Source organism: Ruoffia sp. FAM 26254, assembly GCF_045528545.1.
In the GTDB taxonomy this organism is placed as follows: Bacteria; Bacillota; Bacilli; order Lactobacillales; family Aerococcaceae; genus Ruoffia; species Ruoffia halotolerans.
In genome coordinates this window covers 1-51998 of record NZ_JBGQQY010000004.1, presented here as the reverse complement: position 1 = coordinate 51998, position 51998 = coordinate 1, and the positions used below count along the sequence as shown (strand labels likewise).

The following is a 51998-nucleotide window of genomic DNA, read 5'->3' as shown; positions in this document are numbered from 1 at the left end:
GAGTTTCTCAAGCATCGTTTTTCACGAATTGGATCCCTGAAAAATTCTCAGGGATGGAAAGGTGCCCTGTGAGTTTCTCAAGCATCGTTTTTCACGAATTGGATCCCTGAAAAATTCTCAGGGATGGAAAGGTGCCCTGTGAGTTTCTCAAGCATCGTTTTTCACGAATTGGATCCCTGAAAAATTCTCAGGGATGGTAAGGTGCCTTGAGAATTTCTCAAGGAAATATTTTCATTGCAAACTAAAAAATCCTCACCTAGCAAAGTCATAATAGACTCTGCCGGGTGAGGATTTTGTTTTTATATTAATAGAAAACCATTACTGGTGTACCGTAATCAACGTTATTGTAAATTACTTCAACTGCGCCTAGAGGAGTGTTAATACAGCCAAGTGAACCACTTAATTGATAAACATTTCCACCAAATGATCCTTGCCAAGATGCATCATGAATTCCTTGAGCTTTATCGTCAAAGCGAATCCAGTAATTAACTGGCGTAGAATATTCTACTTTTGAGAATGGGTTGTAACCAACTAAGTTTGTATCAGTTAACATCTCAATAACAGCATTTGCTCCTGGTACGGTCTCAGCACCAATCTTACCTGAAACCATTGGCGTTTCAAGAATAAGTTGACCATCAACATATAAGAACATATATTGATTACTTAAATCGATTTCGACGTAAGTTGATCCAATATCATTTGCAGCACCAGCAATACCACCAGAACTGTAATAGATTGGTTCACGACTAACATCGTTACCTGCATGAATGTCACTAATTAACGCTTCTGCTTCTGCATCAGTGTCAATTGACCAACCTAGGATTCCAGGTGGCACAGTGACTTCACCTTGTAAAGTACTATTGAAAGTACGGTCTTTGTAGAATGTTGAATATTCCTCGTTAAGAGTACTTAAATATGCTTTCACAGATTCAGCATCGATAATTAATTCATTTGAAGAATCAAAATAAATCCAGTTTTCAATTTCATCTTGTGGAATTGTTACTTCTTCTCCAGCAATTTCATAAGTGATATTCACTGATGATACGGATTCAATTTCATCCATCACTGATGTAATTTCTTCACTTACTTCAGTTATTTCTGGTTGAGCATATGCTTCTTCCAAATCAATGGTATAATTCTCGTTTTGAATCCCTTCAACAATTGCTGATTCAAGACGACTAGGATCGATTTGGTTTCCAGCAGACCCTTCAACTACATAATAACCTTCAGTTTCGTCATAATCTACACCTGCATCTGTCGCCGCTTCACGTTCTTCATTAGAAAGACCTTGGGCTGACAAGCTATTAATTATTTCTTCTTCACTGAAGTTAATTTGCTCTTCTAAACCTTGATTGTACTCTTTATCTTCAAAGAAGCCATTGACCCAAGTCGTTGGATCTTGTGATAAGTATGACGCTTCTAATTCTGACTCAGTTTTATATTCAGGTTCTAGTTCACCTAGTTTCAAACGAGCAACTTCTTGCCCATCTTCTTCAAGAACAAATTCTTTGTCATTCAAATCTTCAATAACTTTCGCCTGTGCTTCGCTTAATGTTAAATTACTCACATCAACTGTTCCAAAAGTGGAATTCGCTGAAAATTTCTCAGAGTAAAACCCAACACCTGCAAAATATACAACTCCCATAATAAGCACAGTTGAAACGATAATTAATAATGTCTTTTTCATTACTTACCTACCTCTCTAAAGTTTCGCAATTATAGAGTAACATATTTGAAATGATTTGTGCTGATAATTCACACATTATTCAAAAAATCATTTGAGTACTTGTCCTTAATAAAAACTTAACCTTTTCTTATTGTTAAAAAAGTTAACGTTCGGGATTTTCCCCTCGAATATTAGGTTTATTCCTAAAATATTTTCTTGTAAAATCAAATTGATTTATATGAGATAAAATTATTATATGCAAAAAAAGCACCTAAATGCACAAGACATTTAGACGCTTAAAATTTAAAATTACATGTTAGCTAAAGTTTCTAAAATCAGTTTGTTCACAACTTGTGGATTAGCTTTACCACGAGTTTGTTTCATAATTTGTCCAACAAAGAATCCTAAAGCACGATCTTTACCGTTCTTGTAGTCTTCAACTGATCCAGGGTTAGCAGCAATTACTTCGTCAATGAGTGGTTGTAATTTAGCTGGGTCACTAAGTTGAGCCATTCCTTGTTCTTCAACAACTTTATTTGCGTCGCCACCTTTTTCAACAAGGTGTTTGAATAATTTCTTAGCAATTTTACTTGAAATTGTTCCATCAGCAATTAAGTTAATCATTTGTGCTAAGTTTACTGGTGTTAATTCAGTATCTTCTAAAGCGATTTGTTCTTTATTTAAGTGAGCTGAAACTTCACCCATTAACCAGTTAGATACTTGTTTAGGATCTGCACCTTCTTCAATTGTATTATCAAAGAAATCTGACATTACTTTTGTCTGAGTAAGAACCATCGCGTCATATTCTGGTAATTCGTATTCATTAACATAACGTAGACGTCTTTGGTCTGGCATTTCTGGTAATGATTCTTTCACTTCCGCAATCCACTCTTCTGTAATGTAAATTGGCGGAACATCTGGTTCTGGGAAGTAACGGTAATCTGCCGCTCCTTCTTTCGTACGCATTAAGATTGTGTCACCTGTTGTCTCATCATAACGACGTGTTTCTTGCTCAATCACGCCACCACTTCTTAATACATTTGCTTGGCGCACTTCTTCGTGTTCAAGACCTTTACGTACATATGTAAAACTGTTTAAGTTTTTAAGCTCAGTTTTTGTACCAAATTCTTCTTGGCCAAATGGGCGAAGCGAGATATTTGCGTCACAACGTAGTGATCCTTCTTCCATACGAACATCAGAAACTTCAGTAAATAAGATTTTCTCACGAACAGCTTCTAAGTAAGCATACGCTTCTGCTGGTGAATGCATATCTGCCTCAGAAACAATCTCGATTAATGGTGTACCTTGACGGTTTAAGTCAACGTAAGAGAAACCATCTGTTCCGTGAGTGTTTTTACCTGCATCCTCTTCTAAATGGACACGGTTGATACGAATACGACGGCGTTCACCTTCAACTTCGATATCAATATATCCGTTTGTTCCAATCGGTTGTGCATCTTGTGTAATTTGGTAGGCAGCTGGGTTATCGGGGTAGAAATAGTTTTTACGGTCAAAACTCATTTCACGCGCAATTTCACAGTTTAAAGCTAGTGCTGCTTTCATACCGTAATCTACAGCACCTTTATTTAATACTGGTAAGACACCTGGATATCCCCAGTCTTTTTCATTCGTGTTACTATTCGGTTCTGCACCAAAATGAGCTGGTGAAGTACTAAATATTTTCGAGTCAGTCTTTAACTCTACGTGGATTTCTAATCCAATGACAGTTTCAAAATTCATTATATCACCCTCCTAAAATTCCGGTACTTGGTTAACGTAATCATGATTTTTCTCAAAATCATAAGCAACTTGGTAAAGTGTTGATTCATTCATATGTTTACCAATTAATTGTAAGCCAATAGGCATTCCGTTACTATCAAAGCCTGCTGGAACTGACATTGCTGGTAGTCCTGCTAAATTGACAGGAACTGTTAATAAGTCCGATACATACATTTCAACTGGGTCCTCAATACGGCCACCAATCTTGAAGGCAGTACTTGTTGTAACAGGTCCCATAATTAAGTCATATTCGCTAAAGACTTTAATAAAGTCATCAATAATTAATGTTCTAACTTGAGCGGCTTTCTTAAAGTATTTATCAAATGCTCCTGAACTTAAACTGTAAGTTCCTAACATAATACGACGTTTAACCTCGTCACCAAAACCTTCACTACGAGATTGAACATAGATATCTTCAAGTGTTTTCGCAGATTCTGAACGGTAACCATAACGGATTCCGTCAAAACGTTGTAAGTTTGATGATGCTTCTGCAGAAGAAAGGATATAGTAAACATTAATTCCGTAAGGTGTATGTGGTAATGATACTTCGTCAACGATTGCACCTTGAGAAATAAAGTATTCTTTTGCTTTACTAATTGCATCACGAATCTCTTCATTAACTGCTTCAGATTGGTATTCTTTAGGAATCGCAATACGCATGCCTTCAATTGATTGACCAAGTTTTGATCTGTAATCTAATTCAGTATCAGGACGGCTTGTTCCATCAAGTTTATCGAAGCCTGCAATTGCTTCTAATACTAATGCATTGTCTTCAACAGTCGTTGTCATTGGTCCAATTTGGTCTAAACTTGAACCAAAGGCAATCGCGCCGTAACGAGAGACAGAACCGTATGAAGGTTTCATTCCTACAATCCCTGTAAAGGCTGCAGGGTTACGAACACTCCCCCCAGTATCTGTACCAAGACTTGCGGGAACTTGACGAGCAGCAACAGCAGATGATGATCCACCTGATGATCCACCTGGTACACGTTCTAAATCCCAAGGGTTTCTAGAAGTTTTGAAGTAAGATGTCTCAGTTGATCCACCCATCGCAAATTCGTCTAAGTTTAATTTACCAATAATAATAGCTCCAGCTTCTTTTAACTTCTTAATGACTGTCGCATCATAAGTTGGGTTGAAGTTTTCTAACATTTTAGATGAAGCGGTTGTTGTTAAACCTTCAGTAACGATATTATCTTTAATCCCAATTGGCACACCGTTTAATAATGGTGCGTCTTCACCGTACCCTACTTCATCGGCAGCTTTCGCCGCTTCTAAAGCTGCTTCTTTATTTAAAGCTAAGAATGAATTTACTTTCTCATCAGTCTCTTCAATGTAAGCAAAGATTGCTTCCGTTAATTCAACCGTTGTAAAATCGCCATTTCTTAACCCTTCTTGGATTTCAATAATTGTTGTTGGATATTTACTCATATTAAACTTCCCCACTTTCTAAGATGGCTGGTACTTGAATAAAACCACCTTCAGATAATGGTGCGTTTTTAAGTAGTGCTTCTGTTTTATTGCGTTCAATGGCTTTGTCTTCACGTAATACATTGATTAATTGATTACCGTGATACGTTGGTTTAACTCCCTCAGTATCTACTTCTTGTAACTGTTCAACCATATCGATAATACGTCCAAATTCTGGGACAAAGTTATCTAATTCATCGTCTGTATAACTAAGTTTTGATAACTTAGCGACGTGTTTGATTTGATCTTGACTTAACATTCAATTCATCCTTCCTTATCAGTTTATTTTTTGAAAATATGGCTTTGATATTGTGTCGCCCCTGCTGGTCGGCCTACGTAGGCTTCTACGCCAGCGTCAGATATGACTTTAATTTCAATGGCTACCCCTTCAGGTAAAGTTCTTTGCGAGACATCGGTAATATGTTGAGTCAACGCTGTAATTTCTGTTTGTTTATAGAACTGTGAAACAATTTCTACATTTAAGGAAGCCAATCCTCCGTCAATGTATAAAGCCTCTCCAGAGATACCATTTAAATTAGGGAAGAAATTAATAATTTCATTATTAAAATTATCAAAATATGCGTATTGATCGCTTTGGTCGCTCGCTTCGATGATTGGTAACGCAATACGATATTCATTGTTTTCTGTCCAGTCAGTCACAGAGTTTCCTTCTCGAGAAATACCATCTAATACATACGTTCCACCGACAACTTCATCGCTTGGAGCTGCTCGGTAAATACCAACGACGATTGGAACTGAACGTAATTCTTCTGTGTTTCTTAGACGCCCGACAATGATATTTGCGAATTGTCTACCACGTTCACGCATTTCACCCACTGAGATTTCTTGTTCGTGGATTACGCCATCAGCATCAGTATATTCATAAGTACTATTCATCGCAAGACCAAGAACAATTCCACCTAAAGCAAAGCCTTCTTCAGTCTCTACCATTAAGTTTTTCTCAGCTACTTGGGATAAATAAATCGGAGTTGATTGCACATTTGTCACGATTTGCTCGTTCTCTTCTGCGCCTTCTTCTGTAACATCTTCTGGGTCATCAGCTGGATCAACGGATTCATCTGAGGCCAGTGATTCCTCTAAACTTGATTGAGTTTCTGCATCTCCTTCCGGTAAGGCTGGATTCAAGCCTTCTGGATTGGTTGCTGACTCTCTTGCTAACCAACTCGTCATCGTTGCTTCATCTATAATTTGCCCTTCTTGCATAAAATACTGTTCAGTTGGAAAGACTTGTTTACTTATGCGAAGTAATCCTTCCTCAAATGCACGAATATTCGCTGCAGAACTTAAATTATTGTTTGAGCTCGCTGATGCACCAATTTGGTATTGACCATCGATTATTACTGCACGATAAAAATCGCTTGATAATTGATTGGTCGTCGTTTGAACCGTTACTTCATCTGGATTAGTTGGCTCATCCTCTTGTGCTTGGGACCTTACTTGCGTCACGCCTCCTGCTAGCATTAAGCAAGCAAGTAGTATAGATACATTCATTCTTATCTTTTTATTCATGTAATTACTCGCTCTCTTTTAATTTTTCTAGAAAAGTTTCTTCGTCCATGATTGCAATTCCAAGGTCTTGTGCTTTTGTCAATTTACTTCCGGCTGATTCACCAGCAACTAAGTAATTTGTATTTTTTGATACACTTCCAGTCACTTTCGCTCCGAGGTTTTCCAATCTTTTTTTGGCTTCCCCACGCGTTAAAGTTTCCATCGAACCTGTAAGGACAACGGTTTGATTTGCAAAGAAGTTATCCTTCAGATCAATCTCCTCAGGCACAACACCTAAGTAGTCTGTGTTGACTCCCGCTTCTTGTAATCTTTGAATCAGTTCGTTCGATTCTTCCATTTCAAAATATTCAACAATCGCTTGACTAATCATGGGTCCGATGCCATCAATGGTCTCAATATCTTCAATCGATGCTTTCTGAATTGCTTCAATCTTTCTGAATTTTTCAGAAATTAAACGAGCAGCTTTTGATCCGACATGGCGGATACCTAAACCAAAGAGTAATCTTTCTAAAGAGTTACTCTTTGATTCTTCAATCGCATCTTGATATTTTGTTGCGGATTTTTCTTTTGTATTTGGAAGTGTTAAGAAATCTTCTTGCTCTAATGTGTATAAGTCACTTGGATCCGAAACCAATGCTTGATTGATTAAGTGTTCCATAATCTTATCACCTAAACCAGTAATGTTCATCGCATTTCTTGAACTGAAATGAATCATCTTCGCTAACTTCTGCGCTGGACATAAAGGATTCACACATCTTAGGGCAACTTCTTCATTCAACCGTACTAATTCAGCGTCACAGCGTGGACACGTAGTTGGTATCGGTAATGGTTGCGAGTCTTCTGGGCGTTGACTCATAACAACACTCACGATTTCTGGGATAATATCTCCTGCCTTATGAATCTCTACGGTATCTCCAATGCGAACGTCTAAAGCTTCGATTAAATCCACATTATGTAAGGAAGCTCTTTGAACAGTCGAACCAGCTAATTGAACCGGGTCCATCACGGCCGTTGGTGTAACAACGCCCGTTCTTCCCACTGTCCACTCAACTTCATTCAGTTTAGTTTCCGCTATATCTGCTTTGAATTTATAAGCGATCGCCCATCTTGGGGCTTTGACGGTATAACCAAGTTGTTGCTGTAGGGCAACGTCATTGACTTTAATAACGATACCATCAATTTCATATGGTAAATCATGGCGTTCTTCTTCAATTTGATGAATAAAATCCATCACTTCAGTTTGATTTTTGCATAATTTTCGTAATGGGTTTGTTCTAAATCCTAAAAATTGTAATTGCTCGAATAATTCTGCTTGTGACTCTACATCAAAATCATCATTGTATAAAGCACTATATAAGAACATATTCAATCGACGTTTTGATACGGCTTTTGGATCAATTTGTCTTAACCCACCAGCGGCAGCATTACGTGGATTGGCGAATGGTACTTCACCTGTTTCTTCGCGTTCGTCATTCAGTTGCTTAAACACATCTTTTGGCATATAAGCCTCACCACGTACTTCAACGGATACGGGCTCTTTCAACTTCAGTGGTAATGAACGAATGGTGCGAAGGTTTGTCGTAATATCTTCTCCAACCGTTCCATCTCCACGAGTTGCACCTCTAACGAAGGCGCCATTTTCATATGTTAAAGCAATCGCTAAACCGTCGATTTTGCATTCGACCATAAATTCAACTTCTTGCTCGGTTTGGTTTTGTACGCGTTGAATAAATGCTCCAACTTCTTCCTCGTTGAAGGCATTCCCCAAACTATACATTGCTTCGGCGTGTTCAACTTTCGTAAAACCTTCTAATAATTGGTCCCCAATTCTTTGAGTCGGAGAATCAGATGTAATCCATTCTGGATGTGCTTTTTCAAGGTTTTCCAGTTCATTATACATTTGGTCGTATTCTGCATCCGTGATATTTGGTTTGTCTAGCACATAATAATTATATGCGTGATGATTCAGCTCACTTTTTAGCTGCTCGAGTCTTTCTTTTGCCTGTTCTAAATCTTTCGATTGAACCATTTATACCATCACTCCTAAAAAGCCATTTACGTTAATAGCAGTCTTCATTTCTTCGTCAAGTATATCATTCTTTACTGTTTCTATCAGTAAAAACATTCACTCTCTACTCCACTTTGCTTATTGGAGCAAAGGATGCTAGTAATTCTTTAATGCCTTGTGAATCGAAGGCAATACTTAGTAAAGCATTACTTCCAGAACCTTTAACATTAACGACAGTTCCAACTCCCCAAGTACGGTGATCTACTTTATCACCAACTGTATAATTTGTATCTGAATTGTTTGTGACTTTTTTCTTCAATGCTCCAGTTGAACCGCCTTTTGGACGCTGACTTAATAGAACATTTCTAGCCGCTTGGCTTGATCGTTTTCGCCCTTGCTGTCTGGTATTTTGAGAACGGATGACCGTTTGGAAAGATTGACCGACATGCTCAATCAAACTTTGGTCTATCTCAGATACGAATCGACTTGGGGCATTATGTTGATATCTACCATATAATAGTCGGCTTCTAGCTGCTGTTAGGTATAGTTGCTCTTCGGCACGTGTCATTCCAACATATGCGAGTCGTCTCTCTTCCTCTAACTCATCATCGCTTTCTGACGCACGACTTAATGGGAATAAGCCTTCTTCCATACCAACAATGAATACGTAAGGGAATTCTAGTCCTTTAGCTGCATGCATCGTCATTAAGGTAATTTGGTCTACGGTTTCTTCTTCCGACGTATCTGAAACAAGTGATAATTCTGTTAAGAATAAAGTTAAACGAATTCTTGGAGCCTGTGTATCAAGTGGTTCTTCTGTTGCTCCATCTTCTTCATCAGCAAAGTCAGGGTCGGTTTCGATAATATCTTCCAAGTCCATTTGGTCAAACTCTTTTGTAACTGACGCGAACTCGTCTAAGTTTTCTAGACGATTCGTTGCCTCTAAAGTCCCTTCTTCTTGAAGACTTTGCTTGTAATCTGATTGTTCCCAAACTTCTGCGACTAATTCACTTAAAGTTAAGTATTCTGCCTGTTGTCTTAAGCGTTTGATCATATCACTGAAGCGAACAAATTTAGTTTGTAAACTTGCAGATAAATTTGAATTTCCTAGTTGGTCAATAGCTTCAAACCAACCTAAGTTTAAACTTTCAGCAAATTCAGCTAATTTAGCAATACTTGTAGGTCCGATTCCTCGTTTTGGCACATTAACAATACGGTTAAAGCTTAAGTTATCCGCTAAATTATCAATCAGTCTTAAGTACGCTAACGTATCTTGAATTTCTTTACGTGAGTAGAATTTCAAGCCTCCAACAATCTTATACGGTAAGTTAGCTTTTAACAATTGGTCCTCTAAGTTACGTGATTGAGCTTGCGTACGGTAAAGAATGGCGTAATCACTATTCGAACGTTTTTGATCCTCTTTCGTTTCAAAGATTTGTTGAATAACATATCTTGCTTCTTCTGAGTCAGATTCCGCTAAGTAGAATTTAACCTTATTCCCCTGTGCTTTGTCACTCCAAAGTTTTTTGTCTTTACGGTTGATATTTTTTTCAATTACGCTGTTGGCTGCATTTAGTATCGATTGAGTTGAACGGTAATTTTGCTCTAATAAAATCACTTTGGCATCTGGATAATCTTTCTCAAAGTTCATAATATTTTCCATATTTGCTCCACGCCAACCATAAATACTTTGATCAGCATCCCCAACAACACAAATGTTTTTCAGTAAATCCGCTAATGTCTTCACCAATAAGTACTGAGTCTCATTCGTATCCTGGTACTCATCGACGTGAATATATTGAAATTTATTTTGATAGAACAGACGGACATCTTCATTTTCTTGAAGTAGTTTAACAGTTAATAATATTAAATCATTAAAGTCCATCGCATTACTTGTTTTTAGTTTTTGTTGATATAACTTGTAGACATTCGATTGAATATTGCCTAAGTAATCAGTGTTCTCAGCTGCAAAAGCATCAGGCATTTGCCCTTCGTTTTTTGCTGCATCAATCACCCAAAGCATTTCTTTGTAGTTGAATCGTTTGCTATCAAGATTTAATTCTTTTAGCACGCGTTTCATTAATGTTTGTTGCTCACCTTGGTCAATAATCGAAAAGTTTTGTGTATATCCAATTTGAGTGGCTTCTCGACGTAAAATACGTGCACACATCGAGTGAAAAGTGGATACCCAAATTGATGATGCTTCAGGTCCAACTAGTTTCTCAACACGTTCTTTCATCTCATTGGCTGCTTTATTTGTAAAGGTAATCGCCAACACATTCCAAGGTTTTATTTTTTTCTCTTCTAATAAATAAGCAATCCGATGGGTTAATACGCTGGTCTTTCCACTCCCAGCTCCAGCAGCAATTAGTACTGGCCCATCGGTTGTATATACAGCTTCTTGTTGTTTATTATTCAATCGGTTAATACTTTCGATTAACGATGACATATTATGACCTCCAATTTATCTAGTAGGTTGTTCACTCTAAAAAATCATACATAGTAGATTATATCAAAAATCAGTGTATAGTCCTAACAAACATTTGATGATTTTTCTGTGACTGATAGGACTCAACTTTGTCACAAACAATCTAATATTTTTATCGCTTTCATTAAAAAAATACCTCCTTGAGTTTATGGCTCAAGAAGGACATTTAATTTTCTATTCAGTTAATTCTGTAATTTGTATTTGGCGTTCACACTCTGATAATGAATCTCCTGTTACAATGACTTGTCCAATCAAACGTTTAGAGTCATTATTTATTGGATTAAACAAAGCAAAGCCCCAATCTGTTCTTAACATAAGTTGTGTTAAGAGATTCTCTTCATTCAAGACGGTTGCCGGTAAAGCAATCGCTGCTCTACTCTTAAGATGCAATGTTGGTAAAGGCAAGCCTAAAATAGCTCTCGCTGCTGCCTCATAATGAGAAATACTCATAGATCCAATCGTAAACATAGCTTCATCCGATAAACCGATACTTGCTTCGTTTATATAAACAACTCCTGCTGAAGTGATTAACATCTTCAACGTCAATGAACCAACTAAATTTAATAATTCCGCTAATAATTGCGCTAAACGGTTCATCTCAAGTTCTACCGGTTTAGATATTTGTGCTGGGAAACGCACTTGTCTTCCAAGCAGATCTCCTTGTTCACGCACTTCAAATATAGGATAAATTAAAATTTCACCACGTTCGTTACGAATAACTGTCACGCTGGCTTTTTTCTCAGTTGGAATCCATGCCTCTAAAATACATGTGGTCGCTTCTAGTTTTGCACTTGCTTCATCATAATCCTCTTCACCATACAAGATAATATGCTCATTCGCATTATCAACATGCCGTTGAGTTGATTTTAAAATACACGGGAATCCAATATATTCAACTGCTTCTTTTAAATCTGTTAAATTAGTAACCATAGAGAATGGCGCAACCAAACACTTGTTAGAATCTAAATAGGCCTTCTCGATCAGTCGGTCTGTCGTAATGGCAATTAAATCCTCTGATAAAGTTAAATCCGTTTGTGCTGCCAATAATTGAAATTCTCTATTCGATAGAATACCCATTTCAACCGTTACGACATCTACCCGTTCACTAAAATAATTTAAGACTTGCTCATTATATGATTCGGTAACTGTTTGCCACGTCGCAAATTGTCTCACTGGATTATTCTCAGATGTTACCAAACTAGCAACTCGGTAACCTAATTTACCTGCTGCTTGAGCCAAGACAGCTGCAGAAATTGATGAGCCAATAATTCCTAATGTCTCACCTGGATAATGTCTTTGCGCCATCCTGTCTACTCCCTTCAATATTGTATATTTAAATGCACCTATAATAATAACACATCACACAATTTCTAGCACTGATAAATTAGTATTTTTCTAATTAGATTGGTTGATCATATTGATTCAATTCATAAGTTTCAATCATTTCGATAATCTTGTCGGCATAAGTAGGATCAGTTGCGTACCCGGATTCTTGTAATCCATTGGCTTGTTCTACATAGTTATCACCGTTGAGAACCGCTTGATAAAACGTTGGGTCCCAAGAGGTACCCTCATTGATTAGAATGGCATGGCCTTCCATCGAAGCTTCCCAACTCGGATAAACTTTAAATCGGTCGGTAATTTCAACCCATTCATCATCAAAATATTCTAACGTTTGAAAATCTACGCCATCTGGATCAGTGGCGTCCGTTTTGACACCGTAAAGATTATTATACTCTGCCCCAAGCTGACTCCGGCCAAAATCACTTTCTAAAGCTGCTTGAGCCATTGAAACACTGGCTAAGACACCATATTGTCTTTGAAGTCTTTGTGAAATTGGTACAATCGATTCGATAAAGCCGATTCGTTGTTCATAATCAACTTCACGTTGCATCAATTCACCGTGCCTTTGGTTTGCCGTATCAACCCATCGATAAATAACTATCCCACTTAATAAAGTAAAAATTACAAAAAAGATAGATAATATCCCAATCTTTTGTAGAAAATCGGTTTTAAATCGATTCCATGCTTGTTTGTAATTTGTTTTGCGTTTTTTACGTCGAGTGGGACGTTTTTTAAATTTAAATAATTTTCTCTTCTTCTTTTTGGCCATAATGCCTCACTTTTATTCGCTTTCTTGTAACTTCTCACTTTCATCCACAAACCATTGTAAAAGTTTTACCTCGTCATGTCCAATTTGTTGGCGAATAATTCCCGGTAATCTCAATTCAATAATATCATTATAACCCCATAAATTATAATCAACAATCAATTGTAGAATAACCATGTTTGATTTTCTTACACTTTCTTCCGTGTTCTCATCACTCTGATGCCATTCTAAGCGTGCAATCCCATTATTAACCCATTTTTTGGCGATTTGGTATTTTAAGAAATTATACTCTTTGACTGGATTGTTCACAACTTCTGGCATGATTTCTGTGGTTCTTACAACCTTTTGCACAAGCATCCATTCATAATCTGTGAATAATGTCGATAAAATTTGAACATTATCGTATTTAAGACCTTGTTCACCTTTCTTCCAACGATCCCAACTTTGTGGGGAGATACCTAGTTTTTCAGTGTAAAATGCTTTCTCACTCATATACTTTTCACGAATAACCTGAACTACAATTTGAATTAATGCTGGATTCATAATATCACCCTTTACGTGTATTTTTAATTGTATTATACACCCTATACGTGATATATCCAAATGATTTATAGACAAATTTATAATATTTGATACTATTAGGTTTAGAAAAAATCGAAAGGATTCATTGATGGAAGAGAACAAATCATTTAAAGATAGATTGTCGCTCGGTTGGCGAGCAAGAAAAAGTGCTGTCTCAGTTTCTTTAATTATTATCGTATACTCAGTCTTTAATTTAGGACATGCAACTTTGGCCGCTCTATCAGCAGTGTTTGCCATACGTGAGAATATGACAGACACTTATAAATATGCAAAATACCGTATCTTTGGTAACACCATTGGCGTGTTAATTGCTACAACTTTAATTTTTTTAAGACGGAATTTTCCTATACTGAATAATGATATTTATACTTCAGTTTCTGGAGGTTTAGGAGTCCTATTAGTGCTTAATTTTTGCACTTTATTTGGTAATAAGCAAAGTGTTATTAATTCGACGGCAACATTTTTAGTTGTATACTTAGGTACACCTGAAGACACTTGGCTTGTTTATAGTATTAGCCGGATTTTAGATACAGTGTTTGGAACGGGTGTTGCCATTGCTGTGAACCGAACCCTTCCAAACCGTAAACAAGATTCTTAAGACTTGATAACAATACAAAACCGCCTAGGCGTTATCTATATCAGATAATACCTAGGCGGTTTTTAGTATTTAATTAACGGTAATAGTATCTTCCGTCTGATTCATCGAAGAACCATTCAGCTGGTCTAGTTTCTCCAGTTGTTTCGTCATAAACTGTTTCTTCAGGTAAGTTCACGTAAGATCCGATGTTATCAACATATTGATTTGAGTAAGTTCTTCCATCTTCTCCTACTGTACCTGTTTCTGGTGACGATTCATCAACAACATTCACTTGAGATTGAGCCGCTTCTTCAGCAGCTAATGACTCTGCTTCTGCTTGGGCTTGTGCTTCCGCTTCTTCCTCTGCTTGAGCAGCCGCTTCTTCTTCGGCTACTTCTTCTGGTGTTTGCCCAGTTTCAAAGTAAGTCACAATGTCAGAAATAGAAGTTGAAATGGCTGGGACAACCTCTTCAGCACTCGTGAAGTTAGAAGTTAGAATGACAGTAATATAGTAAGTGTCTTCTAATTCAACAATTCCTGCATAGTTTTGTTGTGCAGTGTTTGTATCTGCTGATGCAATTTCATAACGCGTTTGATATCCAGCAATTTGACCTTCAGGATATTTTGTTGTCACTGGCGTGTTTAATAACAATTCTTTAATTGTTGCATCTGCTTCTTCTGATACTAATTCATTGTTTGCTAATTTATTAAGTAATTGAGCAATATCTTGTGCGCTTGTTACTGCACCAGTCACTTGCCCTGATTCTTGCATTGTTAACATTTGTGTTACTCGTGTTGAGAAGTAATTTGATTCATTTAACCATAAGTTAAAGGCGTTTGGTCCACCTGTTTCTTGAATTAAATGATTCATCGCTGACACGTCATTTGCTTCAACGACTGCTGATAATAATTCTTGAATGGTAAATTCTGTACCTTCTTCAGCAGTGGCTACGATTCCTTCGTCATTTTCAGCTACTAAATCAGATGACACTACGACTGGATCTTCAAGTGTTAATTCACCGTCTTCAATCGCATTGAATGTAAAGCCTAAGACAAACCATGAAATTAATGCGTCTGCTTCAACGCTTTGGTCATCATAAACATATGGCACTTCAGCATCTTGCGGGTAAACAACTGCTGATACATCACCAATAGATGCTAAGTTATCTGTAATTGTTGAGTTAAAGAATTCAGCTTGTTCTGTATCTAATGAAGTTGTTGGTACTTCATAAGAAATACTTTCACTTACACCTAATGATTCAGATTCAACGTTAAGGACTTGTTCTTGAGCCTCTGTAGAAAGTACAGCTACAGAAGGATCATTAAAGCTGATTGTGAGCGTTTGGCCATCTTTAACTAATGAGTAATCATCTTCTAGTTCTACTGTTTCTCCATTAGCATCAATAGTAAAGTTAAATGTTGTACTATCCACATTATCTAATGACTCATTGAATTCAAGTGCGACATTCGTTAATGGGTATTCATCTAAATTTACTTCTTGATTCACAATAGATAATTGACCGTCAGCGTTACTTTCTTCTGATTCAGATGACTCCGTTGATTCTTCTGTTTCGCTTGTTGCAGCTGAATCTTCTGTTTCTGATTCAGAATCTTGTGTATCTTCAGACGGTTCTTCCCCTTCAAATTCTTCAGTAACAGGCGCTTCCGTTACAGGTTCTTCAGGTGTATTTTGAACAACTTCTGTATCAGACGTCTGGAAATAATCTACAACTTGATTAATAATTCGTGGGCCATATAAAAAGGCTAAAAAAACAATAGCTACGGCAAGAACTAATTTAATAATTCCCCATAACACACGACTGAATCCCCCACTTGAACGACGCGGTGTTTCTTGTACTACGTCTTCATTACGTGATTCTTCTTTTAATTCTGCAACTTCTTGTTTATTGAAGACATGCCCACAATAGGCACATTGATTTTTACTTCTTACGTTTCTACCACAATTTGGACACTGCATTAACTCTACCTCCTAGAAATGTTGTCATTCCTCTTGTACTTTCTATTGTAGCATAGAATGTGTCAGTTTGTCAGTTACAAACTTGAGGATAAATTCTGTAACTTGTTGTCTTTCCATATATATATTAGTTTTGTAACATTCTTCTAACAAACAAATTATTTTTATTTCATAATAAAAACTCCCAACGATTCTAAAGTCAATTAACTTAGAATTCATTGAAAGTTTTTTTAAAATATCTTGTTATTAATCTACACCTTTAAGTGCTTCAACCATATCGATTTTTTTCAGTTTAAAGTGCATAGCCACCATGACTATTGTAGAGAATGCTAAGGATATGAAGAATGAAGCGATGTAACTGCCTATTGAAACACTTGGATGGAACAAGACGTCCATCATTTGCATTGTTTTTAATAAGTAAGTATTTAAGATCGTTCCGAGCACTAAACCAACTAAGCTACCTAAGACTGATAGTACTAATACCTCATTAAAGATATACATACTTACTTCTTGGTCATAGAATCCAAGTACTTTAATCGTAGATAATTCTCGGATTCGTTCAGCAACGTTAATATTTGTTAAGTTATACAGAACGACAAAGGCTAATGAAGCTGCTGAGATAATTAGAACTAATGTAATTAAATCTAAACTTCCCATTTGATCTGCGAAACTTTCAGCAAGTGTATTCAAATCGACAGTCGTTAAGACATTATCATTGTCCATAATCGCTTCTTCAGTTTCTTTTTGACTGGCACCTTCTATGTAGTGAACTAAGTAAGCATTTTGACTTGGTTCTTCCCCAAAGATATTTTCATATTGTTCAGGATTTACATAGAGGTAGTGAGAAGCGTAGTTTTCTACAACTGTAAAATCTTCTACAGTAAACTCTTCTAAGTCTTCATTTTCTAAGGTAAATGAGTCGTTTTTTGATAAATTCAGTAACTCACCCATTCTTTCTGTGATAAATGGACCTTTATCTACGATGGCATTTGGAATTGGTTCCTGGCCTCTTTCGCGTAATGTAACGTAGCCCGAGAATGATTCTAAATTCCCTAGAGGAACTGTTACAGTAACGGATTGTGTCTGACCACCTTCCAATTCTGCATCATACATTTCAAGTACCACTGGCATATAGCCCTCTACGCCATCCATCTCTATGAGTGTTTGATTCATGTCCTCAACCTCAGAATCTTCTAAACCGTCATTCAGGTATACCATGCCATCAAATGTTTGGAGTTGATTAAACTGATCATTCACAATACCAGATATTGTATTACTAATTCCGAAACCTGTCACGATCAACATCGTACACCCTGCAACTCCGATAAGTGTCATCGAGTTACGTCCTTTGTATCTTAGTAGATTTCGCACTGTCATTTTGGTATTAAATGATAATCGATTCCAAATACTTGGTACACGTTCTAGTAATAATTTCTTACCTGATTTCGGTGGTTCCGGTTGTAGTAGATTAGCCGGTTGGGTACGCAACATTTTAAGTGGCGTATAGATTGCAGGGAATAAAGCTGTCGCCAAGGCTATCAGTGCTGCAAGAAAATTCCATCCCCATAAGATTTCAATTTCAGGCGCATCAAAATAATACAACATATTATATGCATTTAAGATGACACCTGGAAAGACTGCATAACCGATGATTAACCCTACAACGATACCTAATATTCCGGCAATACCAGCATAGACAACAAATTTCTGGATAATCGTTCCATTGTTATACCCTAGTTGTTTCAATGTTCCCATGTAATTTCTTTGTTCACTTGCCATACGCTTAATTGTTGTGAAAGTCACTAAGATAGCTATCGCAAAGAAAAACACTGGGAATATATTAGAGATGACATTTAGTTGTTCTGCATTATCATTTAAACTTTGATAGGCACTTGAACTTCCACGTTTCTCCACTACATAGGTTGGCTCTTCTAAATCATTTAGAGATTCTTTAGCTTTAGCAATATCTGCTTCAGCCTGTTCTAAATCTTCTAAGGCATCTTCTTTTTCTGAGATAAATTCATAACGATTTAAGTTATACTCAGCGTCACCTTGCATCAATTCCATTCGTCCAGCCAGAGCATCTTCACGACCTGTTTCAAGCTCTCTTTGACCTGCAATAAGCGTATTGTATGACTCATCGATCACCCGTTTACCATCGACAAGACTCGCTTGTCCTTCATTATATTGTGAAACACCTTCATTTAAAGCTTGTCGGCCTTCAGTGATTGCAGCATAAGCTGTATCTAACTCACTTTGACCTGCCGCACTTTGAGCATTCAGCTCAGTCCAACCTTGGTTAATCGTACTTTGCGCTACTTCTAATTGACTCAATCCAGCATAATATTCATTCCAACCAGCTGCTAATACAGAACTTTGTTCGTCGAGTGTCGCTTGTCCCGTTTGCAACATATTCACTGCTTCCACTAATTGAGTCAATTCTGATTGAATTTGACCTAAGTCCAGTTCCGGAAGTAGTTCATTTAAACCACCATCTTCGAGCAGCTGATCTAATTCAGCTTGATCAGTCGTCAGCGCCGCTTCCGTTTGACTAAGCTGACTATTAAGCTCTTCAATTTGAGTTTCTAAAAAATTGAATCGTTCAATTTGTTGATTCAACTCTGCCAGTTCTGAGTTATTTTTTTGAAGTAAAGTGCTAAATTCATTCAATTCATTTCTTTGTGTTTGTAAATCACTTTCAATTTGAATGGATTCCGCTTCAGTTAATTCTTGATTTTGTAATTGTGATTCTAAAGCACTGATTGCTTGTGATAATTCAGCCATTTGTTGATTATAAGACTCATTCTGAGTTAATAATTCATCTCTTTGTGCAATAAGTTCCGAAATATCTCCAATATTATTGTATTCTGTTTGGAGTTGGTTCAATTCTGTTTCGATGTTTGTTAATTGCTGTTCTAATTCACGTATTTCAGCTATTTTATTAATTAGCTCATTGTCACTTCCAGAAGGGTTTTCTGGGAGTGTTTCTGTTTGAGTCTCTAATTCAGCTATTCGCTTATTTAATAATTGTAGAACATCATCAATAGAAGTTGCTGGGCTCAATTCTGTCCCAACAAGTTGTTCTAGTAAAATGAATTGTTCTGTCGAAAGTTTCAAATCAGCTAACGTTTGCTCTAGCTCTTCAACCTCATCTAATTCATTGACGATAGCTGCGAGTTCTTGAAGATTTTCTCTTAAGATATCTCGTTCAATATTTAATGAATTAATCCAAGATACAATATCCGAATTTGCTCCGGTATCTGATTGCTCAAGAACTTGAAGGAAGCCGTTAATAACATCAATCTGATCTTCAATTGCAGCTAACAATTGCTCTGGTGGTATCTGATCGTTTGTAGCAAGACTTAACTGGTCTAGCAATTCTTGTCTTCCTGCAGCCAATTGACTATAACCGGCATCAAGTGCCGCTTGGCCTTCAACTAATTGTGAATAACCTGCTTGTGCTTGTGATGCTGCTTGATCTAACTGTGCTTGTGCATCCGTTAATTGTGACTGAGCAGATGCGATTTCTTTATTAAAGGTCGCCAGTCCTTCTTCATATTGGGCCAAGCCTTCTTCATAAGTTTTTTCATTATAATTCAGTTGTGCCCGTGCATCCGCAAGGTCTAACCGACCTTGTTGATACTCTTTGATTCCATCATTCAATTCTTCTTTTCCGCTTTCGATGTCAGCAATCCCTTGATTAAGAGTTCTTTGTCCATCAAATATTTCTTGATGGCCCTCTGATAAAGTTGCTTGAGCATCTTCTAAAGCTTCTCGAGCATCTTCTAAGGTTTGGTAACCATCAGCCACTTCAGTTTCCCCTTCATCAATGGAAGACGCAATTTCATCTTGCAACTCCACAATTCGTACTTCAGGTCTACCTTTTAAGTCTTCTTCAATTGAAGCCACTGTCTGATCGACAACTTGATTATATTCTGGTGTATATGCTTCGTATTCTCTCGCATTATCTATCCAATAATATGCTTCAGAGTATAAATCTCCACTCACTGCCTGATCGCTTATAATTCCAAAGACATTAGCCGATCCGCTTCGGGTCATTCTTTCTATATAGAGTGGATTACGAGCAAAACCGACCACTTCGAACTCTTCCGTCTCCAATATGAAACCAGCACTGTCGGAATTATCTAGTGTAATTCGGTCACCAATTTGGATAGGTGAATCCATTTGTGCATTGAGCGTTTCTAGATATTTTGTATCGAGGACAATCTCATCCGTATCTTCAACCATTCGTCCTTCAAAAACCTTAAAGAAAATTGTACTCTCATCTCCGTTGTAGGTGAATATCTTCGCATTCTCTTCACCAGGACTGACAATAGCATTAATGGACTGCATGGGTAAGATAGTGACACCATTCTGGTTATCTAACAAATCAATATCTGTCTCGTTAAGACCAACTGTCGATAATATATGTCCATCTGGCATATTATTCTCTTGATATACTTCTCGAGCAGTTCTTACCATGGATGGCCCTGCGGCCCGAATTCCAACAAAGAAAGAAACACCTAAGGCAATGATGGCAAATATTGAGATAAAGCGAGGAATCGATTCTTTTATTTCTCTTAAATTATCCTTCCATAATGCAGAATTCATAGGATTCCCCCCTTCTTAATACTAATTACCATTTTATTTCATCTACTTTTAGAGGCGTATCATTTATAACAATATCGTCTACTTTCCCGTTTCTAATCTTTATTACCCGATCTGCCATCTCTGAAATTGTTGTATTATGAGTAATAACAACGATGGTGGTATCGGTATTACGGCTTGTATCTTGCAATAATTTAAGTATTTGCTTACCTGTCTCGTAGTCTAATGCACCCGTAGGTTCATCGGCTAATAATAATTTTGGTTTGCTGGCAATAGCGCGAGCAATGGATACACGTTGTTGTTCTCCACCTGAAAGTTGAGCTGGAAAATTATCCGCTCGGTGGTCTAAACCACATTGCTTAAGGACATCCATGACATCTGCATCACTATTAGATATTTGAATCGATAACTCAACATTTTCTTTTGCGGTTAAATTAGGTACAAGATTATAGTTTTGGAAGACAAAGCCAATATTATTTCTACGAAATGTTGTTAATTCTTTGTCTGAATAATCACTAATATTTTTTTCAGCAATAATAACCTCACCGGATGTCGCTTTATCCATTCCACCTAATATATTTAACGTTGTGGATTTACCAGCTCCTGAAGGTCCTAATATTACGGCAAATTCGCCGGATTCGATTGTGAATGTTACACCGTCATTTGCGCGAGTGACAACTTCACCGCTTTTATACTCTTTTACTACATCAATTAGCTCAATATAGCTCATCTAATCTCACCTCTATTACTAATTTTCGCGATAAAATACCAACACCTTGAGGTAACTACTTTCTTCATCTGGACTTGTTGGGAAATCTTCTGGAAGACTGAATTGTTGGATTAAATAATAAGTTCCGTTCAACTCTTGCGTTGCCGCAACCATATCATCTCGGAAATCTTCTAGAGCATATCCACTATGGTTGGTACTTAATATCGTCATCCCATTTGGATTTGTTAATTTAAATAATTGTTTTGCTAAGTTTGAATAGTCTTCTTCTACTCTGAACATCTTCTTTTTAGTTCGCGCGAAGCTTGGCGGATCACTAACAATTAAATCAAATGTAATGTTATTTTTGGTTGCGTAATCTAAATAATTAAAGACATCCATCACACGAATCTCATGTTTAGAATCTTCAACTTCGATATCATTTAACGCAAATTGTTCTGATGTTAATTCCATACTGCGGTTGGTACATCAACACTTACCGTATGGTCACTTCCACCAACTGATGCCGCAACTGAGAGAGCGCCGGTATAACTAAAGATATTCAATACAGACATCCCATTTGCTTGCGTCTTAATAAAATCACGTACGTCTCTTTGGTCTAAAAAGATTCCTGTCATCCAACTTTCACCTAAATGCACAGCATAGTTAAGATTATTCTCTTTAACGACTAATGGATCCGGTGCTTCGGCGCCACTGACTAGTTGAATGGGTTCTAAATCATCTGTTTGGAAGCGGAGCGTCTCATAAACTCCCTTAACTTCAGGTAATAATTGTTTTATTGCTTCAAAGAACCAATGACGGTATTCATAAATTCCTTTAGAATACCAATTAATTTGAACGTAGTGGTCGTACCAATCAATGGTCACCCCACCAATGCCGTCCCCTTCACCGTTAAATACACGGAAAGCAGTCGTTTCGGTACTATTAAAGAATGCTTCGCGTCCTTCAAAAGCTTCTTCTAAGACATAATAGACTAAACTGTCGTTCCAATATTCATCTTGATAAGTGGTAATTAACCAGCCAACACCTTTATTTTGGCGTCCGACTAAGATTTTCCCTAAGAATTGATTGTCAAAATCATTTAAGATGACGACATCTCCTTCAATAAAGTGTTTTGCTTTATCTTCGTTTTGGAAATCCCTCGCTTTAATTAACTTTCCACCTTGTTTAATTCGCTTTGTCGCAAGTTCTCTTAATTTATAATCTGCCATTTTGAACACCCTTTTTCTTTCTCATTTAATTTAATAACTGTGTGTCGTTGTCATAACGTTGATTCTCAGCGGTCAACACTGATTCCATCAAGTATGAAAATTCACTCATTGTCATTTTATTCAATTCGTTTATTTCTGGTATCTTTTCTTCTGATGGTGTCATGGATAATTCTAAACGATAATTAAAAGATTCGATATCTGCTGTTTTATTACTGAATATATTCAGCATAAATTGTTCATAAAGACCTGTTAATGTTGCGTTATAACTACCTACCTCAGGATTTATGCTAATAGTTGCTTTGGTTAATTTATCTGTCACGTGATTTGTACTAATATTACTTTCCCACTGATAATCAGCTGGAAACTCTCGATTATCCAATCTTCTCGATGATATTAAGTCATCGGTAATTTGTGAAGACAATGTCGACTGAAATGTCAGTCCTCGTGAGTTTTCAGTGATATTGAATTGTTGATTCGGAATGACATCATAGGAAATGTGTCGATCATCACTTTCGTTAATATCCATATTTAATCTATAATCCAGACTGAAACTGCCTGAGTTTTGATAGAATCCACGCGGAATCTCAAGTCTTTCCATATCGATAATCGTGCTATCATTTAACTGATAGATATTATCAGTAGAGATATCCTCTATTTGCGATAAATCTGGAAAGTATAATAAATTATCGATTAATTCTTCATTCATATTAATCGAACCTAATTCATCTTGATTAATCGCAATGTAGTAATCATTAAATTCATTTAGTTGGTTTTGAACATTTTGAGGAAAATACCTTTGCTCAAAAAATCCTGTGTCCGTTAATAAATTGATTGTATTAATGTAAGCTAAAGAAAATTCACGATAAGAAACGATGTCATAAGTTGAGACTGATTGTGTATCGTCTTGTCCATATTCATAAATATCAAACGTTAATCGTGCATCCCCACTTATAGAATCAGCAAGAATCTCACCTTCAGCAAGTAATTTGTTCGAATCAACATTCATATAACGCAAAGTGATTTTATAATTATCTGATGCTTCTAATTTATCTAATACTTGCTTAAAATCTTGATCAACTTCTTCTCGTATGACAAGCTCCTCTTGTATTTTTTCATCTTCAGATGCTTGAGCCAACTGTATTGGAAAATTAATTAATGAAATGAGACTCAGAGATAACAATAATTTCTTTAATTGACGCATAATTATTCGCTCCTGACCTTTTTACTCCGCTTCATATATTAGCATATTATTTCGAACTGAGTATGAATTTTATTTTCTTTATTAACAACTACTGCGCTTACATTAAAAAAGCATACACTTTTAGTTTTAGAGACTAAAAATGTATGCATTTAAATCGAAAGAAACGATTAACTATCTTTTATCTTTATCGTCGTTATCGAAGGCTTCTTTCACACCGTCTACCGCACCTTTGACAGTATCTTTAACGTCATCTAGGGCTTCTTTAGCTTTACCGCTATTTTTTTGTGCTTTTCCTTCTGTTTCACGTTTTTTATCGCCAGTTACTTTACCTGTAACTTCTTTTGTTTTTCCTACAACTTGATCTTTTTTATCTTCTGACATATTTTTCCCCTCCAAATTTTTATTATTTCTTTATTCTTATATTTTATTGAAAAAGCAGTGCTATTGTCAATTAATAGGCTTTTTCTCCGGTTATGACTATCATTATTTTGATTATGAAAGAAATAAAATAATGATGCCAGTAATACTTGCTAAAAAGCTTTTCATGTTCTAAACTAAATTTAGTTAAAGGGGTGTATTATGAAAGTATTACTATATAGCGAAAACTTGAAACAAATTAATAAATCTGGCTTAGGTAAAGCCATTCAACACCAGAAAGAAGCTCTTTCTTTAAATAATATAGAATATACAACTGACATAAATGATACGTTTGACCTTCTTCATATTAATACGTATTTCCCAAAATCATATTATGTCGCATATAAGTTAGGGCATAGTGGCATCCCTGTCGTTTACCATGCTCACTCAACCGAGGAGGATTTTCGAAATTCATTCATCTTTTCAAACCAAGTCTCTCCATTGTTTAAACAATGGTTGATTCAGGCTTATCGTCAAGGTGATATTCTCATCGCTCCTACACCTTATGCTAAAAAGTTACTTGAATCGTATGATATCGGACGAGAAATTGTGAGTGTATCAAATGGGATTGATTTGCGCCGTTTCAATCACGTAGATAATGCTAGAGAACTGTTTCTTGAAGAGTTTAATTATGAACCTGATGACTTTATTGTTATGGGTATTGGCTTATATTTAGAACGGAAAGGGATTCTGGATTTCGTGGAATTGGCCAAGCGCATGCCACATGTTCAATTTATTTGGTTTGGTTATACTGATCTAAAACTTGTGCCCGACAATATTAAACAAGCGATTCAAACGGACTTACCAAATCTAAGATTCGCTGGTTATGTTCCTAATGATTCCATCATACTTGGTTTACAAGGTTCTGATTTGTTCTTATTTCCAACGATGGAAGAAACTGAAGGGATTCCTGCCTTAGAGGCTTGTGCAACAAAAGCAAACTTTATTGTTAGAGATATCCCAGTATTTGACGATTGGTTGATTGACAAGAAACATGTCTATAAAGGAAAAGACATTGATGATTTCGAACGATTAATCGAACAATTTAGATTAAATGACTTACCTCCCTTAGGTGAAGCTGCCTATGAGGTTGCTAAAGAGAGAAATCTCATCGAAATTGGAAAGCAATTAAAAGACGTCTACCAAAAAGCCATCGAAATTAAACTCGAGGAAGAAAAAAACTGAAGTAGATGAATGGCTTATTGCCGTTCATTTACTTCAGTTTTTTATGCTTTCTTAATTAAATGTGTATCCAAGAATTTATCCAATTGCCCCTTATCTCTCGCTGTTTGCCCTTGAGAGATGTTTGTCGGGTTTAGATATAAACGCGCTTGCTCATTGTTATTTTCATCAAATGCAGCAACTGCCTCACCTTCATCTTCGTCGAACACTCGATCCACGTGATGATAAGTACTTTCTAATATCTCTTCGACATCCATTGCGATTGCATCGCGCAATACTTGATACATCTCAGCTTGTGCTTCAGGAATATAGAATATATCTACTTTTACTAAGTCTTCTTGCTCAGTTTTTTTACCTTTTTGTCTTCTCTTTTTTGCCAACTCGCTTCCACAGACCTTTCTATCTTTTCTTATGGATTAAGTATTTATTCATAAATTCCATAGAATCATTTAAAAGAAGTTCCTCTAGTAAATTTATCACAGAAGAATCTTCATTTGTTCCAATTTGGTAGGTTGTCGATAACAATAATTCATGATCAGCATTGCCCATTGCGATATTGTAATGGGCTTCTTTCATCATACTTTCATCATTTAAGCTATCGCCAAATGCCATTGTATCTTCTTTTTTAATATTGTATTTTGTCTGTAATTTTCTTACAGCACTTCCTTTACCGCCATCTTTTGAGTATACATCTAGCCAACCGTCACCACTCGTTACCGAATCAATGTCTTCAAAACGTTCTTTCAAAATACGCGTCATTATTTTATTTCGATCAAGTGAGTGCGTTGAATAAATCGCGAGTTTAGTAGGCTTTTCTCCTTCCGGTAAATCTTCGAACTTTTCAATATAGGCTAAAGCATTATTATATTGAGAAATGTGTTCAAAGGCTTCGCCTTCGGTTTCTCTAAAGTAGGCTTGATTTCCAGTATTTACCATAATGTGGAAACCTTCAAATTCATCAACAAAGGATGCAATTTTATAGAGAGTCTCTCTATCCACAGTCGTTGTTGATAACTCTTCATTATTTTTTACTATAAAATTCCCATTATCACAAGCAAAGTATAAATCTTTTTGATCTTCTTTCGAGAAGTAGTCAATAATTTTGTGATAACTGTTCCCAGTTGCTATACAAACCAATACATCTCGGCCTTTCAGCGTATGAAGTGCGTGATTAAAACGTTCGACGTCGTAGCTTTTGTCTTTTCTCAACAGAGTTTCATCTAAGTCAATTACAATTAATTTTACAGTCATTATAAACTCCTTATAAGATGTCCATTTCGTATTAATAGTATCATATTTAGTCACTGGTTTTAAATAGATTTACTTCCAAAAACGTTGTAAACCTTTCCAACTAATGCTGACCTTCTTATTTTTCTAGAGTTTTATTAATGATAGCGCTAATGATTTGTCGTGCTTCTTCGCCTTCTGGCGTCGGGTACACGGGATAGATATGATTCATCTTCTCAGCAATATATAAATCGTGTTCAATATTATCTTCTTTTAAACGGTTCGCAAATTGAAGGATATCTGGATAAAAAACTTCATGCGTCCCAACAAATAACGTAATACGTGCTAAATCACGACCACTAATAAGCATTGGACTCACGAGTGGATCATCGATACGCCCCTCTTTTCCTACCCAATATTCACTTGCTAAATTCAAGCCAATTTGACTGATCATCGGATCCAATGGCTCTAAATCTGGAATTTCTGGATTCTCGTTGGCAATATCTAGCCACGGTGATAAGGCGATGATTTCATCCGGTTGCTGGATACCTTCTTCCCTTAATGCATCTGCCAGACCTAAAGCCATACCTCCGCCAGAAGAATCCCCCATCAAGATAATTGGATTGTCATTCACATTCTCTTTAAGCATTTGCTTGTATAATGTTAAGACATATGGAACAGACTCTTTATAAGAGTATTTCGGTGTTTTTAAATATTGTGGGAATATTACTTGAGCATTCGTCTTCTTCACTACTGAACGTAAGAAGAAGTAGTGAGTTGGATAAGGCGGAAAGGCATAGCCACCACCATGTAAGTAAAATATTATGGGTTGCTTTTCCTTTTTCTTATTCCATGAAAAAACTTGCATGGGCCCATGATAGCTTTCTTCTACTTTATGCCCTACCATGATATCTGGTTTAATTTGTGGTTTGGTATTCCATTTGATGAAATCATCAATGCGGTTTTGATGTTCGAATAGCTTTCGCTGCTCTTCTTTCATTCCGTAAACAAATAGACCTCGTTCAATTAGCCAACTTGATAGGGATTGATTTTTATACTTAGGAAACAGTTTAGTTGCTAATAGAATTCCTCCCGCAACAGTGAGTCCTGCCATCGATATTTTTTTTAGTGTTGAATTTTTCTCCTGCAACCATGCTCCTCCTTTGAATTTTGTTCTTGTCTTATTATTGTATCAAAATGTTTGTTTATTGATAAATCTTATGATTATGTTTACTAATTTGACTATTTATGAGAAAATAATTAGACTATATCTAATTTTTTTAATTTAGGAGGACTTTAATGAAAGAAGCATTTAAATTTGCGTTCCCCCATACTATCCCAATTATGGCGGGCTATATCTTTTTAGGGATACCCTTTGGATTATTGGCTGTGAGTCAAGGTTTCTCGCCATTATTTGCTATTTTAATGAGTGTGATTATTTACTCAGGTGCAATTCAATATGCTGCCATTGATGTATTTTTAGCATCTTTTAATCCAATTAATGCAATAATACTTACGTTGATGGTAGGTGCTAGACATATCTTTTACGGTATTGCGATGCTTACAAAGTTTAGTAAACTAGATTCAAAAAAATACTATACCATCTTTGGTTTAACTGATGAGACTTTCTCGGTGCTTGTTTCTATTGATATCCCGGAAAATCTCAGTCGAGATTGGGTGTATTTCTTTATTACTTTACTCAATCAAATGTATTGGGTTTCTGGAACCGTTATTGGCGTCCTCTTAGGAAGTATGATTACAATTAATCTTGAAGGAATTGATTTTGTTCTAACAGCATTATTTATTACTATCTTTTTTGATCAATGGTTAAATAGTTCGAGTAAAGTTCCTGCCCTTGTTGGAATCTTATCTGGTTTGCTTTGTTTAATCCTATTTGGCGCAAATAGCTTCATGATTCCTGCGATGGTATTTATCGTTGGCTTCTTCTTATACCGCTTTAACGAGAAGGGAGTGGCTCGTCAATGACACAAGCCCAACTTTGGATAACATTTGCTATAATTGCGGGTCTTACGATGCTGACTCGTTTTATTACTTTTATTATTTTTCCGATCGGTTCTCAACCACCTAAAGCAATTATTTATTTAGGTTCCGTGTTACCCACTGCTGCCATGGGCTTAATTATTGTATTCGCGCTGAGAAATACACCTGTCCTCACTTATCCATACGCTATCCCTGAAGCGATTGCTTCTCTATCTATTGTCATTATTCATTATTGGAAGCGAAATACAATCTTAAGTATTTTAGTTGGAACCGTTATTTATATGTTTCTTATACAAAGTGTCTTTTAAAAAATAGACCTGACTTAGTTTTGGCTAAGTCAGATCTATTACTTTTCTATATTACATTTCTTCAGGTGCTTCAACACCTAAGAGATTTAATGCGTCTTTAATCACAATCGTAACAGCTTTAACTAAAGCCATACGTGATTCTAATTGGTCATCATCGTTTAAGATACGCACATTTGCATAGTATTTATTGAATTGTTGAGCTAATTGGATAACATATTTAGCAACTAAAGAAGGTTCAAAGCGTTCAATGGCATTTTCTACGATACGTGAGTAGTCAGCGATTTTCTTAATAACTTCCCAACTGTATGCATCGTTAAGATTTACAGTTGTGTCTTTTGAAATTTCTTTGTCGTATTTACGAATCATACTCATTGAACGTGCGTAAGTATATTGTACATAAGGACCTGTTTCTCCTTCAAATTGAACAATATCTTTTAAGTTAAAGTCAAAGTTATTCATACGGTCTGTTTTAAGATCGTGGAATACTACCGCTCCAACACCGACTTGATGAGCCACTTCTTCTTTATTCGCTAAATCAGGATTTTTCTCATTGATTTGTTCAGTTGCTAAAGTGATCGCATCATTCAATACTTGTTCTAGTAAGACAATTTTACCTTTACGTGTTGATAGTTTCTTACCGTTTAAAGTAATTAAACCAAATGGTACGTGAGTCATATCTTTATACCATTCATAACCTAATTTGTCTAAAACAGCTTTTAGTTGTTTAAAGTGAACACTTTGTTCATTCCCAACTACATAAACATTTTTAGCAAAGTTATAAGTGTTGTAACGGTAGATGGCTGCTGCTAAGTCACGCGTCACGTAAAGTGTGGCACCATCTGATTTTTTAATTAAGGCAGGTGGTAAGTTTTCTTCTTCAAGGTCAACGATGGTTGCACCTTGGTCAATTTTAGTTATGTTTTTACTTTCTAATTCTTCGATAACAGCTTGCATTTTATCATTATAGAAGGCTTCCCCATTGTATGAGTCGAATTCGATATTTAACATATCATATACTTTTTGGAATTCTTTTAATGATTCGTCTTTGAACCAAGTCCAAAGTTCGATCATTTCTTGATCGCCATCTTCTAATCGTTTGAATACCGCTCTGGCTTCGTCATCTAATTCTGGATTTTCTTCTGCTCTTTCATGGAACTCAACATATAGTTTAACAAGTTCATTGATAGGATCTTTTCTAACTTGTTCTTCATCGCCCCATTTTTCGTAAGCAACGATTAATTTACCAAATTGAGTACCCCAGTCACCTAAGTGGTTAATACGAATTGGGTTGTAACCCGTTTTCTCAGCTAAGTTAGCGATTGAATTACCGATAACTGTTGATCTTAAGTGTCCCATAGACATTGGTTTAGCAATATTAGGTGATGACATATCAATCGTCATTGCTTCGCCGTGACCAATATTTAAATCTCCATAGTCTTCGCCTTCATTTAGAACTTGTGTAACCAGTTCGTTAGCGACATTTTCACGTTTAAGAAAGACATTAATATAAGGACCTACAGCTTCAACGCTCTCGAAGTTATCCATACTTATTTGCTCAGCGATATCACTCGCAATTTGTTGAGGCGCTTTACGGAATACTCTAGCTAATGCGAAAGCAGGGAAAGCTAAATCCCCATGTTCGGTATTATTTGGTACTTCAATTAATTTGGTAATTTCTTCTTTGCTTAAATGCTCACCAACAATTGGTGTTAAAGCATCTACATATATTTGTTTGATATCCATTGTTTATATTCCTCCTATAATAAAACTCAAAATAAAACACCTCAAGAAAGACATAATTAAATGTCTCTCTAGAGGCGTTAACTTATACGCGGTACCACTCTAGTTCCATGAATCACTAACATTCATGCTCTTGTATTGATAACGAAGTTTCCTCCGAACTAGAGTATCTAGTTGTACGATGAAAGTGCGCTTCGATAGGTATCTCTGACTGGCTCTCAACATCCCAGCTTGCTGTATAGAGATAAGTTATCTACTCTCTTTCAAGGGTTAACTGTCTCCTAAACCGCAATTATTCTACCAAAATATATGATGTTCGTCTACACTTTAATGCTTATTTGTTGATTTATTACGAGTAAAGACTAAATATGCCCCACTTAGTAATACTAAAACGCCTAAGAATAAAATTCCTTTTGTTGACGTTTCACCGGTATTTGGTAAGTCATCATCATTCTCTTCTACACTTGATTCGACTGTCACTTCCACAGATTCTTCTTGTGAGATAGACGCTTGTTCTGCATTATACACAATACCGAATGTACCTAATTGTTGAGTTCTAAAGGTAATTCTTTGGTTATGTAATGCAAATGTTAAGTTTGAATTGTTGCTATCGTTTACACGAACCACTCGTAATTGCGAATTAACAGGACGTGTTGGAATCTTAATCTCGGCAATTCGAGTTAATTGAACTGCTTCGTTATTCTCATCCAATAAAGTAATTGTGTAAATATCCGCATCCGCATTCTCTAAAGTTGCTGCACTATCTAATGTTTCAACATGAATATTTGAAACTTTCATTGCGTCTTGTGGGTTTACCCAAACTTCTATACCTGTTTCAGCATCAATAAATTGTCTTGTCGCTTGAGATGCTTCTTCATCAATACTTGCTTGTTCAGCTGGTGTTAAGCTTTGAGACTCATCAACAATCACACTTGATGATTGTGACTGACTAGAAGACTCGCTACTTGATTCTTGTGAGCTTGTTGATTCAGAGCTTGATTCTTGTGAGCTTGACTCCTCAGAACTTGAAGATTCTTGAGCAGTGGCTCTTGGGCTAACGGTAATTGTTTCATTCGCTACAATCCCAAATTCACCCGTTAATTCTTCGATTTCAAAACCTTCGGGTACATTGATAATTTCATATGGGTATGAACCAACTTCTAAGTTATCTACTGTCACTTCTCCATTATTATCTGTTGTATACGTTTCGTGATCGATTCTAATCTCAACGCCTGCGACAGGTTGATTATTATTATCTCTAATTTGAATTGTGACTGAACCAGTCTCTGGTAATTTTTCGATCCTTATCTCTGCTTCAAAAGCCGATCCTTCTTCAAGCTCAGTCGCTTGTTCTTCTGAATTATTATAGTAACCATCGGGCGTACTTGTTACAGAATAATTATAACGACCAGGCTCTAGACTTTCAAAATGAGCGATACCTTCAGCGTTCGTTGTTCCAGTTAAGCCACCAAAAGCAAGACTAGCACCTTCAACAGCATCCCCGTTTTGATCGACTACTTTAATATCAGCCGTTGATAATTCGATTTCTCTTTCAACGCTAATCGCTGCAGTTGTTATTTCTGATTCATTGACTGTCACTTCTCCACTTGCATTACCAATATATCCTTCTGGTAATTCTGTGATTGAATAAGTGTACGTATTGGGTTCAATATCCGCAATCGTTGCCGTTCCTTCTGTATTCGTTGTAATTGTTGTGTCATTGATTGAAATAACCGCTCCTTCTACTGGAGAATTATCTTGATCAGTTACATTAAAGATGACTGTTCCCGGTTGGACATTATGTTGAACTTGTAGAGTTCGAGCTTCTGTTGCTCCTTCAGCGATATAAACACTTTGAGAAGCGATATTATGTTCATAATTTTCTGGTAATTCATTAATAATATATTCGTACATACCTTCTACCAGTTCATCAAATACAACTTGACCCTCGGCATTGGTTGTTTCTGTTTGATCTTCATTTAACTGTACTTGGGCACCAGACACAGCTTGGTCACTTTGATCCATGACTGTAATCGTTAATTGTCCGGGTGCAAGTTCTCTTTCTACAGTAACAGTCTCTTCAATATGATTATTTGCTTCAATTATCACTGTCCCAGATACTTGACCAGTATAATTTTCTGGTAAGCTTGCTAAAGTATAGTTGTATGTTTGGTCTGCATTTAATCCTTCGATAATCACTTGTCCGTTTGAATTTGATGGATAAGTATTATCATTCAGTGTGATTTGAGCGCCATCAACTGGTTCGTTATTTTGATCCACGACACTAAATGTCACTTTCCCAAATTGCTCAACTTCACTTAGATTAATTTCTTGTGTTGCTTCTTCATTGGCAACAATTGCTAGTTGACCTTCCGCCGGTGTTTCATATTGTTCTGGTAAATTTGTCACCGTATAGTTATAAGTACCCGGTCCAATGTCAGTAAATTCAGCTACACCACTTGGGTTTGTTGTGGCAGTCTCATTCCCTAATTGAATTTCAACATTTTCAACGGGTTGGCTAGCTTCATCAACCACTGTAAATACAGCACTATCAACCTGTTCTGCTTGCGCAATGACCAGTGTATCTTCAACTTGTTGGTCTGGATTAATTGTAATCGTTCTTACTTCAGCTTCTCCATCTAAGACATAACCTTCTGGTAAAGCCGTAACAGAGTATTCGTAAGATTGATTTGCTTCTAAATCTTCAAATACGACTTGCCCGCTACCATCTGTGATTGCAGTCTGCTCACCTAATGTAAGTTCTGCACCATTAATTGGTTGCTGTACATCATCAACAACATTAACTAATAATGAACCATAAGCTACTGATGTTGGTAAGGCAATTGCTTCTTCAGTAGGTGCAGATTCAACTACGTTTACACTTCCTGATACAGGTATTTCAAATCCTTCTGGAGCTGAAATTACATCATAAGAGTAACCGCCAACTGGTAAGGCTTCAGTTTCCACTCGGCCAGTTTCAGTTGTAGTATAAACACTGTCAGCGATTTGAATTTCCACCCCATTAATGGGGTCAAAAGCTTCATTTGTTACCACAAATTCAATGTTATTTGTATTGACATCTGCTGATAAAGTAATCGTTGCTTCAGTGTGAGTGGTTGGATCAACAACAACTGTTCCTGTCGTTTGTTCTAGGCTATATCCTTCAGGAACACTATTAATTGTATAAGTTGCTTCTCCTACGGGTACTTCTGAGAATACCGCTTGACCGTAAACATCTGTATAAATTTCACTATCATTCAATGTCATCGAAACATTAGAAACCGGCACTGATTCTTCATCAAGAACAGTTAAAGTTACTGTGTTTGCTTCTGGAGTTTCTGGAATGCGTTCAACAGATATTTTAACGTTCGTCGTTTCTTGACTCACTACCGTAATTGGTTCAGCTGGCATCGTGATACCTTCAATAGAATAATCTTCGGGTACAGAAAGTACTTCTACTTGGACCTCTCCAGCTGGAACATTGTCAACTTTAAGGAAACCTTGCGCATTTGTTGTAAACTCTTCACCATTTACACTAAGCACAGTGTTCGCTACTAATGAGCCATCACTACCAATAACTTGTACCATTAATGTACCCGTTTCTTCAGGTACTTCTTCACCTGGTGTGTCCGGTTCATCTGGATTCTCTGGAAGTGTTGCAATCGATTGCTGATCCGCTATCGTGACAACTAATTCCGCCTCATATTGGTTAGTTGCTTCATTTAATAAGTTATCTCCTAATTCTATCTCGAATGGTACATCTAATACTACAGTACCATCACCCCATGGTATTAGATCACCAGTTTGGCTTAATTCTTTTAGAACATCTTGATCAGTTGTTGTTGGATGGGTTTGTTCTACGCGTGCTGGAATTAATTCTTGTCCGTCACGTTGAAAATTACCGGCATCATACAATCTGAATTTATAATTACCTGGTGTTAACATCAATGGTTCAGTATTTGGTTCATTAGAACGATAACTATAAACGAGTGTCCCTTCACCTGTATCTGGATCAGTTTGAATTATGTCATAACTGATTTGAGTTTGTTCCGTCGGCTCACCGCCATACATTGCTAAGTACACTTGAGCATCTACAGTGACTGATGTGACCGCATTCTCCTGTGCATTGACGGGTTGTAAGCCTACGAACAGACCCACAAAAGAAGACATAATCATAAATAAAGCTGTTATATACTTCATCTTCTTCATCTTTCTTACCTCCTAAATAAATTTGTAATAACTATATATTAAGTTTACCATAAAGCACTTTTATATAGGTTAAAGTACAAAAAATATCATAATTTAAAGGCAATCTTTCTCAGTTAATTCATTAATTATTCATAAATAATCATGCCGGTTAAAAAAAGAACCGCATCTACTCAAAAAGTAAATGCGGTTCGACTATATTATACTTAACTTGTAATTGTTTGTGCGATATCAAACGCTTGTAACATGTCTGGCGAAGCATCATCAACACTAACGGTATCAACAAGCGCACCTTGAACTACAACACGGTCTATTAAGCCCGTATCACAAGTAATTAATGTTACACGGCCTTCTTCAGTAGGATAAGTAACTTCTACTGCAGTTGCTGGAACAGTATCTATATAATCTACTTGATAAACATAAATATTCTCTAAGTCAGTTAAGTAAATTGTTTGACCAATTTCAGCACGCATTAAAGGTTCAAATAACAATCCATCATTAATTGAGTGGTGACTTGCTAATGAATAGTTGGATACTCCCATCTCTTGATCAGGATAGAGCGTCCCTGCACCATAGAACATACCTTCATTTGATACACCTTTATAAATTGGTAAGTTCATTCCTAATTCAGGCATTGCGATTCCACCAATCGTAGGTAAATCACTTGGATTCACACCACTTGCTAAAACTTCTCGAGCATTTAAGGTATTAATATCTCCCCAATCATATGTTACGTCTACACTTTGGTTTGTCTCAATTTGTTCACGTGTTAAATTACCAACCGCGTTTTGAGTACTTCCTTGTTCAATTATGTAGTTTTTAATTGGATCTAAGGCTAGCAATCCAACTGCTACTAAAATTAAAAGGATACCAAAGAACATCCGTAACCCACCGCCACGCTTACGCTCTTTCTTTCTACTTCTTCTCGCTTCACGTCTTGTCTTGGGCTCTCTATTACTACTCATCTACTTACCTCCAAAAATTATATATTTTTTTTAAAATCACATATCATATATCATATATCGAATTTATAATAGCACTTATTTGAATGATATTGTAGAAAAAAGCGCTAATTTAATAAAAAAGCAAACATTATTAGAAAAAAATTCATAACCATTGTTGTTTTAGTTTGATATTTTTTTGTAATCTTTTATAATAGTGATAATAATTGTTCATAAGGGAGTAACTAGGGGAATTGTCCTCGTCAGTATCAACATCGATAAGTAGTAATTAAGCTACTGGTACTGTACTTAAATAGTGAGACTTATGCCACCTGTATCGCATCCGCTTTATAGTTGGTATAAGTCTCTTTTTCAAGTAAACTAACTTATAACAAAAGAAATAGGAGGAATATTGTTAATGAAAGATTTTGTTGCCTATCGTGAATCGACAGATTCAATTGTCTCTAAGCTTGACAGTAACGTTTCACAAGGTTTGAGCTCTTCTGAGGCACAAGCGCGTATTGAAAAATACGGTGCGAACGAAATTCAAGCAGAAGAAAATCGAACACTTCTACAAAAATTCTTAGATCAGTTTAAAGACTTTATGATCATAGTATTATTAGTAGCAGCTGTCGTTGCAGGTTTTGTTGGGATTGCTGAAGGTGAAGGTATTGCCGACTCAATCATTATTTTAATCGTTGTTATTTTAAATGCAATTATGGGAGTTTTCCAAGAACAGCAAGCAGAAAATGCTATTGAATCCCTAAGAAGCATGGCTTCTCCTGAAGCTCATGTACGCCGTGACGGTTCAATGAACTCAGTTAAAAGTACTGAATTAGTACCTGGGGACATTATTACATTAGAAGCTGGGGACGTTGTTCCTGCCGATGTACGTTTAATTGAAGCAAACTCATTACAAATTGAAGAAGCTTCATTAACTGGTGAGTCAGTTCCAGTTGTTAAAAGTACTGACACAATCGATGAAGAAAACGTCGGTATCGGTGACCGTGAAAACATGGCCTTCTCAAGTACAAACGTAACTTATGGTCGTGGTTTAGGTATCGTTACTGGTACTGGTATGGATACTGAGGTTGGTCATATTGCTAACATGTTAGCAAACACTGAAGGCCAATTAACACCATTACAACGTGACCAAGAGCAATTAGGTAAAAACTTAACAATCGCAATCATTGTTATTGCAGTATTAACATTCATCGTCGGAATTACATTCCAAGACTTTGAAATTACTCATATGTTATTAGTTTCTATCTCATTAGCAGTTGCTGCTATTCCAGAAGGTTTACCTGCGATTTCAACAATTATCCTTTCGCAAGGTACAAAATCAATGGCAAATCGTAATGCGTTAGTTCGTACATTACCTGCTGTTGAAACTTTAGGTAGTACAGAAGTTATTGCATCGGATAAAACTGGTACATTAACAGTTAATAAAATGACGATTGAAAAAGTATTCTATGATGGCGAGCTTCATAATGCATCAGAAGAGATTGCTCATACTAATCCTTTATTACGTTCAATTACATTCGCTAACGATACTGAAATCGATGGTAAAGGTGAACTAATTGGTGACCCTACTGAAACGGCTATGATCAAATATGCGATTGAGCAAGGCTTCGATGTTAAAAATGCAGTAAGCTCTGAACCTCGTGTAAACGAAGTACCGTTCGATTCAGACCGTAAATTAATGTCAACAATCCACAAAATGGAAGACGGTCGTTATTTTATAGCTGTTAAAGGTGCTCCAGATCAATTAATCCAACGTGCAACTAAAATTGATAACAATGGTCAAGTTACAGATATTACTCAAGAAAATATTGATCATATACTTAAAGAGAACGAAAACATGGCTCGTGAAGCACTACGTGTATTAGCTGGTGCTTATAAGATTGTCGACACAGTTCCAGATACAATGAGTACTGAAACTGTTGAGCAAGATTTAATCTTTGCTGGACTTATTGGTATGATTGATCCTGAGCGTACTGAAGCTGGTGCAGCTATCCGCCGTGCTCGTGAAGCAGGAATCCGTACAGTTATGATTACTGGTGACCACGCCATTACAGCACAAGCAATCGCTGAACGTTTATCAATCTTAGATCCTAACGAACCTAACAACGAAGAGCATGTTCGTACTGGTGCTGAATTAGATAATATGACTGATGACGAATTAGCGAAAGATGTAACTAACTTCTCTGTATATGCTCGTGTATCACCTGAACATAAAGTTCGTATTATTAAAGCATGGCAAGCAAATGAACGTACTATCTCAATGACAGGTGACGGGGTTAATGATGCACCATCTCTTAAACAAGCAAACATTGGTGTTGGTATGGGTATCACTGGTACTGAAGTTGCTAAAGGTGCTTCAGACATGGTTCTTGCTGATGATAACTTCGAAACAATCGTTGTGGCTGTTGAAGAAGGACGTAAAGTATTCTCTAACATCCAAAAAGCTGTTCAATTCTTACTTTCAGCTAACTTAGGTGAGGTTTTAACTTTATTCGTTGCAACTTTATTCGGATGGACAATCTTAGAACCAGTTCATATCTTATGGATTAACTTAGTAACTGACGTGTTCCCTGCTATTGCTTTAGGTATGGAGAAAGCTGAACCTCAAGCGATGAAACAAGCACCTCGTACTAAGAAAGATAGTTTCTTATCATTCGGTGTGTTACCAAGTATTGCTTACCAAGGTGTACTTGAAGGTTTCCTTACTTTAGCTGTTTACTATATTGGTGAATATGTCATCGGTGTAGAACATCAAACTGCTGAAACAATGGCATTCATTACACTTGGATTTATCCAACTATTCCACTCATATAACGTTAAATCAATCTTTGGTTCATTATTTAGTGGAAATCCGTTTGATAACAAATACTTAAATGGTGCCTTCATTCTTTCAGGTGCTTTATTACTTGGAGTAATCTTAATTCCTGGAATTAACACATACTTCTCAGTAACTATCCCTGGACCAACTGAATGGGCAATTTCTATCGGTGTAGCATTCAGTATTGTAATTATCGTTGAGATTGTAAAATGGATCTTCCGTTCTACAGGCTTAGCTGATAAATACCAAAAGAAAATTGCTGAATAATTAGTAAGCAAATATTAAAGCCGTTGAGCACTGCTCAACGGCTTTTTATATGTGTTTATAAAGTCAAAAAGAGCCTCCCTATGAGTAAGAATATCTCAAAGGTGGACTCCTTTTAATGCTTAATTATAATGCACTTCAACACTCTCATGTTTACATGTCGATACTTGTTGAAGTTCTTTTAATATTCCCTCAACTTTATCTTCTGGACAAAGTGTTAAAACGGTTGGACCTGCGCCACTTATAACTGTGGCATAGGCACCATTCTTCACTGCAATTTCTTTAATCTCAGGAAACTCTGCAATTAATGGTTGGCGGTATGGTTCATGAAATTTATCTTGCATCATCAACTCACCCATTGTTTTGTAGTCTTTTTTAAGCATTGAAAGTAACATGACATTATTTAGAGCGTTTTGTTCGATGGCTGCCCCTTTTTCGTACGAATCTGGAATCGCTTCGCGGGCCACTTTCGTTGAAATCTCATAAGGAGGTATTGATAGGATCAAACTAATCCTATCTAAGTTTAATTGATGATAAGCTAAGTAACCGTCTCGATAATATCCTACGAAAGCTCCTCCAGTGATACATGGTCCAACATTATCTGGATGCCCTTCAATCTTAGAGGCGAGTAAAATCTTATCATACGTTGATAATCCTAGTTGACAATAATGATCTGCTAACTCGATTCCAGCCACAATAGCACTCGATGAACTTCCCAATCCATGTGTGAGTGGAATTTCACTCGACATTTCAATAAATAAATCAGGCATCACCTTATTGTATTTCTTAGCAATATCAATGGCTGTACTAGCGACGAAATTCGCTTCTCCATTAGGTAAATCACGTAATTCTTCATCAAGAAATTCAAATTCCCATTTGTCACTCTCAGTTGCTTTAATAGATAAATATTTATTCACTGCCACTCCCATTGTATCGAAGCCGAGCCCAAGATTGGCACTTGTTGCTGGTATCTTTAATGATACATTGTTCACACTATCCACTTCCAATTCTAATCTTTAATTACTACGTATACTGCCTCAACTTGATGACTATTTTCTAATTGTTCTAAAGCATTCGCACTCATATCTTCAGTAAGGATAACTAATTCATCTTCTTCAGCTACAACTTTATAATTTGCGTCTAATTGAACTTCTGTTTGCCCTTTTGCAAAGCGAATAAAGTATGACGCTGCTTCTCCAGCTATGTCGATATTTGCATCTTCTTCAACAATTAAGTTTCCTACAAAACCAAACTTAGCAATATTCATCACATCTGAAACTACGGCTGAAGCTGTCTCTAAACTTCCTGCACCGGGTCCGTAGAACATTGTTTCACCAAATGCATTTCCGTTGACATAAACCGCGTTTGCTGCGTCATTTACTGTTGCAAGTTGATGATTATTTGGTAGTAATACAGGTTCAACACTGATTTGAACTTTGTCACCGTGATATTCACTCTTACCTAGTAATTTCATTGTCAGCCCGGCAGCTTGGGCGTATTCTAAATCTTGTACACTCACTTGACTGATCCCTCTAACTGGAATATCTTCAACATTTAAGTTTTGTTTGTAAGCGATACGAGATAGTAAGGCAATCTTACGTCTTGCATCCAAACCTTCCACATCATTAGTTGGATCTTTTTCAGCATACCCTTTTTCTTGGGCATCTTTTAATGCTTTATCGTAAGACCAAGCGTCTTGTGTCATCTTTGTCAGAATATAATTTGTCGTTCCGTTTAAGATACCCATTACGCGATTGACTTTATTCGCTTGTAAACCATACGTTAATGCATTAATAATGGGAATCCCACCGGCACAACTTGCTTCGTAACCTAATTGCGCTTTATTTTCATCGCCAATTTTAGCTAATTCTTTAATATGAACTGCTAACATATCTTTATTTGCACTGACAACATGTATCCCTTTTGATAAGAATTTTTGGTGAAGACCAAAGGTAAAATCAATCCCACCCATCACTTCAACAACTAATTCTACATCACTATTCAATATATCATCGATATTTTCCGTAACTATCACATTTTGAAAATCCGCATCATGCTGGTTATTAATCGTTTTAGCAAACACATGTGAAACTTCAATCGCTTCATTGGTAAACTGTTGGATTTCCACTTGATTCTCTTGAATCACCTTAATAACTCCACTTCCAACTGTACCCATACCTAAGATTGCAATCTTCATATTTAAATTCTCCTTAATTTATATTAGAGATACATTAAAATTTCCCTCATGCATATTTTACAACAGGTGGTATGAATTTGCCAATAAATAATGTATTATTATAATCAGATTAAAAAAAGAGGAGTAATAATACATGAAAGTTGCAAAGTTCGGCGGAAGTTCTTTAAGTTCCGCAACTCAAATTAAAAAAGTAGCAAATATTATTAGAAATGATTCAAACATTCGCTTTGTTGTCGTCAGCGCCCCAGGTAAACGTAATAATTCGGATATTAAAATAACCGACTTACTCATTGCCCTTCATACGAATCATTCGATCGGCATATCGACGACAAGTATCGAAAATCAAATCATTGATAGATACCAACAAATCGCTGAAGATCTTGATATTGATGTAACGATTGTTAAACAATTCCAAGGACAATTACATGATTTACTTCAAACGATTACGAATTCAGAACGATTACTCGATGCCTTAAAATCATGTGGTGAAGACTTTAATGCCCAACTAATCAGCCAATACTTTAACAAAATCGGTTTAGAAGCAGAATATAAATCACCAGAAGCTATGGGAATCTTTGTGACCGATGAACCCGGTAATGCCCAACTTCTTAAAGAATCTTATGCCAAAATCGCTGCACATAAGGACAGTGAGAAAGTTCTTGTGATTCCAGGCTTCTTTGGTGTATCCAAGCAAAGAGATATCGTAACTTTCTCACGTGGAGGTTCAGATATTACGGGTGCGATTATTGCACGTGGGGTTGAAGCTGACATCTATGAGAACTATACGGATCAATCACATATTTACTCAGCTCATCCAGGCATAGTAAAAAATCCTCATGCGATTAATGAAATTACTTACCGAGAAATGCGAGAGCTTGCTTATTCTGGTTTTGGTATTTTCCATGATGAGGCATTAACACCTTTATATGAAGTTCGTATTCCAATTCAGATTAAAAACACTAATGCTCCTGAAATTGTAGGGACTAAAATTGTTGTCGACCGTGGAGAGGTTAAAAAATATCCAGTGATCGGCGTGAGTGGAGACGAAGGATTTATTTCTGTCACTATTAAACGCTACTTACTAAACCGAGAAGTTGGTTATACACGTCGTCTATTACAAATTTTTGAAGACCATGATATTAACGTTGAACATATTCCAACGGGAATTGATGATATCTCAGTTGTTATGCGCGCAAATCAATTTGATCATAATAATATACTTGAAGAACTGCTTGAAGATATTGAACAACAATTCGAACCAGAATGGATTCATGTTGAGAGAGACTTAGCTATTATTGCGATTGTTGGCGAAGGAATGCGTGATACGATTGGTATTGCAAACAAAGCAACAGCTGCCTTTGCTGATAGTAATATCAGTTTACGTATGATTAACCAAGGAGCTTCTGAGATTAGTATGTTCTTCGCTATTCCAAGTAAAGACCTTAAAAAAGCTCTAAATAATCTTTACCAAAACTACTTTGAAAAATAATTCATACAAAAATGAACCTGAATGATGGCTAGGCGTTCCTAGTCAGAATCAGGTTCATTTTTTACTTACTATTTAAGATATTATAAGGGTCATAAACAATTTCGATATTTGAATGAGCGATATCACTCTCTAAAAGAATATGACGTACTTCATTTTTAATTTGTTCATGCGTTTGGACTGAATCAGATGTTGTACTAATTGTCATAGACATCATATGCGCTTCGCCGTCTAAAGACCATAAATGGAAGTGCGATAAGCCATTGATATTATCGATGTTTTGAATTTCTTCCCGTAGTTTTTTACTATCTATATTATCTGGCACGGCTTGTAGGAACAGTCTCACCACTTTCATAAATTCTGGAATGGTCTTATAAAGTATAAAGAGCGCAATCCCAATTGATAGTAACGGATCTAAAAAGTACCAATCGGTAAAGTGTAACACAACACTCACTACTAATACTCCTACCCATCCTAAGACATCTTCAAGTAAATGAAGCGACAAGATTGATTCATTGTGCGATGAACCTTTACTAATAATCCAAGCAGAAACCCCGTTCGCAGCAATTGCAAAAATCGCCAATAAGAGCATCCCTTGATAATTTACTGGTTCTGGATTCAATAGTTTTTCACCGGAGTGAATGAGCATCACTGCCGACCCTATCATCAGGACAACACTTGTGATCAGAGCCCCTAAAAGCGAGTAACGTTTATACCCATAAGAAAAAGTCGAGTCTGAGCCTTTTAAAGAAATTTTTTGGAAAAGCCAAGCGAGCCCGATAGATAAGGCATCTCCAAAGTCATGCACAGCATCTGCTAATATAGATGCACTATTAAATATGAAGCCAAAGATTGCTTCTAGTAAACTAAAGACAATATTAATACCAAAGACAAGCATCATATTGCGTACCGCTTGACTGCCACTAGTAAAGTCTACATCATGACTATGGTCATGGCTATGATTATGTTCTTGTGAATGATGATGTTCAAGCTCATGATAATCAAGTGACTTTAAGCCTACTTTTTCATAGCTGAGTAATCTTTGTAAGTTCTCATAGCAAGTAATATCTTCAACTTCAATTTCTAGTTCTTCTTCATTCAGATGTATTTGTTCTTTATTTGGTAATTGCTTAATTTGATTAAATAATTTATTAGCGTGATCTTGATTACGAATGCCAACGAGTTGATATTTCATAATAAAAGCCACCTTTCATATGAATTTACTTTCATATGTATAGTATAATGCGTAGACAACAATTATTCAAGTAATATCAGTGTTGTGGATATAAAAATGGGATAATGATCGCGTCATTATCCCATCTTACATCTGTTTCAATTTTTATGCTCTAACTTGCCCATTTCCTTCGACTGTGTATTTATAGCTTGTTAATGCTTCAAGGCCCATTGGTCCTCTCGCGTGTAGTTTTTGGGTACTAATCCCCATCTCGCCACCAAAACCAAAGACTTCGCCGTCTGTAAATCGAGTTGATGCATTGACATAGACAACAGCGGAATCAATATCCTTTAAGAAAGCTTGAGCTGTTGAGTAATCTTCAGTAATCACAGCGTCTGAATGCCCTGTAGAGTATGTTTCAATATGTTGGATGGCTTCATCATAATCCGTTGCAACTTTGACTGCGATAATGCTATCAAGGAACTCTGTAGCATAATCTTCTTCCGTTGCTGCTCCAATTGTTGAAACAATCGCTCTCGCTTTCTCATCTCCACGAACTTCAACTTGATATTCTTTTAAAGCTTCAACAAATTCCGGTAAAGCTGTCTTAGCTATTGCTTCGTCAATCACTAATGATTCCAAGGCATTACATACAGAATTTCTTTGCGTCTTACCATTAATTAAAATGTTGCGTGCTTTTTCAATATCAGCTGTTTCATGAATATAAAGATGACAGTTCCCTACACCCGTTTCAATCACTGGTACAGTCGCTTGTCGCATGACAGCATTGATTAAGCCTGCGCCACCACGAGGTATTAAACAATTTACATAGTCGTTTAATCGCATGAATTGACTCGCTAATTCACGTGAAGGGTTCGTAATAAGTTGAACAGACTCTGTTGAAAGTTTAGTTTCTTCTAAAGCTTCTTGAAGAACGTTGACAATTGCTTGATTACTCTCTAAGGCTTCTTTCCCACCTCTTAAGATAACCGCGTTACCAGCTTTAATACATAAACCAGTCGCATCCACCGTAACGTTGGGACGAGATTCGTAAATGATACCAATAACACCTAATGGAACACGTTTTTGAGAAATTTTTAAACCATCTCGGTTTATCCATTGTTTCTCAGTCACTAAGGTTGGATCGGGTAACGCTGCCATTTGACGAAGGCCATTCGCCATTGCTTCCACTCGTTTTTCTGTCAGTGTCAATCTTTCTAGCAAAGCATCTGTAAGTCCTTTTTCTTTTCCGAGTTCAAGGTCTTTTTGATTTGCAGTAATAATTGCTTCTTGATTCGCAACTACTGCGTCTGCCATTTTTAAAAGAGCTTCATTCTTTTCTGCTTCTGTAACATGGCGCAAGGTTTTTGCTGCTGCTTTTGCATTTTTACCTAATTCAATTAATTTAGCATCCCATTGTTCAGTCATTATTAATTCTCCTTATTCTATGTATTACTTAAATAAAGTACCAATAACATCTCCTTCCAGTATTCTAAAGATAGATACCGGATCTTCACCACTTGTTATAATCATGGCTTGGTTTTGATTGAGTATTTTTTTGGCTGCTTTAAGTTTCGTAGCCATACCACCTGTCGCAAAGGCTGAACCTTTACCACTTGCCATTAACTCAATTTCATCAGTAATTTCCGCAACGTGTTCGATTAATGTAGCATCTGGATTCTCTTTTGGATTTGAATCGTATAAACCATTCACGTCACTCATTATAATGAGTAAATCCGCTTCACTGACACCTGCAACGATCGCAGAAAGTGTGTCGTTATCACCAAATTTTGTTTGATGATTTAACTCATCATCAGCAATCGCATCATTCTCGTTAATGATTGGAACAATTTTCTGCTTCAACAATGTATTCATTGTTCGCTTAACGTTGTAGTATGAGGTTTCAAACGTCACAACATCACGAGTCAGTAGAATTTGAGCTGTGTCTCGGTTGTAATATTGGAAGAAACGACTATAGTGCCCCATTAGAATACTTTGTCCAATGGCAGCCAAAGCTTGTTGTTCCTCAATCGTTTGGGGATATTCAGTTAAATTCAAATGACTTGCCCCTACTCCGACAGCTCCCGAAGTCACAATAATAACTTCTTTTCCTTCTTGGATTAATGTTGAACATACAAATGCCAATCGATCCAACTTCTTATAATCAATTTGGTTTCCCTCAAGCATAATTGAATTTGTTCCTATCTTAATCACAATTCGCTTGTAATTTTTCATAAAATCTCGACTCATACGTTACCTCTATTCTAATCATTCTCATCTAAATATACCAAATAACATGGTGAATTAATACCATTCTATTGAATTCATTCAAGTTCTTGTTTGATTTCCTCTAATAAGGCCTGACATCCTGCATAAACCTGAGTATAGGTTGTCTCAAAATCCCATGTATAGTAAGGGTCTGCAATATCTTCATCACTGCCAATAAAAGAAAGTAACTTCTTCGTTTGCCCTTTTGCTTGGCCATTTGTAAATTTTTGGATGTTCTGCATATTACTTTCGTCCATACCGATAATGTAAGTCGCTTGTTTTATATCATCTTTGTTTAGTGGTCGTGAGTACATACCACCAACTGAAATACCTTCTTGAGCTAATCGTCTTCGAGTACCCGAGTGTGTGGCATTCCCTTCTTCCCACGAACTCGTTCCGGCAGAGTCTACTGTAACTTTGTCAGTCAGTCCTTCTTCTTGAATCATCTTTCTAAAGACCGCTTCTGCCATCGGTGAACGGCAAATATTTCCTAAACATACAAATAATACGTGAATCATGCATATCCCTCCTTAAAGTTATGTCTAAACTCACTAAACTGGGGCAATTGCCCAATAATTTAGCGCATCATCTATCATTGTCTGTGCTTCAATCCCTTGAATACTAAACATTTTGTCTGGTGCATCATTCGGATCATTCAGATAGACTAATCCATCTTGATAACCTCGCATTAACATCACATGGCCACCTTGAGTAAATGTGCCTGGTCCAACTGATACGACAACTAAGTAACCATTGTCTAATAGATTCACCGCTGAGTAGAAATCATTACCTACATCCACAACTTCATAACCAAAATCTTGTCCAAAAGCTGAATAAATAGACCAAGACGTTCCTTGATTTGTCATATAGTATTCGTCTCCAGCCCAACGTGTAATTTCTTCAGGTCTGACTTTTGTGTTAGTAAAGTAACTATCTATCATTGCTAAGACAACCACAGCACAGCCATTTTCCCAAATTGTTTGTGAACCATCCGTACCATAATGTTTGTCCGCCCATCTTGGATCATTTTGGTTTAAATATGGTACATTATGCTGTCCAACATGTTGAATATCAATATAATTCGCAGGCTCTTCAGGGATAAAGACGTGCCCTAATTGTTGTAGGTCAACATCCGTTGCTTCTATATCCTCTACAATCTGGGATTGATTTTCAATTAAATAGTTTTCATTAACTTGAGCCATTATATAGTATGGTTGGTAATTAGTTTTGGCATCTTCGGTAATAAAAATAAAAGCTAACATACTTATTCCAATGATAATTATAAGTGCAAATAACGTTAAGACTAATTTTCCCGTACCAAAAGATTTCGCCTGTCTGTTCGTTTTCCTTGCCATTGTTACCTCCATCGGTTTATTTGTTTCTAATATATCAATGCTAATAATTGCGGGCATCAGCATATGGTCTGATATTTAGAAAAAGCTGTAGGAATTGCTTTGAACAATTCTTACAGCTTTAAACCTACTATCTATTGTTTAGCTAAATAAATAATTATATTGCATATCTTGACGTATCGCTTCACCGTCACCGCCAAGTAAATCAACTAAAGTATAACCAAATTCAAGGGCTACCCCCGCACCACGTGCCGTGACAATATTGCCATCTACAATTACGACAGCTTCTTTTTGATCAAAACCACTTGTCAGTTGATCTTCAAATCCTGGGAAGTGGGTAAATTTCTTACCGTCTAAGAGATTTGCCTTTTCTAATACAATGGGTGCCGCACAAATTGCTGCAATCTGTTGTTGGTCTTGATTGGCTTGTTGAAGAGACTTGATAACAAGTTCATTGTCACGTAGATTTTTCGCCCCTGGCATCCCACCTGGTAGCATAATTAAATTATAACCTTTTATAGGCTCTTCCAGAATGTGATCCGCTTTAATAATAATATTATGCGCTCCCGTTACTTCTTCTGTTAATCCATAAATATCAACTTCAAATTTCGCTCGGCGTAAAATATCTATCGGTGCAACTGCCTCAACTTCTTCGAAACCATTAGCTAAAATTACTGCAACTTTCTTCATTTATAACGCCTCCTATGTTAATTATTATAAAATAATTCAAAGACTTAATCTAATTATCTACTCAATTTAGTATTCTAATTCAGTTTGACCAAGAGCTAATGTCTTAGTATTCGGGATCAGACGAACTGCATTCTCATCTCGCCCTTGGACTACAAAATTCGCATCATCACTTTGATACTGCTTCTTTGCAATCTGTTTCAAGTCTTTAGTCTTATCTTGATTTAAACAATTAAAGATCACATTTAACGATACATCTTTTAATTCTGTCATCATATGATAATCCCCCATGCTGTCACCAAATAAAGCGATAGGTTGGCGGTTCTCATGCTTAGGAGCAATTAAATTCATTATCGCCTCTGTCTTACCGTTTTTTTTCGTAATCGGCGCCCCAGCAGTCATATAAGCTTTGATCTTACCTTCAGCGTCTAAATCATAATTCATTCCAATGACTTGCTCTTTTGGCACTTTGAATTGATATTCACTTGCTGCTGTTCTGACAACATCAACCGGACTCGCACTCACGACATAAGTCACAATACCATTCGCTTGAAAGGCTTCATATAAAGCAATTAATTCTTCTGGATAGATTAAACCACTTTGGAATTCACTACTGATTTGACCTGTTTTACCTAAAAACTCTTTAGGTGTTGAATAAATATGTTTCTCAGCTTTTTTATTCGTTGCTTCTTTTAGCATATCTTTTGTTAAGCTTGTTAACTCTTCAGGAGTGTAGCCTTTAAACCAATAAGTGAGCCAAGGTTTGCCTGCTTGACGAGTAAATTTACCATTCACATTGACATAATAAAAGCGAAGTTTTGCTTGGAAAGCTTTGTATTGTCCTGTTTCTTTGATAGCTTCTAAGCTAAGTCGTTCGCCCTTATCTTTATTAATGTAGTGCTCCCACAGCCAAGTGTAGCTTTGAATAATATCTATCGCTAACTTTCTTGGGGTAGTGTGTTCAAGTGCCTCATCTAAGTTAGTATCCATATCAAATATGTCAGTGATAATTATTTGTTCAAACTCTTCGGGAGTCATTTTATATAATAAGTGATCTAGCATGTAGATCATCAAATTATCTTCTACATCGCCAATAATACTTGTATTATCAAAGTCAAAAACAACATAGGGTTTTGCTTGAAAACTTGATGATTCGCTTGTTTTAAATTGGTCAATTAACTGGTTTAATCTGTTGTATACATATGGTTCCCATTGATGTTCTTGAAAGTAATATGTCATATTCTACTTTACCCCTTTTGATATTTTATTTACCTTTAAAGCTAGCCTCTTTGAAAAATAACGATACCGATAATCATTATTATCATACCAAAGACTTTGCCGGATGTTAATTCAATCATTTCTACGTTAAACCAACCATTCGTATTAATGATGAGCGCAATTAACAACTGTGCAACCATTAATATCATGAAGGAATAAACGGGTCCTAAACTCATCATTCCCTGTGCAGCAACGTATACAATTAATACACCAAAGAAACCACTTAAGTAATACATCTTGTTTACTGAAAGTAACTCTTCCACACTACCGTCTCGAACAAACATAACAATTAACAAACCTGCTAAAAATCCAACTCCGTGAACAACGGTTGTCATTGTCCAAGAACCCGTCTTAGCGCTAATATTCGTATTAAAGATACTTTGTAAAGCAATTAAGATTCCCGCAAATAATGAATAAAATATGCCTTGAATCATTAGTCGACCTCCACATTGAATTTCTTACATCATAACCAATTTTCAAGCTAATTGATATAAAAACCAGTTTATTCACATTACTAGTGAATCGCTTCCAAGTATCATATAATAATAATTGAATACATACTTAACAATTCTATTAGGAGGTTAAACAAATGGTACAATTACAACATAAAAATACGCTACTGTTTATCGGTGATAGCATTACGGATGCTGGGCGTGGTGAATACTTCGGTGCGAATTTAGGGCAAGGTTATGTCAATATGATTGCCGGACAGTTATATCGTCAATATATTCCCCTTCAATTAAATATCTTAAATCAAGGGGTTGGTGGTGATAAATTGACCGATTTATTCACTCGTTGGCAAGTGGACTGCCTTGATTTAAATCCAGATATAGTAACGATTCAAATTGGAATTAATGATATATGGCACCGTTTGTCTGCTGGTATTCCCTATACAGAAACAATTCTCGAACAATATAAAGAGAATTATCGATATTTATTAAAGACATTGACTGAACGAGAGGTTCAAATTATTTTAGTCGAACCTTATGTATTACCATACCCTGAGGACCGCTTAGATTGGCGTCCCTATGTCGATATAATGAAAGAAGTAATTGCAGACTTAGCCGAAGAATACGGCGCAACGTTAGTGAAGTTAGACGACGCCTTAAATCAAGCTGGAGAAAACTTAGGTTATGAGACAATAACTGGTGCTGATGGGGTTCACCCGACAAGTCTAGGTCATGCCTTTATCGCAGATCAATGGTTAAGACATACTGGTTTATAAAATCCAAAAATACACCCGTAACTGAGGACGAATGTCACTGCCTCTTTCACGGGTGTTTTTATTTGTTTGTGAGATTAACTTTCTGATGCTTCTGTTTGGGCGAGTGTCCATTCATTGACACGTAGATTTAATTCCGCAATGAACATATCTGCATATAAATCATCACTTACCATAACAACTAAAGAATAAATCGGTTCATCGTCTTGATAGAAAATACCACTATCATTTAACATGTTCTCATAACGACCATACTTTGTCGCCATGTCATTAACAAATAATGAAAATAATTGTTTTGGTGATGTCTGCATCATTAAATCACGAACATGAGCGTAAGTATCGTAAGTCGCAATCTTTTGTAGAGACAAGTTCATCATGTAAGCTGAACCGTAATTATCAGAGTAATAAACTTCTGGTACTTCATAAAAATCAACAAAGTCTAAAAGTCCTGTTCGGAAACTTCCAAAGTTATTTACGTAATAATAATAAAGAATGAGCGAAGCTGTATTATCAGAGTAAACAATAGCTTGATATGCCAGATCATCTAAACGATAATAGGCTTGTTTAGGATTTGCGGTAATCTCGCCTGCCCCATCTTGGTAATATTCTTCACTATATGGTAATTCTGAATCCCAAGTTAAGTATCCTTGGTTAATCAAGTCAATAAACATCGCAACCATCGGTACTTTATACATACTTGCGACAATAAATTGCTCATCTTCATTTAAATAATACGCATCATCCGTTTGTAAATTTGTATAAGCTAAACCAATTTGTGAAACATCTAAACCATATTTGGCTAATAATTCATACACAATATCCTCTAAAGATTCATATTCAGAATACGCAAGCGGCTCCATATCTAAATTTTCCATCGCTTCATAATCATAAATGTTGCTCTCTTCAGATTCATCTTTTTCTTCGGTCGCTTCTGATTCAGATAAGTCTGAACTCGAAGCCTCTTCAGCTTGAATTACAGGTAAAGTGATTTGTGTCATTAATAATGCACACATCATCCACAAAATTATATTTAGTTTGTTTTTTATTTTCATCTGTTATTTCCTTTCTATAGACAACAAGATTATTATAGCAGTCTACTCAGAAAAAAACATTGAAAATTGCATGACTAATTCATTTATTTATTAAGTCCTGAATAATTCATACTTTTAAATATTGAGTTATTCTAGTCGTTATTTTTCAATTTTGGATCACTTTATCGAAATTAAAATATTTTAATCGATTTTCTAAGCTAAAGAAAAACTTTTTAGTCTCAT

The 51998-nt window shown here is 36.4% G+C and carries 41 protein-coding genes; 7 read left to right on the top strand and 34 right to left on the bottom strand.

The features are described 5' to 3' along the window. Positions 1-304: 304 nt before the first annotated feature. The 10 genes from ACEN3Z_RS02085 to ACEN3Z_RS02040 form a co-directional block, all read right to left on the bottom strand. Positions 305-1687, bottom strand: coding sequence for a L,D-transpeptidase family protein (locus tag ACEN3Z_RS02085; RefSeq protein ID WP_138404320.1), 1383 nt, complete (start codon positions 1685-1687; stop codon positions 305-307). A 288-nt stretch (positions 1688-1975) separates the two neighbouring features. Beyond that, positions 1976-3406: an Asp-tRNA(Asn)/Glu-tRNA(Gln) amidotransferase subunit GatB gene (gene gatB / locus ACEN3Z_RS02080; protein WP_138404321.1), complete on the bottom strand. Its 1431-nt coding sequence runs from the start codon at positions 3404-3406 to the stop codon at positions 1976-1978. Between the two features lie 12 nt (positions 3407-3418). Next, positions 3419-4876 (bottom strand): Asp-tRNA(Asn)/Glu-tRNA(Gln) amidotransferase subunit GatA, encoded by a 1458-nt coding sequence (gene gatA / locus ACEN3Z_RS02075; protein ID WP_407089388.1) that lies wholly within the window; start codon positions 4874-4876, stop codon positions 3419-3421. 1 nt (position 4877) lies between these two features. Further along, positions 4878-5174 carry an Asp-tRNA(Asn)/Glu-tRNA(Gln) amidotransferase subunit GatC gene (gene gatC, locus ACEN3Z_RS02070; protein WP_138404323.1) on the bottom strand — a complete coding sequence of 99 codons (297 nt, stop codon included), beginning with the start codon at positions 5172-5174 and terminating at the stop codon, positions 4878-4880. A gap of 23 nt (positions 5175-5197) precedes the next feature. Then, positions 5198-6445 (bottom strand): CamS family sex pheromone protein, encoded by a 1248-nt coding sequence (locus ACEN3Z_RS02065; RefSeq protein WP_138404324.1) that lies wholly within the window; start codon positions 6443-6445, stop codon positions 5198-5200. 4 nt (positions 6446-6449) lie between these two features. Next, entirely contained in the window at positions 6450-8474 is a 2025-nt protein-coding gene (ligA, locus tag ACEN3Z_RS02060) for an NAD-dependent DNA ligase LigA (RefSeq protein ID WP_407089387.1), read from the bottom strand. Between the two features lie 103 nt (positions 8475-8577). Beyond that, entirely contained in the window at positions 8578-10902 is a 2325-nt protein-coding gene (pcrA, locus tag ACEN3Z_RS02055; RefSeq protein WP_407089386.1) for a DNA helicase PcrA, read from the bottom strand. A 213-nt stretch (positions 10903-11115) separates the two neighbouring features. Beyond that, a complete protein-coding gene (locus tag ACEN3Z_RS02050; protein ID WP_138404327.1) occupies positions 11116-12246 on the bottom strand; it encodes an ATP-grasp domain-containing protein in 1131 nt (376 codons plus the stop codon). Positions 12247-12340: 94 nt separating this feature from the next. Next, a complete protein-coding gene (locus ACEN3Z_RS02045) occupies positions 12341-13054 on the bottom strand; it encodes a glycoside hydrolase family 73 protein (RefSeq protein ID WP_138404328.1) in 714 nt (237 codons plus the stop codon). A 12-nt stretch (positions 13055-13066) separates the two neighbouring features. Continuing rightward, positions 13067-13594, bottom strand: coding sequence for a hypothetical protein (locus ACEN3Z_RS02040; RefSeq protein ID WP_138404329.1), 528 nt, complete (start codon positions 13592-13594; stop codon positions 13067-13069). Positions 13595-13721: 127 nt separating this feature from the next. On the opposite strand from ACEN3Z_RS02040, the gene ACEN3Z_RS02035 reads away from it, so the two are divergent. Beyond that, positions 13722-14231, top strand: a complete 510-nt coding sequence (locus ACEN3Z_RS02035; protein WP_138404330.1) for an aromatic acid exporter family protein — start codon at positions 13722-13724, stop codon at positions 14229-14231. 73 nt (positions 14232-14304) lie between these two features. On the opposite strand, the gene ACEN3Z_RS02030 is transcribed toward ACEN3Z_RS02035, so the two are convergent. The 7 genes from ACEN3Z_RS02030 to ACEN3Z_RS02000 all read right to left on the bottom strand — a co-directional run bounded on the left by ACEN3Z_RS02030 (position 14305) and on the right by ACEN3Z_RS02000 (position 24313). Next, the gene (locus tag ACEN3Z_RS02030) at positions 14305-16188 is read right to left on the bottom strand and encodes a serine hydrolase (RefSeq protein WP_407089385.1); all 1884 of its coding nucleotides are present in this window, start codon (positions 16186-16188) and stop codon (positions 14305-14307) included. A 243-nt stretch (positions 16189-16431) separates the two neighbouring features. After that, complete coding sequence (locus ACEN3Z_RS02025) at positions 16432-20796, bottom strand: FtsX-like permease family protein (protein WP_407089384.1); 4365 nt, start codon at positions 20794-20796, stop codon at positions 16432-16434. Positions 20797-20821: 25 nt separating this feature from the next. Then, positions 20822-21523, bottom strand: coding sequence for an ABC transporter ATP-binding protein (locus ACEN3Z_RS02020; RefSeq protein ID WP_407089382.1), 702 nt, complete (start codon positions 21521-21523; stop codon positions 20822-20824). Between the two features lie 18 nt (positions 21524-21541). Next, positions 21542-21973: a hypothetical protein gene (locus ACEN3Z_RS02015; protein WP_407089381.1), complete on the bottom strand. Its 432-nt coding sequence runs from the start codon at positions 21971-21973 to the stop codon at positions 21542-21544. Continuing rightward, a complete protein-coding gene (locus ACEN3Z_RS02010; protein ID WP_407089380.1) occupies positions 21964-22731 on the bottom strand; it encodes a class I SAM-dependent methyltransferase in 768 nt (255 codons plus the stop codon). Before ACEN3Z_RS02010 ends, ACEN3Z_RS02015 begins: the two co-directional genes overlap by 10 nt. 25 nt (positions 22732-22756) lie before the next feature. Continuing rightward, on the bottom strand, positions 22757-23932 hold the full coding sequence (locus tag ACEN3Z_RS02005; RefSeq protein ID WP_407089378.1) for a hypothetical protein: 1176 nt from the start codon (positions 23930-23932) through the stop codon (positions 22757-22759). Positions 23933-24103: 171 nt separating this feature from the next. After that, entirely contained in the window at positions 24104-24313 is a 210-nt protein-coding gene (locus tag ACEN3Z_RS02000; protein WP_407089377.1) for a CsbD family protein, read from the bottom strand. Positions 24314-24511: 198 nt separating this feature from the next. Here ACEN3Z_RS02000 and ACEN3Z_RS01995 point away from each other — a divergent pair, with 198 nt between their 5' ends. Beyond that, positions 24512-25534, top strand: a complete 1023-nt coding sequence (locus ACEN3Z_RS01995; RefSeq protein ID WP_407089375.1) for a glycosyltransferase — start codon at positions 24512-24514, stop codon at positions 25532-25534. A gap of 41 nt (positions 25535-25575) precedes the next feature. On the opposite strand, the gene ACEN3Z_RS01990 is transcribed toward ACEN3Z_RS01995, so the two are convergent. From ACEN3Z_RS01990 to ACEN3Z_RS01980, 3 genes are all read right to left on the bottom strand, one after another. Continuing rightward, complete coding sequence (locus tag ACEN3Z_RS01990) at positions 25576-25911, bottom strand: hypothetical protein (protein WP_138404338.1); 336 nt, start codon at positions 25909-25911, stop codon at positions 25576-25578. Positions 25912-25930: 19 nt separating this feature from the next. Continuing rightward, positions 25931-26782, bottom strand: a complete 852-nt coding sequence (locus ACEN3Z_RS01985; protein WP_407089374.1) for an HAD family hydrolase — start codon at positions 26780-26782, stop codon at positions 25931-25933. Between the two features lie 115 nt (positions 26783-26897). Next, positions 26898-27908 (bottom strand): alpha/beta hydrolase, encoded by a 1011-nt coding sequence (locus tag ACEN3Z_RS01980; protein WP_407089373.1) that lies wholly within the window; start codon positions 27906-27908, stop codon positions 26898-26900. Positions 27909-28057: 149 nt separating this feature from the next. On the opposite strand from ACEN3Z_RS01980, the gene ACEN3Z_RS01975 reads away from it, so the two are divergent. Both ACEN3Z_RS01975 and ACEN3Z_RS01970 read left to right on the top strand, forming a co-directional pair. After that, positions 28058-28744, top strand: a complete 687-nt coding sequence (locus ACEN3Z_RS01975) for an AzlC family ABC transporter permease (protein WP_407089372.1) — start codon at positions 28058-28060, stop codon at positions 28742-28744. After that, positions 28741-29067, top strand: coding sequence for a branched-chain amino acid transporter permease (locus ACEN3Z_RS01970; protein ID WP_407089370.1), 327 nt, complete (start codon positions 28741-28743; stop codon positions 29065-29067). The genes ACEN3Z_RS01975 and ACEN3Z_RS01970 overlap by 4 nt, the downstream gene beginning before the upstream one ends. Positions 29068-29118: 51 nt before the next feature. Here the strand turns inward: ACEN3Z_RS01970 and argS are convergent, their stop codons facing one another. The 3 genes from argS to ACEN3Z_RS01955 all read right to left on the bottom strand — a co-directional run bounded on the left by argS (position 29119) and on the right by ACEN3Z_RS01955 (position 35978). Continuing rightward, positions 29119-30810 carry an arginine--tRNA ligase gene (gene argS, locus ACEN3Z_RS01965; protein ID WP_197104133.1) on the bottom strand — a complete coding sequence of 564 codons (1692 nt, stop codon included), beginning with the start codon at positions 30808-30810 and terminating at the stop codon, positions 29119-29121. Positions 30811-31134: 324 nt separating this feature from the next. After that, positions 31135-35016: a SpaA isopeptide-forming pilin-related protein gene (locus ACEN3Z_RS01960; RefSeq protein ID WP_407089369.1), complete on the bottom strand. Its 3882-nt coding sequence runs from the start codon at positions 35014-35016 to the stop codon at positions 31135-31137. Between the two features lie 203 nt (positions 35017-35219). Continuing rightward, a complete protein-coding gene (locus ACEN3Z_RS01955; protein WP_138404345.1) occupies positions 35220-35978 on the bottom strand; it encodes a class A sortase in 759 nt (252 codons plus the stop codon). Positions 35979-36372: 394 nt separating this feature from the next. Here ACEN3Z_RS01955 and ACEN3Z_RS01950 point away from each other — a divergent pair, with 394 nt between their 5' ends. Beyond that, positions 36373-39063, top strand: coding sequence for a cation-translocating P-type ATPase (locus ACEN3Z_RS01950; protein WP_407089368.1), 2691 nt, complete (start codon positions 36373-36375; stop codon positions 39061-39063). Positions 39064-39182: 119 nt separating this feature from the next. On the opposite strand, the gene thrB is transcribed toward ACEN3Z_RS01950, so the two are convergent. Both thrB and ACEN3Z_RS01940 read right to left on the bottom strand, forming a co-directional pair. Continuing rightward, positions 39183-40052: a homoserine kinase gene (gene thrB / locus ACEN3Z_RS01945; protein ID WP_407089367.1), complete on the bottom strand. Its 870-nt coding sequence runs from the start codon at positions 40050-40052 to the stop codon at positions 39183-39185. 17 nt (positions 40053-40069) lie between these two features. Next, positions 40070-41257, bottom strand: a complete 1188-nt coding sequence (locus ACEN3Z_RS01940) for a homoserine dehydrogenase (RefSeq protein WP_407089366.1) — start codon at positions 41255-41257, stop codon at positions 40070-40072. 133 nt (positions 41258-41390) lie between these two features. Here ACEN3Z_RS01940 and ACEN3Z_RS01935 point away from each other — a divergent pair, with 133 nt between their 5' ends. Continuing rightward, positions 41391-42746 (top strand): aspartate kinase, encoded by a 1356-nt coding sequence (locus ACEN3Z_RS01935; RefSeq protein WP_407089365.1) that lies wholly within the window; start codon positions 41391-41393, stop codon positions 42744-42746. A gap of 61 nt (positions 42747-42807) precedes the next feature. Here the strand turns inward: ACEN3Z_RS01935 and ACEN3Z_RS01930 are convergent, their stop codons facing one another. The 8 genes from ACEN3Z_RS01930 to ACEN3Z_RS01895 form a co-directional block, all read right to left on the bottom strand. Next, positions 42808-43938: a cation diffusion facilitator family transporter gene (locus ACEN3Z_RS01930; protein ID WP_407089364.1), complete on the bottom strand. Its 1131-nt coding sequence runs from the start codon at positions 43936-43938 to the stop codon at positions 42808-42810. Positions 43939-44082: 144 nt separating this feature from the next. After that, positions 44083-45345: a glutamate-5-semialdehyde dehydrogenase gene (locus tag ACEN3Z_RS01925; protein WP_407089363.1), complete on the bottom strand. Its 1263-nt coding sequence runs from the start codon at positions 45343-45345 to the stop codon at positions 44083-44085. A 24-nt stretch (positions 45346-45369) separates the two neighbouring features. Further along, positions 45370-46167: a glutamate 5-kinase gene (gene proB, locus ACEN3Z_RS01920; RefSeq protein WP_407089362.1), complete on the bottom strand. Its 798-nt coding sequence runs from the start codon at positions 46165-46167 to the stop codon at positions 45370-45372. Between the two features lie 74 nt (positions 46168-46241). Beyond that, on the bottom strand, positions 46242-46703 hold the full coding sequence (locus ACEN3Z_RS01915) for a low molecular weight protein-tyrosine-phosphatase (RefSeq protein WP_407089361.1): 462 nt from the start codon (positions 46701-46703) through the stop codon (positions 46242-46244). A 33-nt stretch (positions 46704-46736) separates the two neighbouring features. Then, positions 46737-47540, bottom strand: coding sequence for a C39 family peptidase (locus tag ACEN3Z_RS01910; RefSeq protein WP_407089360.1), 804 nt, complete (start codon positions 47538-47540; stop codon positions 46737-46739). Positions 47541-47678: 138 nt separating this feature from the next. Then, the gene (locus ACEN3Z_RS01905) at positions 47679-48227 is read right to left on the bottom strand and encodes a DJ-1 family glyoxalase III (protein ID WP_138405321.1); all 549 of its coding nucleotides are present in this window, start codon (positions 48225-48227) and stop codon (positions 47679-47681) included. 66 nt (positions 48228-48293) lie between these two features. Beyond that, a complete protein-coding gene (locus tag ACEN3Z_RS01900; RefSeq protein WP_407089358.1) occupies positions 48294-49463 on the bottom strand; it encodes a haloacid dehalogenase-like hydrolase in 1170 nt (389 codons plus the stop codon). A gap of 41 nt (positions 49464-49504) precedes the next feature. Continuing rightward, complete coding sequence (locus tag ACEN3Z_RS01895; protein WP_407089357.1) at positions 49505-49936, bottom strand: DMT family transporter; 432 nt, start codon at positions 49934-49936, stop codon at positions 49505-49507. Between the two features lie 155 nt (positions 49937-50091). Between ACEN3Z_RS01895 and ACEN3Z_RS01890 the strand changes: the two genes are divergently transcribed. After that, positions 50092-50727, top strand: coding sequence for an SGNH/GDSL hydrolase family protein (locus ACEN3Z_RS01890; protein ID WP_138405318.1), 636 nt, complete (start codon positions 50092-50094; stop codon positions 50725-50727). 74 nt (positions 50728-50801) lie between these two features. On the opposite strand, the gene ACEN3Z_RS01885 is transcribed toward ACEN3Z_RS01890, so the two are convergent. Next, complete coding sequence (locus tag ACEN3Z_RS01885; protein WP_407089356.1) at positions 50802-51722, bottom strand: serine hydrolase; 921 nt, start codon at positions 51720-51722, stop codon at positions 50802-50804. Positions 51723-51998: the final 276 nt, after the last annotated feature.

Excerpts from the sequence above, each read along its gene's own strand:
- ACEN3Z_RS02085 (WP_138404320.1), bottom strand. The coding sequence starts at position 1,687 with ATGAAAAAGACATTATTAATTATCGTTTCAACTGTGCTTATTATGGGA.
- gatB (WP_138404321.1), bottom strand. The coding sequence starts at position 3,406 with ATGAATTTTGAAACTGTCATTGGATTAGAAATCCACGTAGAGTTAAAG.
- gatA (WP_407089388.1), bottom strand. The coding sequence starts at position 4,876 with ATGAGTAAATATCCAACAACAATTATTGAAATCCAAGAAGGGTTAAGA.
- gatC (WP_138404323.1), bottom strand. The coding sequence starts at position 5,174 with ATGTTAAGTCAAGATCAAATCAAACACGTCGCTAAGTTATCAAAACTT.
- ACEN3Z_RS02065 (WP_138404324.1), bottom strand. The coding sequence starts at position 6,445 with ATGAATAAAAAGATAAGAATGAATGTATCTATACTACTTGCTTGCTTA.
- ligA (WP_407089387.1), bottom strand. The coding sequence starts at position 8,474 with ATGGTTCAATCGAAAGATTTAGAACAGGCAAAAGAAAGACTCGAGCAG.
- pcrA (WP_407089386.1), bottom strand. The coding sequence starts at position 10,902 with ATGTCATCGTTAATCGAAAGTATTAACCGATTGAATAATAAACAACAA.
- ACEN3Z_RS02050 (WP_138404327.1), bottom strand. The coding sequence starts at position 12,246 with ATGGCGCAAAGACATTATCCAGGTGAGACATTAGGAATTATTGGCTCA.
- ACEN3Z_RS02045 (WP_138404328.1), bottom strand. The coding sequence starts at position 13,054 with ATGGCCAAAAAGAAGAAGAGAAAATTATTTAAATTTAAAAAACGTCCC.
- ACEN3Z_RS02040 (WP_138404329.1), bottom strand. The coding sequence starts at position 13,594 with ATGAATCCAGCATTAATTCAAATTGTAGTTCAGGTTATTCGTGAAAAG.
- ACEN3Z_RS02035 (WP_138404330.1), top strand. The coding sequence starts at position 13,722 with ATGGAAGAGAACAAATCATTTAAAGATAGATTGTCGCTCGGTTGGCGA.
- ACEN3Z_RS02030 (WP_407089385.1), bottom strand. The coding sequence starts at position 16,188 with ATGCAGTGTCCAAATTGTGGTAGAAACGTAAGAAGTAAAAATCAATGT.
- ACEN3Z_RS02025 (WP_407089384.1), bottom strand. The coding sequence starts at position 20,796 with ATGAATTCTGCATTATGGAAGGATAATTTAAGAGAAATAAAAGAATCG.
- ACEN3Z_RS02020 (WP_407089382.1), bottom strand. The coding sequence starts at position 21,523 with ATGAGCTATATTGAGCTAATTGATGTAGTAAAAGAGTATAAAAGCGGT.
- ACEN3Z_RS02015 (WP_407089381.1), bottom strand. The coding sequence starts at position 21,973 with ATGGAATTAACATCAGAACAATTTGCGTTAAATGATATCGAAGTTGAA.
- ACEN3Z_RS02010 (WP_407089380.1), bottom strand. The coding sequence starts at position 22,731 with ATGGCAGATTATAAATTAAGAGAACTTGCGACAAAGCGAATTAAACAA.
- ACEN3Z_RS02005 (WP_407089378.1), bottom strand. The coding sequence starts at position 23,932 with ATGCGTCAATTAAAGAAATTATTGTTATCTCTGAGTCTCATTTCATTA.
- ACEN3Z_RS02000 (WP_407089377.1), bottom strand. The coding sequence starts at position 24,313 with ATGTCAGAAGATAAAAAAGATCAAGTTGTAGGAAAAACAAAAGAAGTT.
- ACEN3Z_RS01995 (WP_407089375.1), top strand. The coding sequence starts at position 24,512 with ATGAAAGTATTACTATATAGCGAAAACTTGAAACAAATTAATAAATCT.
- ACEN3Z_RS01985 (WP_407089374.1), bottom strand. The coding sequence starts at position 26,782 with ATGACTGTAAAATTAATTGTAATTGACTTAGATGAAACTCTGTTGAGA.
- ACEN3Z_RS01975 (WP_407089372.1), top strand. The coding sequence starts at position 28,058 with ATGAAAGAAGCATTTAAATTTGCGTTCCCCCATACTATCCCAATTATG.
- ACEN3Z_RS01970 (WP_407089370.1), top strand. The coding sequence starts at position 28,741 with ATGACACAAGCCCAACTTTGGATAACATTTGCTATAATTGCGGGTCTT.
- argS (WP_197104133.1), bottom strand. The coding sequence starts at position 30,810 with ATGGATATCAAACAAATATATGTAGATGCTTTAACACCAATTGTTGGT.
- ACEN3Z_RS01960 (WP_407089369.1), bottom strand. The coding sequence starts at position 35,016 with ATGAAGAAGATGAAGTATATAACAGCTTTATTTATGATTATGTCTTCT.
- ACEN3Z_RS01955 (WP_138404345.1), bottom strand. The coding sequence starts at position 35,978 with ATGAGTAGTAATAGAGAGCCCAAGACAAGACGTGAAGCGAGAAGAAGT.
- ACEN3Z_RS01950 (WP_407089368.1), top strand. The coding sequence starts at position 36,373 with ATGAAAGATTTTGTTGCCTATCGTGAATCGACAGATTCAATTGTCTCT.
- ACEN3Z_RS01940 (WP_407089366.1), bottom strand. The coding sequence starts at position 41,257 with ATGAAGATTGCAATCTTAGGTATGGGTACAGTTGGAAGTGGAGTTATT.
- ACEN3Z_RS01935 (WP_407089365.1), top strand. The coding sequence starts at position 41,391 with ATGAAAGTTGCAAAGTTCGGCGGAAGTTCTTTAAGTTCCGCAACTCAA.
- ACEN3Z_RS01930 (WP_407089364.1), bottom strand. The coding sequence starts at position 43,938 with ATGAAATATCAACTCGTTGGCATTCGTAATCAAGATCACGCTAATAAA.
- ACEN3Z_RS01925 (WP_407089363.1), bottom strand. The coding sequence starts at position 45,345 with ATGACTGAACAATGGGATGCTAAATTAATTGAATTAGGTAAAAATGCA.
- proB (WP_407089362.1), bottom strand. The coding sequence starts at position 46,167 with ATGAGTCGAGATTTTATGAAAAATTACAAGCGAATTGTGATTAAGATA.
- ACEN3Z_RS01915 (WP_407089361.1), bottom strand. The coding sequence starts at position 46,703 with ATGATTCACGTATTATTTGTATGTTTAGGAAATATTTGCCGTTCACCG.
- ACEN3Z_RS01910 (WP_407089360.1), bottom strand. The coding sequence starts at position 47,540 with ATGGCAAGGAAAACGAACAGACAGGCGAAATCTTTTGGTACGGGAAAA.
- ACEN3Z_RS01905 (WP_138405321.1), bottom strand. The coding sequence starts at position 48,227 with ATGAAGAAAGTTGCAGTAATTTTAGCTAATGGTTTCGAAGAAGTTGAG.
- ACEN3Z_RS01900 (WP_407089358.1), bottom strand. The coding sequence starts at position 49,463 with ATGACATATTACTTTCAAGAACATCAATGGGAACCATATGTATACAAC.
- ACEN3Z_RS01895 (WP_407089357.1), bottom strand. The coding sequence starts at position 49,936 with ATGATTCAAGGCATATTTTATTCATTATTTGCGGGAATCTTAATTGCT.
- ACEN3Z_RS01890 (WP_138405318.1), top strand. The coding sequence starts at position 50,092 with ATGGTACAATTACAACATAAAAATACGCTACTGTTTATCGGTGATAGC.
- ACEN3Z_RS01885 (WP_407089356.1), bottom strand. The coding sequence starts at position 51,722 with ATGACACAAATCACTTTACCTGTAATTCAAGCTGAAGAGGCTTCGAGT.